The organism is Caulobacter sp. SRI_008 (assembly GCF_057586355.1).
Genome location: NZ_JBYCZS010000008.1, coordinates 1 through 56,812 on the forward strand (window position 1 = coordinate 1; position 56,812 = coordinate 56,812).

The 56,812-nt window shown below is 68.7% G+C and carries 50 protein-coding genes; 30 read left to right on the plus strand and 20 right to left on the minus strand.

Features of this window, described 5'->3' with window-relative positions:
- From AC2YHT_RS08755 to AC2YHT_RS08770, 4 genes are all read left to right on the plus strand, one after another.
- A partial coding sequence (locus AC2YHT_RS08755) for a 2-oxo acid dehydrogenase subunit E2 (protein WP_487289225.1) occupies positions 1-869 on the plus strand: 869 nt, incomplete at its 5' end.
- A gap of 123 nt (positions 870-992) precedes the next feature.
- Positions 993-1,469 carry a glutathione peroxidase gene (locus tag AC2YHT_RS08760; protein WP_487289226.1) on the plus strand — a complete coding sequence of 159 codons (477 nt, stop codon included), beginning with the start codon at positions 993-995 and terminating at the stop codon, positions 1,467-1,469.
- A gap of 81 nt (positions 1,470-1,550) precedes the next feature.
- A complete protein-coding gene (gene lpdA / locus AC2YHT_RS08765) occupies positions 1,551-2,951 on the plus strand; it encodes a dihydrolipoyl dehydrogenase (protein WP_487289227.1) in 1,401 nt (466 codons plus the stop codon).
- A gap of 156 nt (positions 2,952-3,107) precedes the next feature.
- Positions 3,108-4,514 (plus strand): OprO/OprP family phosphate-selective porin, encoded by a 1,407-nt coding sequence (locus AC2YHT_RS08770; protein WP_487289228.1) that lies wholly within the window; start codon positions 3,108-3,110, stop codon positions 4,512-4,514.
- A 161-nt stretch (positions 4,515-4,675) separates the two neighbouring features.
- Here AC2YHT_RS08770 and AC2YHT_RS08775 read toward each other — a convergent pair whose 3' ends face one another.
- From AC2YHT_RS08775 to AC2YHT_RS08785, 3 genes are all read right to left on the minus strand, one after another.
- On the minus strand, positions 4,676-5,071 hold the full coding sequence (locus AC2YHT_RS08775) for a DoxX family protein (RefSeq protein WP_487289229.1): 396 nt from the start codon (positions 5,069-5,071) through the stop codon (positions 4,676-4,678).
- Positions 5,072-5,194: 123 nt separating this feature from the next.
- Positions 5,195-6,748 (minus strand): AMP-binding protein, encoded by a 1,554-nt coding sequence (locus AC2YHT_RS08780; protein WP_487289231.1) that lies wholly within the window; start codon positions 6,746-6,748, stop codon positions 5,195-5,197.
- 143 nt (positions 6,749-6,891) lie between these two features.
- Complete coding sequence (locus AC2YHT_RS08785) at positions 6,892-7,935, minus strand: alpha/beta fold hydrolase (protein ID WP_487289232.1); 1,044 nt, start codon at positions 7,933-7,935, stop codon at positions 6,892-6,894.
- An 83-nt stretch (positions 7,936-8,018) separates the two neighbouring features.
- Here AC2YHT_RS08785 and lipA point away from each other — a divergent pair, with 83 nt between their 5' ends.
- On the plus strand, positions 8,019-8,996 hold the full coding sequence (gene lipA / locus AC2YHT_RS08790) for a lipoyl synthase (protein ID WP_487289234.1): 978 nt from the start codon (positions 8,019-8,021) through the stop codon (positions 8,994-8,996).
- A 3-nt stretch (positions 8,997-8,999) separates the two neighbouring features.
- A complete protein-coding gene (locus AC2YHT_RS08795; protein WP_487289235.1) occupies positions 9,000-9,452 on the plus strand; it encodes a type II toxin-antitoxin system RatA family toxin in 453 nt (150 codons plus the stop codon).
- Positions 9,453-9,459: 7 nt separating this feature from the next.
- Here AC2YHT_RS08795 and AC2YHT_RS08800 read toward each other — a convergent pair whose 3' ends face one another.
- From AC2YHT_RS08800 to AC2YHT_RS08815, 4 genes are all read right to left on the minus strand, one after another.
- The gene (locus AC2YHT_RS08800) at positions 9,460-9,960 is read right to left on the minus strand and encodes a cupin domain-containing protein (protein WP_487289236.1); all 501 of its coding nucleotides are present in this window, start codon (positions 9,958-9,960) and stop codon (positions 9,460-9,462) included.
- Positions 9,961-10,039: 79 nt separating this feature from the next.
- On the minus strand, positions 10,040-11,155 hold the full coding sequence (locus AC2YHT_RS08805) for an FUSC family protein (protein WP_487289238.1): 1,116 nt from the start codon (positions 11,153-11,155) through the stop codon (positions 10,040-10,042).
- The gene (locus AC2YHT_RS08810; RefSeq protein WP_487289239.1) at positions 11,155-11,646 is read right to left on the minus strand and encodes a CinA family protein; all 492 of its coding nucleotides are present in this window, start codon (positions 11,644-11,646) and stop codon (positions 11,155-11,157) included. The genes AC2YHT_RS08805 and AC2YHT_RS08810 overlap by 1 nt, the downstream gene beginning before the upstream one ends.
- A gap of 24 nt (positions 11,647-11,670) precedes the next feature.
- Entirely contained in the window at positions 11,671-12,831 is a 1,161-nt protein-coding gene (locus AC2YHT_RS08815) for a bifunctional 2-C-methyl-D-erythritol 4-phosphate cytidylyltransferase/2-C-methyl-D-erythritol 2,4-cyclodiphosphate synthase (RefSeq protein WP_487289240.1), read from the minus strand.
- Positions 12,832-12,931: 100 nt separating this feature from the next.
- Between AC2YHT_RS08815 and dusB the strand changes: the two genes are divergently transcribed.
- From dusB to hflX, 8 genes are all read left to right on the plus strand, one after another.
- Positions 12,932-13,939 carry a tRNA dihydrouridine synthase DusB gene (gene dusB / locus AC2YHT_RS08820; protein ID WP_487289242.1) on the plus strand — a complete coding sequence of 336 codons (1,008 nt, stop codon included), beginning with the start codon at positions 12,932-12,934 and terminating at the stop codon, positions 13,937-13,939.
- Positions 13,936-15,051: a two-component system sensor histidine kinase NtrB gene (locus tag AC2YHT_RS08825; protein ID WP_487289244.1), complete on the plus strand. Its 1,116-nt coding sequence runs from the start codon at positions 13,936-13,938 to the stop codon at positions 15,049-15,051. Before dusB ends, AC2YHT_RS08825 begins: the two co-directional genes overlap by 4 nt.
- Positions 15,052-15,055: 4 nt before the next feature.
- On the plus strand, positions 15,056-16,477 hold the full coding sequence (locus AC2YHT_RS08830; RefSeq protein ID WP_110122062.1) for a sigma 54-interacting transcriptional regulator: 1,422 nt from the start codon (positions 15,056-15,058) through the stop codon (positions 16,475-16,477).
- A gap of 82 nt (positions 16,478-16,559) precedes the next feature.
- Positions 16,560-18,803: a sensor histidine kinase NtrY-like gene (locus AC2YHT_RS08835; protein ID WP_487289246.1), complete on the plus strand. Its 2,244-nt coding sequence runs from the start codon at positions 16,560-16,562 to the stop codon at positions 18,801-18,803.
- Positions 18,800-20,188 (plus strand): nitrogen assimilation response regulator NtrX, encoded by a 1,389-nt coding sequence (ntrX, locus tag AC2YHT_RS08840; RefSeq protein WP_110122060.1) that lies wholly within the window; start codon positions 18,800-18,802, stop codon positions 20,186-20,188. Before AC2YHT_RS08835 ends, ntrX begins: the two co-directional genes overlap by 4 nt.
- 8 nt (positions 20,189-20,196) lie before the next feature.
- A complete protein-coding gene (locus AC2YHT_RS08845) occupies positions 20,197-21,060 on the plus strand; it encodes a D-amino-acid transaminase (protein ID WP_487289247.1) in 864 nt (287 codons plus the stop codon).
- 126 nt (positions 21,061-21,186) lie between these two features.
- Positions 21,187-21,435, plus strand: a complete 249-nt coding sequence (gene hfq / locus AC2YHT_RS08850) for an RNA chaperone Hfq (RefSeq protein WP_058348899.1) — start codon at positions 21,187-21,189, stop codon at positions 21,433-21,435.
- A 13-nt stretch (positions 21,436-21,448) separates the two neighbouring features.
- Positions 21,449-22,801, plus strand: coding sequence for a GTPase HflX (gene hflX, locus AC2YHT_RS08855; protein ID WP_487289249.1), 1,353 nt, complete (start codon positions 21,449-21,451; stop codon positions 22,799-22,801).
- A gap of 156 nt (positions 22,802-22,957) precedes the next feature.
- Here the strand turns inward: hflX and mazG are convergent, their stop codons facing one another.
- The 4 genes from mazG to AC2YHT_RS08875 form a co-directional block, all read right to left on the minus strand.
- On the minus strand, positions 22,958-23,788 hold the full coding sequence (mazG, locus tag AC2YHT_RS08860; protein ID WP_487289251.1) for a nucleoside triphosphate pyrophosphohydrolase: 831 nt from the start codon (positions 23,786-23,788) through the stop codon (positions 22,958-22,960).
- Positions 23,742-25,145 (minus strand): MFS transporter, encoded by a 1,404-nt coding sequence (locus AC2YHT_RS08865; RefSeq protein WP_487289252.1) that lies wholly within the window; start codon positions 25,143-25,145, stop codon positions 23,742-23,744. The genes mazG and AC2YHT_RS08865 overlap by 47 nt, the downstream gene beginning before the upstream one ends.
- 43 nt (positions 25,146-25,188) lie before the next feature.
- A complete protein-coding gene (nhaA, locus tag AC2YHT_RS08870; RefSeq protein WP_487289254.1) occupies positions 25,189-26,346 on the minus strand; it encodes a Na+/H+ antiporter NhaA in 1,158 nt (385 codons plus the stop codon).
- A 69-nt stretch (positions 26,347-26,415) separates the two neighbouring features.
- A complete protein-coding gene (locus tag AC2YHT_RS08875; RefSeq protein WP_487289256.1) occupies positions 26,416-27,876 on the minus strand; it encodes a cobyric acid synthase in 1,461 nt (486 codons plus the stop codon).
- Positions 27,877-27,965: 89 nt separating this feature from the next.
- Here AC2YHT_RS08875 and AC2YHT_RS08880 point away from each other — a divergent pair, with 89 nt between their 5' ends.
- Together AC2YHT_RS08880 and mfd are read left to right on the plus strand one after the other, a co-directional pair.
- Positions 27,966-28,259, plus strand: a complete 294-nt coding sequence (locus AC2YHT_RS08880; RefSeq protein WP_487289258.1) for an FAD assembly factor SdhE — start codon at positions 27,966-27,968, stop codon at positions 28,257-28,259.
- A gap of 49 nt (positions 28,260-28,308) precedes the next feature.
- A complete protein-coding gene (gene mfd / locus AC2YHT_RS08885) occupies positions 28,309-31,773 on the plus strand; it encodes a transcription-repair coupling factor (protein ID WP_487289259.1) in 3,465 nt (1,154 codons plus the stop codon).
- A 25-nt stretch (positions 31,774-31,798) separates the two neighbouring features.
- Here mfd and AC2YHT_RS08890 read toward each other — a convergent pair whose 3' ends face one another.
- On the minus strand, positions 31,799-32,419 hold the full coding sequence (locus AC2YHT_RS08890) for a hypothetical protein (RefSeq protein WP_487289261.1): 621 nt from the start codon (positions 32,417-32,419) through the stop codon (positions 31,799-31,801).
- A 121-nt stretch (positions 32,420-32,540) separates the two neighbouring features.
- On the opposite strand from AC2YHT_RS08890, the gene AC2YHT_RS08895 reads away from it, so the two are divergent.
- The 10 genes from AC2YHT_RS08895 to AC2YHT_RS08940 all read left to right on the plus strand — a co-directional run bounded on the left by AC2YHT_RS08895 (position 32,541) and on the right by AC2YHT_RS08940 (position 45,201).
- Positions 32,541-34,862, plus strand: a complete 2,322-nt coding sequence (locus AC2YHT_RS08895) for a methyl-accepting chemotaxis protein (RefSeq protein WP_487289262.1) — start codon at positions 32,541-32,543, stop codon at positions 34,860-34,862.
- A 104-nt stretch (positions 34,863-34,966) separates the two neighbouring features.
- Positions 34,967-35,464 carry a GAF domain-containing protein gene (locus AC2YHT_RS08900; RefSeq protein WP_487289263.1) on the plus strand — a complete coding sequence of 166 codons (498 nt, stop codon included), beginning with the start codon at positions 34,967-34,969 and terminating at the stop codon, positions 35,462-35,464.
- Between the two features lie 67 nt (positions 35,465-35,531).
- Positions 35,532-36,671 (plus strand): GNAT family N-acetyltransferase, encoded by a 1,140-nt coding sequence (locus tag AC2YHT_RS08905; protein ID WP_487289264.1) that lies wholly within the window; start codon positions 35,532-35,534, stop codon positions 36,669-36,671.
- Positions 36,671-37,588: a glycosyltransferase family 2 protein gene (locus tag AC2YHT_RS08910; RefSeq protein WP_487289266.1), complete on the plus strand. Its 918-nt coding sequence runs from the start codon at positions 36,671-36,673 to the stop codon at positions 37,586-37,588. The genes AC2YHT_RS08905 and AC2YHT_RS08910 overlap by 1 nt, the downstream gene beginning before the upstream one ends.
- Before the next feature lie 10 nt (positions 37,589-37,598).
- Positions 37,599-38,516: a hypothetical protein gene (locus tag AC2YHT_RS08915; RefSeq protein ID WP_110122045.1), complete on the plus strand. Its 918-nt coding sequence runs from the start codon at positions 37,599-37,601 to the stop codon at positions 38,514-38,516.
- Between the two features lie 455 nt (positions 38,517-38,971).
- Positions 38,972-41,581 (plus strand): TonB-dependent receptor plug domain-containing protein, encoded by a 2,610-nt coding sequence (locus tag AC2YHT_RS08920; RefSeq protein WP_487289268.1) that lies wholly within the window; start codon positions 38,972-38,974, stop codon positions 41,579-41,581.
- A 216-nt stretch (positions 41,582-41,797) separates the two neighbouring features.
- On the plus strand, positions 41,798-42,322 hold the full coding sequence (locus AC2YHT_RS08925) for a flavin reductase family protein (protein WP_110122043.1): 525 nt from the start codon (positions 41,798-41,800) through the stop codon (positions 42,320-42,322).
- A 158-nt stretch (positions 42,323-42,480) separates the two neighbouring features.
- Positions 42,481-43,977: a CoA-acylating methylmalonate-semialdehyde dehydrogenase gene (locus tag AC2YHT_RS08930; protein WP_487289269.1), complete on the plus strand. Its 1,497-nt coding sequence runs from the start codon at positions 42,481-42,483 to the stop codon at positions 43,975-43,977.
- Between the two features lie 16 nt (positions 43,978-43,993).
- Entirely contained in the window at positions 43,994-44,971 is a 978-nt protein-coding gene (locus AC2YHT_RS08935) for a M15 family metallopeptidase (RefSeq protein WP_487289270.1), read from the plus strand.
- A complete protein-coding gene (locus AC2YHT_RS08940; RefSeq protein ID WP_487289272.1) occupies positions 44,968-45,201 on the plus strand; it encodes a hypothetical protein in 234 nt (77 codons plus the stop codon). Before AC2YHT_RS08935 ends, AC2YHT_RS08940 begins: the two co-directional genes overlap by 4 nt.
- 9 nt (positions 45,202-45,210) lie before the next feature.
- On the opposite strand, the gene AC2YHT_RS08945 is transcribed toward AC2YHT_RS08940, so the two are convergent.
- Positions 45,211-45,642, minus strand: a complete 432-nt coding sequence (locus AC2YHT_RS08945; RefSeq protein ID WP_487289273.1) for a hypothetical protein — start codon at positions 45,640-45,642, stop codon at positions 45,211-45,213.
- A gap of 128 nt (positions 45,643-45,770) precedes the next feature.
- Here AC2YHT_RS08945 and AC2YHT_RS08950 point away from each other — a divergent pair, with 128 nt between their 5' ends.
- Positions 45,771-47,300, plus strand: a complete 1,530-nt coding sequence (locus tag AC2YHT_RS08950; protein ID WP_487289275.1) for a DUF1570 domain-containing protein — start codon at positions 45,771-45,773, stop codon at positions 47,298-47,300.
- Between the two features lie 18 nt (positions 47,301-47,318).
- On the opposite strand, the gene AC2YHT_RS08955 is transcribed toward AC2YHT_RS08950, so the two are convergent.
- The 4 genes from AC2YHT_RS08955 to AC2YHT_RS08970 form a co-directional block, all read right to left on the minus strand.
- Positions 47,319-48,041, minus strand: coding sequence for an endonuclease III domain-containing protein (locus AC2YHT_RS08955; RefSeq protein ID WP_487289276.1), 723 nt, complete (start codon positions 48,039-48,041; stop codon positions 47,319-47,321).
- Positions 48,042-48,102: 61 nt separating this feature from the next.
- Complete coding sequence (locus AC2YHT_RS08960; RefSeq protein WP_487289278.1) at positions 48,103-48,684, minus strand: NUDIX hydrolase; 582 nt, start codon at positions 48,682-48,684, stop codon at positions 48,103-48,105.
- Positions 48,681-49,682, minus strand: coding sequence for an inorganic phosphate transporter (locus AC2YHT_RS08965; RefSeq protein WP_110122037.1), 1,002 nt, complete (start codon positions 49,680-49,682; stop codon positions 48,681-48,683). The genes AC2YHT_RS08960 and AC2YHT_RS08965 overlap by 4 nt, the downstream gene beginning before the upstream one ends.
- Positions 49,683-49,694: 12 nt before the next feature.
- The gene (locus AC2YHT_RS08970) at positions 49,695-50,339 is read right to left on the minus strand and encodes a DUF47 domain-containing protein (RefSeq protein WP_487289279.1); all 645 of its coding nucleotides are present in this window, start codon (positions 50,337-50,339) and stop codon (positions 49,695-49,697) included.
- Positions 50,340-50,625: 286 nt separating this feature from the next.
- Here AC2YHT_RS08970 and AC2YHT_RS08975 point away from each other — a divergent pair, with 286 nt between their 5' ends.
- On the plus strand, positions 50,626-51,858 hold the full coding sequence (locus AC2YHT_RS08975) for an FAD-dependent oxidoreductase (RefSeq protein ID WP_487289280.1): 1,233 nt from the start codon (positions 50,626-50,628) through the stop codon (positions 51,856-51,858).
- A gap of 952 nt (positions 51,859-52,810) precedes the next feature.
- Here the strand turns inward: AC2YHT_RS08975 and AC2YHT_RS08980 are convergent.
- Positions 52,811-52,933 (minus strand): hypothetical protein, encoded by a 123-nt coding sequence (locus tag AC2YHT_RS08980; RefSeq protein ID WP_487289282.1) that lies wholly within the window; start codon positions 52,931-52,933, stop codon positions 52,811-52,813.
- Between the two features lie 158 nt (positions 52,934-53,091).
- On the opposite strand from AC2YHT_RS08980, the gene AC2YHT_RS08985 reads away from it, so the two are divergent.
- On the plus strand, positions 53,092-54,411 hold the full coding sequence (locus AC2YHT_RS08985) for a sugar MFS transporter (RefSeq protein WP_487289283.1): 1,320 nt from the start codon (positions 53,092-53,094) through the stop codon (positions 54,409-54,411).
- A 9-nt stretch (positions 54,412-54,420) separates the two neighbouring features.
- On the opposite strand, the gene AC2YHT_RS08990 is transcribed toward AC2YHT_RS08985, so the two are convergent.
- Complete coding sequence (locus tag AC2YHT_RS08990; protein WP_487289285.1) at positions 54,421-55,407, minus strand: pectinesterase family protein; 987 nt, start codon at positions 55,405-55,407, stop codon at positions 54,421-54,423.
- Positions 55,408-55,590: 183 nt separating this feature from the next.
- Between AC2YHT_RS08990 and AC2YHT_RS08995 the strand changes: the two genes are divergently transcribed.
- The gene (locus tag AC2YHT_RS08995; protein WP_487289287.1) at positions 55,591-56,130 is read left to right on the plus strand and encodes a hemerythrin domain-containing protein; all 540 of its coding nucleotides are present in this window, start codon (positions 55,591-55,593) and stop codon (positions 56,128-56,130) included.
- 77 nt (positions 56,131-56,207) lie between these two features.
- Here AC2YHT_RS08995 and AC2YHT_RS09000 read toward each other — a convergent pair whose 3' ends face one another.
- On the minus strand, positions 56,208-56,465 hold the full coding sequence (locus AC2YHT_RS09000) for a GlsB/YeaQ/YmgE family stress response membrane protein (RefSeq protein ID WP_487289288.1): 258 nt from the start codon (positions 56,463-56,465) through the stop codon (positions 56,208-56,210).
- Positions 56,466-56,812: the final 347 nt, after the last annotated feature.

Here is a 56,812-nt window from a genome sequence, read left to right on the forward strand (position 1 = left end):
ACCTGAAGTCCATCAAGGGCTCGGGTCCGCACGGCCGCGTCGTGAAGTCGGACGTGGAAGCCGCCAAGAGCGGCGGCGCCCCGGCCGCCAAGGCCGCGCCGGCTCCGGCCGCCGCTGCTTCGGCCCCGGCCGCCGAGCCGCGCAAGGTCCAGTCGCTGGAGCAGATGGGCATCCCCGCCGGCTCCTACGACCTCGTCCCGCTGGACGGCATGCGCAAGACCATCGCGCGCCGCCTGACGGAAAGCTTCCGCGACGTGCCGCACTTTCCGCTGACGATCGACATCGAGCTGGACGGCCTGCTGGCCGCCCGCGCGAAGATCAACAGCCTGCTTGAAGGCCAGGGCGTGAAGGTGTCGGTCAACGACATCGTCATCAAGGCCGCCGCCGTGGCGCTGAAGCGCGTGCCGGAGGCCAACGCCTCCTACACGCCCGAAGGCATCGCCATGCACAAGCATGCCGACATCGCCGTGGCCGTGGCCATCGACGGCGGCCTGATCACCCCGATCATCCGCGCCGCCGAGACCAAGGGTCTCGCCCAGATCTCGGCCGAGATGAAGGACCTGGCCGCCCGCGCCAAGGCCAAGAAGCTGAAGCCCGAGGAATTCCAGGGCGGCACCTTCTCGGTCTCGAACCTCGGCATGTTCGGTATCAAGGCCTTCTCGTCGATCATCAACGAGCCGCAAGGCGCGATCATGAGCGTCGGGGCCGGCGAGCAGCGTCCGGTGGTCAAGAACGGCCAGCTGGCCGTGGCCACGGTCATGACCGTGACCCTGACCTGCGATCACCGCGTGGTCGACGGCGCGGTCGGCGCCAGGTTCCTGGCGGCCTTCAAGCCGCTGATCGAGGAGCCGCTGACCCTGATCGTCTAAGGGCGGCCTTTGCCTTGAAATCCTCGCCCCTCGACCAAACGCGGGGCGGGGATTTCGAAAGCGGCCGGGCAGGGTCCCATCCTGGATTTTTCAGGACGGGGACGGCCCCGGGGAGAACACGCGATGTCGGTCTACGAATTCTCGGCCAAGACGCTCGAAGGCAAGGACGTCAGCCTGGCTGACTATCGCGGCCAGGTGCTGCTGATCGTCAACACCGCCAGCAAGTGCGGCCTGACCCCGCAGTACGAAGGCCTGGAAGCGCTCTACAAGGCCAGCAAGTATCGCGGCCTGACCATCCTGGGCTTTCCCTGCAACCAGTTCGGCAGCCAGGAGCCGGGCACGGCGGAGGAGATCGGCAGCTTCTGCTCGCTGACCTACGACGTGACCTTCCCGATGATGGCCAAGATCGACGTCAACGGCCCCTCGGCCCATCCGCTCTACGCCTATCTGAAGAAGCAGCAGAAGGGCGTGCTGGGCACCGAAGGGATCAAGTGGAACTTCACCAAGTTCCTGATCGATCGCGACGGAAACGTCGTCGAGCGTTTCGCCCCGACCACCAAGCCTGAAGAGCTCCAGGCGGCCGTCGAGGCGCTGTTATAGATTTCCCAGGCCGGCCCCGCGGGGCCGGTCGTTCGACGCCGCCGCTCCCCCGTGCGACGTCCAAGCTAGGGTAAGACTACCATGTCCACGGAATTCGATGTCGTCGTCATCGGCGCCGGTCCGGGCGGCTACGTCGCCGCCATCCGCGCCAGCCAGCTGGGCCTGAAGACGGCGATCGTCGAGCGCGAGAACCTGGGCGGCATCTGCCTGAACTGGGGCTGCATCCCCACCAAGGCGCTGCTGAAGTCCGGCGAGATCTTCGAACAACTGTCGCACCTCGACAGCTACGGCCTGGCCGTCGAGAAGCCCTCGTTCGACTTCAACAAGATCATCGAGCGCTCGCGCGGCGTGGCCAAGACCATGTCGGGCGGCATCGCCTTCCTGATGAAGAAGCACAAGATCGAGGTCATCGAGGGCGAGGCCAAGCTCGAAAAGGGCGCGCCCGCTCCGAAGGTCGTGATCGCCCTGAAGGCCGGCGGCAGCCGCACGGTCCAGGCCAAGAACGTCATCCTGGCCAGCGGCGCCCGCGCTCGCAACATCCCGGCCATCGGCGCCGTCTCCGACGGCGACAAGGTCTGGACCTATCGCGACGCCCTGGCGCCGAAGTCGATGCCCAAGTCGCTGGTCGTGATCGGCTCGGGCGCCATCGGCATCGAGTTCGCCAGCTTCTACCGCGCCCTCGGCGCCGAGGTGACCGTCGTCGAAGCCGTCGACCGCATCATGCCGGTCGAGGACGCCGAAGTCTCCAAGGCCGCCCAGAAGGCCTTCGAGAAGCGCGGCATCAAGTTCCGCATCGGCGCCAAGGTCACCAAGATCGACAAGACCGCCGCCGGCGTGTCGGTCTCGGTCGAGGTCGGCGGCAAGGCCGAGCAACTGACCGCCGAGAAGTGCATCGTCGCCATCGGCATCGTTCCGAACACCGAAGGTACGGAAGCCGTCGGCCTGACGCTCGACCGCGGCCACGTGGTCACCGGCAAGCACGGCGAGACCAACGTGCCCGGCCTCTACGCCATTGGCGACGTCGCCGGCGCGCCCTGGCTCGCCCACAAGGCCAGCCACGAGGGCATCCACGCCGCCGAGTACATCGCCGGCTACAAGACGCCCAACGTCCACTCGCCGATCCCGGGCTGCACCTACGCCAACCCGCAGGTCGCCTCGGTGGGCTACACCGAAGCCGGCGCCAAGGCCGCGGGCCTCGAGGTCAAGGCCGGCCGCTTCCCGTTCAAGGTCAACGGCAAGGCCGTGGCCGCGGGCGAGACCGAGGGCTTCGTGAAGACCGTGTTCGACGCCAAGACCGGCGCCCTGATCGGCGCCCACATGATCGGCCACGAAGTGACCGAGATGATCCAGGGCTTCGTCACGGCCATCACGCTGGAAGCCACCGAGGAAGACCTGCACGGCATCGTCTACGCGCACCCGACCATGTCGGAAGCCATGCACGAAGCCTCGCTCGACGCCTACGGCCGCGTCCTGCACATCTGATCCGGCGAGGGGGGCGGAGTTTGTCCGAACCCGGATGAACTCCCGTTCCCGGGTCTGTCCCAGACACACTTTGTCACGGGACAGCAAAGGCCCGGTCGCTATGAAGACCCGCCCGACAGGCCGTCGGGCGGGTCTTCTGCATTCCGGGTGACGATCTTGCGCGCCTCCATCCAGCTCCCGCTGGCGACCCTCGTCGCCGGCCTGTGCCTCGCCACGTCTCCAGCCCTGGCCCAGGACGGGTTGCTGAGCGCCGAGGACGCCGCCGCGCTGCGGGCCGAGATCGCGACCCTGAAGGCCCAGCTCCAGCGGATGGAGCAGCGGCTCGACGGCGCCACCGGCGCGCCGCAGCGCACGGCCCCGCCAGCTCCGCCCATCGCGACCGCCGCCGCGTCGGCCAAGGCGCCTGCTCCTCCCACCGAGATCGCGTGGAAGGGTTCGCCGCAGTTCACCGCCAGCGGCGGTCGCAGCTTCAAGGCCAAGGGCCGCATACAGACCGACGTCGGCTATGTCGGCCGGCCCGACGGCTCGACCGATCGCGGCCTGGGCTACGCCGCCGAGATGCGCCGTATCCGCCTGGGCGGGGAGGGCGGCCTGGGCGCCGGCGTCGGCTACAAGCTGGAACTCGAGCTTTCCGACAACGGCGTCGACCTGGTCGACACCTTCGTCACCTACAAGACCGGCGGCTGGCAGTTCGCCGTGGGCAACCAGAACCAGTTCCAGTCGCTCGACGAACTGACCGGCGACACCTCCGGCTCGGTCATGGAGCGGGCGGCCTTCACCGACGCCTTCAGCTTTGAGCGCCGCCTGGGTCTCGCCGCCCAGTACGAGAAGGCCGCCTGGCTGCTGCAGGCCGGCCTGTTCGCCGACGACATCACCGCCCTGTCCAACGACAGCGACGGCGCCAGCGGCGGCGACGAGAACAACAGCTACGGCCTGGACGGCCGCGTGGTCTATGCGCCCAAGCTCGGCAAGACTCAGCTGCACCTGGGCGGCTCGGCTCACTGGCGTGACCTCAAGCGCGTGGGCGACGCCGGCACGCGCTATCGCCAGCGGCCCTACGTCCACACTAGCAACACCCGCGTGATCGGCACCTCGACGCTCGCTGTCAGGGACGAGGCGCACTACGGCCTGGAAGCCGCCTTCGTGCGCGGCCGCCTGCACGGCGCGGCCGAGACCCACTGGCTGGAGAGCGACCTGGCGTCAGGCCCCGACGCGCGCTTCTTCGGCGGTTATGCCGAACTCGGCTGGTTCCTTACCGACGACACCCGCGGCTACAAGTCCGGCATCTTCGACCGCGCCAAGCCCAGGAAGCCCTTGGGCGGCGGCGGGATCGGCGCGCTGCAGGTCAACGCCCGCTACGACCATCTCGACCTCAACGATGGCCCGATCGTCGGCGGCCGCCAGGATGCGGTGATCGCCGCCCTGATCTGGCAGCCGGTCGAGTATCTGCGCTTCAACCTCAACCACGCCTACCTGGCCTACCAGGACGCCACGCCCCTGGCCGACGGCGATCGCGACTATGGCGTCCACGTCACCGGCGCGCGGATGGAGCTGGATTTCTAGAAAACGCCCCTCTCCCAGAGGGAGAGGGAGGGGCCCGCGCGAAGCGTGGGAGGGTGAGTGGTTACGCCCTCAACCGGCGTGCCGGCACGCTGTCTTCGGTCCCTAACCCCTCATCCGTCGGCTACGCCGCCACCTTCTCCCTCTGGGAGAAGGAAGACAAATTACGGCCGCTTGCGCACCTGCGCGTCCACGCTCCATTCCCCCGGCCCGGCGAACACCAGGTAGAGGAACACGAAGCTGAACAGGATCGCGGCCTCGCCGCCGTTCAGCGCCGGCCAGAAGCCCTGGCTGAAGTGGGCTAGAAAATAGGCTACGGCCATCTGACCCGACAGCAGGAACGCCACCGGCCGGGTGAACAGGCCCAGCACCAGCAGGCCGCCGCCAACGACTTCCAGCACGGCCGCGGCCAGCAGCAGCGGCGGTAGGGGATCGGGCGCGCCGGGCTGTGCGGCCGGGAAGTGGAAAAGCTTCATCAGGCCGTGCTCCATGAAGAGCAGGGCGGCGATGATGCGCAGCAGGCTCAGCACCCGCGGGGCCCACACGTACAGTCGTTCCAAGGCTTTCTCCCGTTCCAACGCTTCGGTTCACGCGATCGACCGCCGCTCTTTCCGCAAGGGATCGGAGCGACGGCCGCAAGCTCTACTGAAACGCCCGGGGAGGGGCGAAAGTTCGTCAGGCTATCAGGCCGCCTGGCTGTCGGTCTCGGCCATGCGCTGGATAGCGACATAGTCGGTCTTGCCGCTGCCCAGCACGGGCACCTGGGTGACCTTCAGGATCTTGCGCGGCACCGCCAGTTCCGGCGCGCCGATGGCTTGAGCATGAGCCACCAGCGGCGCGGCCGTGGCGGTCTGGCAGTCGGTGACCAGGATCAGCTTCTCGCCCTTCTTCTTGTCGGGCATCGAGATCACGGCGTGGCGGCCGTTGGGCCACACGGCCACGGCCAGGTCTTCGGCCGCGGTCAGCGACACCATCTCGCCGCCGATCTTGGCGAAGCGCTTCACCCGGCCCTTGATGGTGATCCAGTCGTCGTCGGTCATGGTGACCACGTCGCCGGTGTCGTGCCAGCCGCCCTCGGGAGCGTCCAGGCCGCCGTCCTCGCGCAGATAGCCCGACATGATGTTGGGGCCGCGCACGTAGAAGCGGCCGCCCTCGGCGATGCCTTCGACCGGCTCGAGACGGGTCTCGATGCCCGGCAGCAGGCCGCCCACCGTGCCGGCGCGGTTGTCGGTCGGCTTGTTGACCGCGATCACCGGCGAGGCCTCGGTCGCGCCGTAGCCTTCCAGCACCGGCACGTCGCCGAAGCGCTCCTTGATCAGGGCGTGGGTCTCGTCGCGCACCTTCTCGGCGCCGCAGACGATGAACTGCAGACCACCCAGTTCGTCGGTCTCCGAAGCCCGGGCGTACTGGTTGACGAAGGTGTCTGTGGCCAGCAGCAGCGAGGCCTTGCTGTCCTTGATCAGCGGCGGGATCTGCTTGGTGTGCAGCGGCGAGGGGTACTCGAACGCCTTCATGCCCTGCAGCAGCGGCAGGATCACGCCGGCGGTGAGGCCAAAGCAGTGGAACACCGGCAGCGGGTTGAACATCACCCAGGCCGGATCCAGCGGAATATGGGCGGCGATCTGGGCGGCGTTGGAGACGAGGTTGGCCTGGCTCAGCACCACGCCGCGCGGCGCGCCGAAGCTGCCCGAGGTGAACAGCACCACGCCCTTGTCCGAGGGCTTGGCCGGGCTGCGGAACTGGCGCGGGAAGGCGCCGGCCGCGGCCGCGAACAGCTTGTCGGTGAGGCCGATCGTCTTGCGGACGTCTTCCAGGTAGACGACCTTGGCCAGGTCGTCGATCGCATCGACCACGTCATGCAGCTTGCCCAGCTCGATGAACTTGTGGGCGGTCAGCACGTGCTGGACGTTGGCCAGCTTCACCGCGGCCTTGATGTTCCGCAGGCCCGCCGTGAAGTTCAGCATGGTCGGCACGCGGCCGAAGGCGTGCAGGGCGAAGAACACCACGACCGCGCCGACGCCCGAGGGCAGCAGCACGCCGACATGCTCGCCGGGCTTGGTCATGGCCGCGATCTTGCGGCCCAGGGCGAAGCTCGCCCGGATCAGGTCGGTGTAGCTCAGAGGGTTGCGGTCCTGGTCCTCCAGGATCGGCTTTTTGGCTCCGAACTTGTCCTTGGCGTCGATCAGGGCGTCGAAGAGCGCCTTTTGGCCGTCTTCGGCTTTAAAAACTACCGGCATGCCGGCGAAACCTCCCACAAAGGCGCGAGTTCCGCCCTCGTTCGATTGAGCAGGGAGCCTAGCGATCCCGGCGGGGTTTGCAAAGATCGGTCACGTTTCGTGATCGAACCCCGTTCTTCAGGTGGGGTGCAAACCCTTGCGGCTCAAGGTCTGGCGGCGGATCGACGGCCGGCGCCGCGCACGGTCTGGATCACGGCCTCCAGCCAGGGACCCCGCACCGAATCCCGCTCCAGGTGCAGCGCGTGGCGCCCGCCCGGCAAGCGGGTTTCGCGACAGTCCGCCAGCGCCTTGCAGACGCTGGCCTGGGCCGAAGAGGGCGTCACCGTATCGGCGTCGCCGGCCAGCAGCAGGGTGGGGATCTTCACGCCGCCCAGGTCGTGGGCGGCAGCGTCCAGCACGTCGTAATAGGCCGCGTAGAGGCCAAGGCTCGGCGCGCCCATCCGCAGGTCCGGATTGGCCGTCTGCCAGGCGTGGTTGACCGCGCCGCGCACCGGATCGCCGGTCAGGCCCAGCGCCTTGTCGTCGGGACCGTCGCGCCGCCAGTCCTGGGCCGTCGGCCAGGCCAGGAACGACAGCCTGGCCTGTCGCGCCAGCCTGGCGGTCTTGATCAACTGGGCCTTGGGGGCGGGCAGGGCGCCGAGTTCGAAGGTCGGCGCCGACAACAGCAGGGCGTCGGCCATCAGGCCCTCCTCGGCGGCGCGCAGGGCCACCAGCCCGCCCTGGCCCTGACCCAGCACCGTCAGCGGCAGGCGGCCATCCGGGCGGATCACCGCCTTGACCATCGCCTTGGTCGCCGTGACGTCGGGGGCGTAGCTGAGCACGTGGCCGCGCTCACGCTTGCCGGTCAGCCGCTCGGAGCCGCCCTGGCCCTGGCGCTCTAGGATCCACACCACCACGCCCTTGGCGTTGAGGTCATTGGCGGTCTCGAACCAGGTCTCGGCGCTCTCGCCATAGTCGGTCAGGATCAGGATCTGGCTGGTCGGCGCGCCGTGCGGGGCGCTGACGCCGTAGCGCTGCACCGGGTCGTCGCCGACCTGCAAATAGCCCCACGCCCAGCCATTCGGCGGCAGGAAGCGGCGCTCCAGGCCCGGCGAGGTCCGGCTGTCGGCGAAAGGCGCGCGGGATCCTTGCTCGCCGCAGGCGAAAAGGGGCAGGGCGAGCAGCAGGACGAGCACATGGCGAAGCATATAGGCCACTCATTTCGCGCCTTTGCGCCGCATGCAAGATCGAGAGCTTGATCCGGAGGCCAAGAAGGCCGATCTAGGCCCACATGGTCACGTTGATCGATACGCTGAAGGCTCGCGGTCCCGAGGAACGCGCCGTCCGCCACCCCGAAAAGCAGAATCGCCCGGATACGCCGGTCCTGCGCAAACCCGATTGGCTGCGCGTTCGCGCGCCTGGTTCGGGCCAGTACAACGAGACCAAGGGCATCGTGCGCGAGCACAAGCTGACCACGGTCTGCGAAGAGGCGGCCTGCCCGAACATCGGCGAGTGCTGGAGCCAGAAACACGCGACCATGATGATCATGGGCGAGATCTGCACCCGCGCCTGCGCCTTCTGCAACGTCACCACCGGCCTGCCGACCCAGCTGGATCCGGACGAGCCGCGCCGCGTGGCCGAGGCCGTCGCCAAGATGGGCCTCAAGCACGTCGTCATCACCTCGGTCGACCGCGACGACCTGATCGATGGCGGCGCCCGCCACTTCGCCGAGGTCGTCACCTCGATCCGCGCGATGTCGCCCGGCACGACCATCGAGATCCTGACGCCGGACTTCCTGCGCAAGGATCAGGCCGAGAACGTGGTGATCGACTCGCGGCCCGACGTCTTCAACCACAATCTGGAGACCGTGCCGCGGCTCTATCTGAAGATCCGTCCCGGCGCGCGCTACTACAACTCACTGCGCCTGCTGGACCGCGTGAAGCAGCGCGATCCGTCCCAGTTCACCAAGTCCGGCCTGATGGTCGGCCTGGGCGAGACGAAGGAAGAGGTCATGCAGGTGATGGACGACATGCGTTCGGCCGGCGTCGACTTCATCACCATCGGCCAGTACCTGCAGCCGACCCGCAAGCACGCGGCCATCGACCGCTTCGTCACGCCGGAAGAGTTCAAGGCCTATGAGGCGATCGCCCGGGCCAAGGGCTTCCTGATGGTGTCGTCCAGCCCGCTGACCCGCTCGTCGCACCATGCGGGCGAAGACTTCGCCAAGCTGCAGGCGGCCCGCCGGGCGCTCGACGCCAAGGCTCGCTGATCCTTGCATCGCCACGTCGTCACTCGGGTGCTGCCCTACGCGCCCGAACAGCTCTTCACGCTCGTCGGCGACGTCGAGGCCTATCCGTCGTTCGTGCCGTGGATCACGGCCATGCGCACCTGGAACGCCAGCGAGAGCGGCGACATCTCCAGCCTGGACGCCGAGGCCCAGGTCGGCTTCTCGTTCCTGCGTGAGAAGTTCGCCACCCGCGTCCGCCGCGACAAGGCCGACCTGAGTGTCGGCGTCAGCCTGCTCTACGGGCCGTTCAAGCGGCTGTCGAACCAGTGGCGGTTCTCGCCGCATCCAGACGGAACCACTGTCGACTTCGCCATCGACTTCGCCTTCAAGTCGAAGGTGCTGGACGCCCTGCTGGCGGCCAACATGGACCGGGCGGTCGACAAGCTGATCGCCTGCTTCGAGGCCCGCGCGGCGCAGCTCTATGGCGTGAAGGCCTGAGGCCTGCTCATTTCGGAACGGCGGGCGTCCAGGGCTTGGTGTCCTTCGGGCCGGCCCAACTGATGAACATCAGGCATTCGTCCGTAAGACAGTCGTCGGCATGGCCCTGTCCGCCCGGCTGGAACCAGTAGCTGCCCGGCCCCAGCGATTTGGCGTTTTCCCGGCCGCTCTGCGGCGTCCAGTGCTTCATGACGCCGCTGATCACCGTGAGGCGATAGTCGCTGGTATGGAAATGAAGCTGGCCTTCGCTGCGCGGCGTCTTCATCAGCATGTCGGACGGACCCGTGGCCGGGTCGCCGCGCAGGACGGCGATCTGCGCCCCGCCGGGGTTCGTCGGCGAGACGGGCGCGAACTTGGCGTCCTCGAAGGGGATGATAAGCAGCTGTTCGGCGTCGCTCCGCGCGACGGTCTTCCGCTCGGCGGCGCCGGATGCGCTTGCGAGCGCGGCCAGCAGAACGGCGTAGCAGCCGGCGCGTAGCGTTGAGTTGGACGAAGGCGGGCGCAACATCAGGCGTTTCCTCGATGCGTGATGACCCCACCGAAGATAACCGGCGTTATTTCGAATGATGTGCGCTTTGGCGCCGAATCTAGTCCCGCTTCCCCGCCGCCTCCTCGACGCGGTCGGCGAAGTCGCCCAGGTTGGCGAACAGGTTCTCCACGGCGAACACCAGGCCGAAGGTCCGGGCCGCGTCGTCGAAGCCCAGTTCCCGCGTCGCCCCGATGTCGCGCATGCCCTCGACCGCGTCCTGAAAGGTCTGGTGGCCGGCGGCGAAGGCGATCCGGTCGGGCCGGGCGGTTCCCGACAGGCTTTGGGCCACGCCGCGCAGATAGGCTGACGAGGCCGACAGCATGGCCGCCGTCGGCGGGCCCAACGTCGGGGCGGGTAGGGCTTCGCGCAGGGCTCGGCCGATCATCACGCAGTCGTTGCGCAGCCTCCACAGCGTGCGGGGCAGGGCGTCCGACACCGAGCGGTCGGAAAGCTTGCTGGCTGTCTCGCGGTCGGCCTCGGTCATGGCCGTCTGCAGCTTCGACAGCGCCTTCAGGGTCTCGTCATAGTGCTCGCGCGCGTCCAGGTTGCTCGGCGCGCCTTCCAGTTTGGCGGCGTAGTGCGACAGCAGGTCGGCCAGCAGACCGGCCGCCTTCTGGCTGCTCGACACCACCGACTGGTGCGCCCGGGCCGGGAAGATCAGCAGGGTGGCCGCGACGCCCACCAGGCTGCCGACGGTGATCTCGGCCACCCGCAGGAAGGCCGCCGTCAGCGGGTCCATGTGCGTCGTGGTGCCGATCAGCATGATCACGGCGGTGATCGGCGCGACCTTGAAGGCCGGGCGCACGGCGGCCAGGAACGCCAGGGCCGCGGCCGTGACCGCCAGGATCGGACCGCCCCATTCGGGATGGCGGCTGTGCAGCCAGGCCGCGACGGCGCCGCCCGCCGCCCCGACCACGGTGCCCATGAACCGCTCGATTGAGGCGGTGATGGTCGCGCCCAGGCTCGACTGCACGACGATGACGGCCGTGAACACCGCCCAATAGCCCTGCGGCAGATGCAGGAGCGTGGCCAGGGCATAGGCGACGACGACGGCCGCAGAGACCCGCACGGCGTGACGCAGTTCGCTCTTGCGCTTGGCCGCCGCGCCCAGGGCCGATCGCGAAAAGCCCGCCCCGACGAACCGCCGCCAGTCGGAGGGCGCGCTGTCGGGCATCAGGCCACGGCCTCGCGCAGCATCTCCAGCGCCGTGCGGATCGCCGCCAGCTGCACCGCCTCGCGCGTCTGGCCGTCGAAGTGCTCGTGCCGATGGACGACCGAACGGTTGGCGCGGGCGACGGCGAAATGCACCGTGCCGACCGGCTTCATCGGCGTGCCGCCGCCGGGGCCGGCGATGCCGGTGATGGCCACGGCCACATGGGCGTTGCTGTTGGCCAGGCCTCCTTCGGCCATCATCCGCGCCACCGGCTCGGAAACGGCCCCGTGGTCGGCGATCAGGTCACCCGGCACGCCGACCATCTCGCTCTTGGCGCGGTTGGTGTAGGTGACGAAGCCGCGCTCAAAGACGTCGGACGCCCCCGAGATCGCGCAGATCGCGCCCGCCACCAGCCCGCCGGTGCAGCTTTCGATCGCCGTCAGGCGCAGCTTCTTCTCGCGCGCCTCGTCGATCAGCAGTCGGGCCAGGGTTTCGATCTCGATGGGAAACATGCCGCGACTCCTTTGAGCGTCACTCTAGAGGGGTGTCTCGACCGTAGCCACGGCTTGCGCGGCCAGACCCTCGCCTCGGCCGGTGAAGCCCATCTTCTCGGTCGTGGTCGCCTTCACGCTGACGCGGTCGAGCGGCAGGTCCAGGATCTGCGCCAGGCGCGCCCGCATGGCCTCGCGGTGCGGCTTGATCTTGGGCCGCTCGCAGATCAGCGTCACGTCCACATTGATCAGGCGGCCGCCGCGCTGGCGAACCAGGTCGACGGCGTGGATCAGGAACTTGTCCGAGGCCGCGCCCTTCCACTGCGGGTCGGTCGGCGGGAAGTGGTCGCCGATGTCGCCGTCGCCGATCGCGCCAAGAACCGCGTCGGTCAGGGCGTGCAGCCCGGCGTCGGCGTCGGAGTGGCCGATCAGGGTCTCGTCGTGGGCGATCTCGACGCCGCACAGCCACACCGATTCTCCCGGACCCCAGCGATGGGCGTCGAAACCCTGGCCGATGCGGGTGATGCGGGCCGCGCCCGCCAGCCGTTCGGCCATGGCGAAGTCCTCCGGATAGGTCAGCTTGGTCAGCAGCGGGTCTCCCGGCGCGATGGCGACCTTGCCTCCGTGGGCCTCGACCACCTGGGCGTCGTCGGTCGGTTCGGTCTGCCCGCTCCAGGCGGCGTAAGCGGCCAGCAGGCGGTCGCGGCGGAAGGCCTGCGGGGTCTGGGCGCGCCACAGGCCGTCGCGCGACGTCGTGGTCGCCCCCGACTCGCCGCCGCGCTTGCCAACGTACTTGAGCGTGTCGGCCACGGGCAGGGCGGGAACCACGCCGTCGGCGTTTTCCAGCGCCGTCAGCACGCCGTCCACGACGGCCTTGGTCAGGAAGGGGCGGGCCGCGTCGTGCACCAGCACCGGCTCGTCGGCCGGGCGATGGGCGAGGGCGGCCAGGCCCGACTGTACCGACAGCGCCCGCGTGGCGCCGCCCGGCGCGAACCGCCAGCCGCCGAGGCCGGCCAAGGTTTCGCCCAGGATGTCCTGCATGGTGGGATCGGTAACGATTACGAGATCGGCGGCCCCGGCCGCCAGCAAGGCCTCGACCGACCAGCGCAGGATCGGCTTTCCCGCCAGATCCCGCCACTGCTTGGCCTGGCCGGGTCCGGCACGGGTTCCGCTGCCTGCGGCGACGACGACGGCTGAGAAGGTCATGGCCCGTGTCTAACGTTGTCGTCGCGCATGTCCAGCGAACGGAGGGCTTTACTGCGCTGCACAATGTGCCTAAAAACACAGCGGTGGGGATGATCATAAAATGAGCAAGCAGCTCGCAGTCGGCGCCGTCACGGTGCCCGGACGGGTGTGGATTGCGCCTATGACAGGCGTTTCCGACCTTCCGTTCAGAGAAACGGCCACGCGCCTCGGCGCTTCATACGTGGCCACCGAAATGGTCGCCTGCGCGGAATTCGCGAAGGGCCGGCCCGACGTCGTCCGCCGCGCGGCCGTCGGCGAAGGCCTGCCGCTGATGGTCGTACAGCTTGTCGGCCGCGATCCGGAGCACATGGCGCACGGCGCCCGCCTGGCGGCTGAAGCCGGGGCCGAGATCATCGACCTGAACTTCGGCTGCCCGGCCAAGGAAGTCACCGCCGGCGCCGCTTCCGGCTCGGCCCTGATGCGCGAACCCGACCTGGCCGAGGCCCTGGTCGCCGCCGCCGTCGAGGCCGTCGACGTGCCCGTCACCGTCAAGATGCGCCTGGGCTGGGACGACGCCAGCCGCAACGCCCCCGAGATCGCCGCCCGCGCCGAAGCCGTCGGCGCTCGCGCGATCACCGTGCACGGCCGCACCCGCTGCCAGTTCTACAAGGGCGAGGCCGACTGGTCCGCCGTCGCGGCGGTCAAGAACGCCGTCTCTGTGCCCGTCCTCGTCAATGGCGACATCACCGACGCTGACAGCGCTCGCCGCGCCCTCGAGCAATCGGGCGCCGACGGCGTGATGATCGGTCGGGGCGTCTATGGCCGCCCGTGGATCGCTCAGGCCATCGAGGCGGCCCTGGACGGCCGCGACTTCGTCGAACCGGGCGTCGACGAGCGCCTGGCGATCGTCCTGACCCATTTCCGTCGCAGCCTCGCCTTCTACGGCGACCGCCTGGGGCTCAAGATGTTCCGCAAGCATCTGGCGTCCTACATCGAGGCCGCGCCTTGGCCGGAGAGCGCCGAAGCGCGCCGCCAGGCGCGCGCCAGCCTTTGTCGCATAGAGGATCCGGTTGTTCTGGAGGCGGCCCTGGCCGACCTCTGGCTCGCCGGCGGAAGGATCGCCGCATGACCGACCGCGCCCGCGCCATTACCGGTCCCGCGCTGGACGCCCTGAAGGCCGCCGCCTTCGAGCTGAGCCCCGAGCCCGCCCTGGTCGTCGACCGCGACGGCGCCCTGGTGGCCGTCAACGAGGCCGCCGAGGCCCTGTTCGGCCACGGCCTTTCGCTGCTCGCCCGCGGCCGTTTCCGCGCCGCCCTGCCGCCCGGCTCGGTGCTGGTCTCGCTGATGGATCGCGCCGTGTTCGAAGGCGCGCTGGTCCGCGAGCACGGTGTCGAGGTCAATCTCTTCGGCCAGCCGCCGTTCGAGGCCGACGGCGCCGCCTCGCCCCTGGGCGACGGTTCGGTGCTGCTGACCCTGCACGTCAAGGGCGCGCTGGGCGTCGAGAACGCCGCCGACGCGGCGGGCCTGCGCTCGGTCGTGGGCCTTGGCCGCATGCTGGCCCACGAGATCAAGAACCCGCTGGCCGGCATCCGCGGCGCGGCCCAACTGCTGAAGACCGGCGCCAGCGCCGCCGACCAGCCGCTGGCCCAGCTGATCGTCGACGAGACAGACCGCATCCGCCGCCTGGTGGATCGCATGGAGGCCTTCTCCGACCAGGCCCCGACCCCGCGCGAGGCCGTCAATATCCACCAGGTGCTCGACCGCGTGCGGGCGCTGGTGGTCAACGGCGTCGCCGACGGCCTGCGCTTCCGCGAGCAGTACGATCCGTCGCTGCCGCCGGTCTGGGGCGATGAGGACCATCTGATCCAGATCTTCCTGAACCTGGTGAAGAACGCCTCGGAAGCCGCCCACATGCGCGGCGACGGTCGTGGCGAGCTGGTCATCCACACCGCCTGGCGCCCCGGCGTTCGAGTGCGCGGCGTGGACGGCAAGCCGGCCTCCAGCGCGCCGATCGAGATCCGCGTGCAGGATAACGGGCCGGGCGTGCCCCAGAGCCTGCGCGAGCACCTGTTTCAGCCCTTCGTGACCACCAAGGCCAACGGCACCGGCCTTGGCCTGGCCTTGGTCACCAAGCTCGTGACGGCCCATGGCGGCCTGATCGATTTCGAATCCGAGCCCGGCCGCACCGTTTTCCGCGTGCTGCTGCCTGTGGCGCCCGAACCCTCCTTGGGAGACGCGTGAGTAGATGAACGCCGCCAACAAGAAGATTCTGATCGCTGACGACGACTCTTCGGTTCGTCTCGTCCTCAGCCAGGCCTTCACCCGTCTGGGCTACCAGGTCCGGGCCACCGGCAACGCCACCACCCTGCTCAAGTGGGTCAGCGACGGGGAGGGCGATCTCGTCGTCACCGACGTGATGATGCCCGACGAGAACGTGTTCGACGTGCTGCCGCGCATCCGCAAGGAGCGCCCGAAGCTGCCGATCATCGTGATGAGCGCGCAGAACACCCTGCTGACCGCGGTCAACGCCGCCGACGCCGGGGCCTTCGAGTACGTCTCCAAGCCGTTCGACCTCGACGACGTCACCGCGGCCGCCCGCCGCGCCCTGTCGCGTCCGGCCGACGCCGAGGCCTCCAAGGCCCAGGCCCGCGCCATGCGCGACGAGCGCCTGCCGCTGATCGGCCGCTCGGCGCCGATGCAGGAGGTCTATCGCACCATCGCCCGCCTGGTCGGGGCCGACCTCACCGTCCTGATCCTGGGCGAAAGCGGCACCGGCAAGGAGCTGGTCGCCCGCGCCCTGCACGACCTGGGCCGCCGCCGCGACGGCAAGTTCGTGGTCCTGAACCTGGCGGCCGTGCCGCGCGAGCGGGTCGAGACCGAGCTGTTCGGCCGCGGGGAGGGCGACCTCGGCCGTCTCGTCGAAGCCGACGGCGGCACCCTGTTCCTCGACGAGATCGGCGACATGCCGCTCGACGCCCAGACCCGCCTGCTGCGGGTGATCGACGGCACCGAGCCGGTCGTGAACCCCAAGACCGGCCGTCGTCCCAACGTCCGCATCATCGCCGCCACCAATCGCGACCTGCGCGGCCTGATCCAGCAGGGCCTGTTCCGCGAAGACCTGTTCTTCCGCCTGAACGTCGCTCCGGTGCGCCTGCCGCCCCTGCGCGACCGTTCGGAGGACATCCCGGACCTTGCACGCACCTTCCTGCTGCGCGCCAACCGCGAAGGCCTGCCGGCCAAGACCATCGACCAGAGCGCGCTCGACCGCATGAAGAGCCACTCCTGGCCCGGCAACGTACGCGAGCTGGAGAACCTGATCCGGCGGATGTGCGCTCTCTACGCCGAGGAGCTGATCACCGCCCGCATCGTCGATCGCGAGCTGCAGGACCATTCGCCCGCGCCCCGCGCCGACGAAGGCCCGGTCACGCTGGCGGCCCTGGTCGAGCGCCACCTGGCCTCGCACTTCGCCGAGCAGCCCGACGGCGTCCCGGCCGCCGGTCTCTACGACCGGGTGCTGCAGGAGGTCGAGCGTCCGCTGATCCAGCTGACCCTGTCGGCCACGCGCGGCAACCAGGTGCGGGCGGCCGAAATCCTCGGCCTGAACCGCAATACGCTGCGCAAGAAGATCCAGGATCTGGGCGTCGAGATGAGCCGCGGTCGCCGCTAGGCGCTAAACGGATTTGGTTGCTGACGCTTTTTCAGCACATGGGTGTTGAGTTTGGGGCACACCCCGCCCTAAACTCAACCCGATGTCGTCGATCCCGTCAGTTTCGGAATCGGAAGACCGCCCGCGCCGCTTCAGCCGGCTCTGGTGGCGTGAGCTTCTGAGGTCACGCTACGTCCTCGGCGGCGGTTACGCCCTGGCGGCCGTACTCACGGCCACCGGCGTCGGCCTGGCCTCGTCGCCGCCGACCACCGGACCGATCGGACCGGCCAGCACCGTGATCCTGGTGGTGCTGGGCTTCAACCTGGCCCTCATCCTCTGCATCGCGGCCATCGTCGGCTGGCGGCTGCTCGATCTGATCGACGCCCGTTCCAGCGACGCCGGCGCGCGCCTGCACCTGCGCTTCGTCGGCCTGTTCTCGGTGGCGGCCGTCGCCCCGGCGGTGATCGTGGCCCTGTTCTTCGGGGTGCTGGTCAACCGCGGCGTCGACGGCTGGTTCAGCAAGCGGGTGACGACCGTGGTCGAGAACTCGGCCACCGTGGCGCGCTCCTACGTCTCCGAGCAGACGGCCTATATCAGCCAGCACATGGGCCCGATGGCCGGCATGCTGAACACCGCCGCCCCGGCCATGGCCGAGTCGCCGGTCGCCTTTGGCCACTTCCTGAAGAACCTCGCCGACGACAACGGCTTCTCGGCCGCCTACGTGCTCGACCGCGACGGCCGGATTCTCGCCAGGGCCGAGGCCGAGAACGCTCCGCCGTTCCTGGCCCCGCCGCCCTCCAGCTTCCGCTGGACCGACACCGGCGAGATCACCTCGCAACGCTTCGTGTCCGAAGACCTGTTCCGGGCGCTCTACAAGCTCAAGGGCTTCGAGGACGGCTACCTCTACATCGCCCGGCCCATCGACAAGGGCATCCTGGCCCACCTGATCGAGTCAGAAGAGTCGCTGATCTCCTATCGCGACGCCGCCGAGAACCGGGCCCGCATCCAGGCGATCTTCGGCCTCAGCTACGCCGAAACCGCGCTGTTGGTGCTGGTCGCCGCCGTCTGGGTCGGCATCGCCGCCGCCAACTCGATCGCCGCCCCCGTCTCGGGCCTCGTCCAGGCGGCCGGACGCGTCTCGGCCGGCGATCTGGACGCGCGGGTCGATGTCGAGCTTGGTCCCGAGGAGATCCGGGCCCTGTCCAACGCCTTCAACATGATGACGGCCGATCTTCAGGCCCAGCAGGCCGCCCTGAAGGCCGCCAGCCTCGACGCCGAGTCGCGCCGCCAGTTCATCGAGACCGTGCTGTCGGGCGTCAGCGCCGGGGTCATCAGCCTGGACGGCGCGGGCCGGATATCGGCCCTGAACCGCCGCGCCGGCGCGCTGCTGGCGCTCGACGACGAGGCCGTGGGCCAGGATCTCGTCGAGGCCGCCCCCGAATTCGCCGAGGTGCTGGAAGAGATCAGCCAGGGCCGTCCCAACGCGGAGGTCGAGATCGATGTCGTGCGCGGCGGCGAGACCCTGCGCCTGCGCGTGCGGGCCGCCGGCCACGCCGCCGAGGGCCAGGTCCTGACCTTCGACGACGTCACCCGCCTGATGGCCGCCCAGCGCAACGCCGCCTGGAAGGACGTCGCCCGCCGCATCGCCCACGAGATCAAGAACCCGCTGACCCCGATCCAGCTGTCGGCCGAGCGCATCCGTCGCAAGTACCGCAAGGACATCACTAGCGATCTCGAGACCTTCGACCGCTGCACCGACACCATCATCCGCCAGGTCGGCGACATCGGCCGGATGGTCGACGAGTTCTCGGCCTTCGCCCGCATGCCCGCGCCGCGCTTCGCGCCGGCCGACGTGGCCGAACTGCTGCGGGCCGGCGTCTTCGCCCAGCGGGTGGTCGATGTCGAGACCGACGTCGTCATCGACGAGCCGGGCGGGGCGGTCTGGGTCAATTGCGACGCCCGCATGATCGGCCAGGCCCTGACCAACATCCTGAAGAACGCCGGCGAGGCCGTGGGCGCGCGTCGCCACGCGACGCCCGAGCCGCGCGGCCACATCGACGCGACCCTGGTCTCCGACGACGACAACCTTTGCATCGTCGTCGAGGACAACGGCGTCGGCCTGCCCGCCAAGGATCGCGACCGGCTGGCCGAACCCTACGTGACCACCCGCGAGAAGGGCACGGGCCTAGGCCTGGCCATCGTCAAGCGGATCATGGAGGACCACGGCGGCGAGCTGGTCCTCACCGACGCGCACGGCCACGCCGGCGCGCGCGTCGTCCTGAAGTTCCCGGCGTCGGCGCGGCTCGCCGCCGCGCCTTCCGTCCACGGCGTAGAGGAGATGACATGAGCGCCGACGTGCTGGTGGTCGACGATGAAGTCGACATCCGCGATCTGGTGGCCGGGATCCTGGAGGACGAAGGCTACGCCGTTCGCACGGCCGCCGATTCCGACCAGGCCCTGGCGGCCATCCGCGCCCGCAAGCCGGCCCTGCTGATCCTCGATATCTGGATGCAGGGCGGCGGTATGGACGGTCTCGAGCTGCTCGATATGATCAAGACGCTCGACGCCGACCTGCCGGTGATCATGATCTCGGGCCACGGCAACATCGAGACCGCCGTCAGCGCCATCAAGCGCGGCGCCTACGAGTTCCTGGAGAAGCCGTTCAAGTCCGACCGGCTGCTGCTGGTGGTCGAGCGCGCGCTGGAGGCGACTAACCTCAAGCGCGAGAACCGCCGCCTGCGGGCCCAGAGCTTCGCCTCCGACGGCCTGATGGGCAAGTCGCAGGCCGCCCAGGCCCTGCGCCAGATGATCGCCAAGGTCGCCCCGGCCAACAGCCGCGTGCTGGTCGCCGGTCCCCCCGGCTCGGGCAAGGAGCTGGTCGCTCGCCTGATCCACAGCGCCAGCGCCCGCACCAAGGCCGAGTTCGTCGCCGTCAGCTCGGCCGGCATGGCCCCCGAACGCCTAGACGTCGAACTGTTCGGCGAGGAGGGCGAGAACGGTCGTCCGCGCAAGATCGGCGTCTTCGAGCGCGCCCACGGCGGCACTCTCTATCTCGACGAAGTGGCCGACATGCCGCGCGAGACCCAGAGCCGCATCCTGCGGGTGCTGGTCGAGCAGCGTTTCCGCCGCGTCGGCGGCGACAACGACGTGCAGGTCGATGTGCGCGTGATCTCGTCCACCTCGCGCGACCTGCGCGAGGAGATCGCCGCCGGTCGCTTCCGCGAGGACCTGTTCCACCGCCTCAACGTCGTGCCCGTGCGCGTGCCCGGCCTGGCCGAGCGGCGCGAGGACATCCCCGAGCTGATCAGCTATTTCGTCGAGCGGATCTCCGAGGCCACCGGCATGCAGCGCCGTCGCCTCGGCGAAGACGCCCTGGCGACGCTTCAGGTCCAGGCGTGGCCGGGCAACGTTCGCCAGCTGCGCAACAACGTCGAGCGGATGCTGATCCTGGCGGCGGGCGAGCCCGGCGACCTGATCACCGCCGACATGCTGAACGCGGCCGACCAGCCCTCCAGCGGCGGTTCGGGCGCGATCGGCGCCGAGCGGATCATCGCACTGCCGCTGCGCGAGGCCCGCGAGCTGTTCGAGCGCGAATATCTCAACGCCCAGATCCTGCGGTTCGGCGGCAACATCTCGCGCACGGCCAACTTCATCGGCATGGAGCGCTCGGCCCTGCACCGCAAGCTGAAGTCTCTGGGCGTGGCCGGCGGCCGCGGCGAGGAAGAAGAGTAAGGACCCCGATGTCGCGTTTCGCTTACGTCAACGGCCGCTTCGTGCGTCACGGCCAGGCCGCCGTGCACATCGAGGACCGCGGCTACCAGCTGGCCGACGGCGTCTATGAGGTCTGGGCGGTGTTCGACGGCAAGCTGGCCGACGCCGCCGGCCACTTCGCCCGCCTGTGGCGCAGCCTCGACGAACTGCGCATCGCCCACCCGATGAGCGAGGCGGCGCTGACCATCGTGCTGCGCGAAGCCATCCGCCGCAATCAGGTGCGCGAGGGCCTCGTCTACCTGCAGGTCACCCGCGGCGTCGCCAAGCGCGACCACGCCTTCCCCAATCCGGACGTGCCGCCGGCCGTGGTGATCACCGCCCGTTCGGTCGATCGCGCCGCCGCCGAGGCCAAGGCCGCCAAGGGCTCCGGCGTCGTCACCGTGCCCGAGAACCGCTGGGGCCGTTGCGACATCAAGACCATCGGCCTGCTGCCCAACGCCCTGGCCAAGCAGGCCGCCCGCGAGCGCGGCGCCATCGAGGCCTGGTTCGTCGACGACCTGGGCCTGGTCACCGAAGGCGCCTCGTCCAACGCCTGGATCGTCGATGCGGATGGCCGTCTGCGCACCCGCGACACCCAGGCCAACATCCTGCGCGGCGTCACCCGCCTGACCTTGCTGGACGTCATCGCCGAAGCGGGCCTTCCGGTCGAGGAGCGGCCGTTCACCGTGGAAGAGGCCAAGACCGCCCGGGAAGCCTTCATCACCGGCGCCGGCAGCTTGGTCACGCCGATCGTCAGCATCGACGGCGACAAGATCGGGGATGGAACGGTCGGGCCGGTGGCGAGCCGCCTGCGGCGCGCCTATATCGAGCGGGCGAAGGCGGGAGCGATCTAAGCTTCCTCGCCGCCACGCGTGCATTTTTCGCCGAAGGCCATGTCCAACGGCGAAAAATGCTCTAGCATGAACTTGTTTGTGTGGAGGGCGTGTTGCCCTCCGAAATCAACGAGAGGGGAATCCCCAATGTCCGCCGACAAGAAACAAAACCTTCAGGACACCTTCCTGAACAGCGTGCGCAAGTCCAAGACGCCGCTCACCATCTTCCTGGTCAACGGCGTCAAGCTGCAGGGCGTGGTCAGCTGGTTCGACAACTTCTGCGTCCTGCTGCGCCGCGACGGCCAGTCGCAACTGGTCTACAAGCACGCCATCTCGACGATCATGCCGGCTCAGCCCGTTCAGCTGTACGAGCCGAGCGCCGATCAAGACGACTAAGTCCAAGGCTCTTTTGTCAAAATCCACATCTAAGTCCCCCGATGGACTTATCGATCACGCCGACCCGATCCTTAAGGCGTTCGTGATCCACCCGGTGCGGCCTGCTCGTGGGCAGGCCGCTCTCGAGGCGCGCGATCCCAAGGCGCGTCTCGAAGAGGCCGTCGGCCTCGCCGTAGCCCTCGATCTCGACGTTGTCGAAACGGCCATCGCGCCGTTGCGCACCGTCACGCCCGCCACCCTGTTCGGCAGCGGCAAGATCCAGGAATTCAAGGCGATCTGCGAGGTCGAGCATATCGACGTCGCCGTGTTCGACGACCAGCTCACCCCCGTCCAGCAGCGCAATCTCGAGCGCGGCCTGGGGGTGAAGGTCGTCGACCGCACGGGCCTGATCCTCGAGATCTTCGCCCGTCGCGCCCGCACGCGCGAAGGCAAGCTGCAGGTCGAACTGGCGCGGCTCGACTACGAGCGCTCGCGCCTCGTCCGCACCTGGACCCACCTGGAACGCCAGCGCGGCGGCACCGGCAACACCGGCGGCCCCGGCGAAACCCAGATCGAACTCGACCGGCGCCTGATCGCCGGCACGATCGGCAAGCTCAAGCGCGAGTTGGAGGAAGTGCGGCGCACCCGCACCCTGCACCGCAGCGCCCGCAAGAAGGTCCCGTACCCGACCGTGGCGCTGGTGGGCTACACCAACGCCGGCAAGTCGACCCTGTTCAACCGCCTGACCAACGCCGAGGTCGTGGCCCAGGACATGCTGTTCGCCACGCTCGACCCGACCCTGCGAACGGTCAAGCTGCCCGACGGCCGTCCGGCCATCCTGTCCGACACCGTCGGCTTCATCTCCGACCTGCCGCACGAGCTGGTCGAGGCCTTCCGCGCCACCCTCGAGGAGGTGCAGGAGGCCGACGTGGTCCTGCACGTGCGCGACGTCGCCAACCCCGACACCGACTCCCAGGCCCGCGACGTCCAGGCGGTGCTGACCGAGCTGAAGGTCACGGCCGACGAGGGCAAGACCGTCGTCGAGGTCTGGAACAAGATCGATCTGGTCGACGGCGAGGAACGCGAGATCCTCGAAGGCCGCGCCAAGCGCTCCGACGCCTCGGCGGTCTCGGCCGTCACCGGCGAAGGCTGCGCCGAGCTGCTCAAGCGCGTCGGCGGTCTGATCGACGACACCCCGCCCATCGCCCTGCGCCTGTCGCCGGCCGACGGCGAGGCCCTGGCCTGGATCTACCGCAACGGCCGCGTGGTCGAGCGCGACGATCGCGAAGACGGCGAAGTGCACCTGGTGGCCCGCATGGACCCCCAAGCGCAGGGCCGCTTCGAGCGTCAGTTCCCCGGTGTCTGGGTGATGCCGATCGGGGAGTGACTCTTTCCCTCTCCCATGGGGAGAGGGAGGGGCCCGTCGCGAAGCGATGGGAGGGTGAGGGGGTACGCCTTTGGACGTCGTGCCGGCACGACGTCTTCAGTCCCTAACCCCTCATCCGACGGCCTCCGGCCGCCACCTTCTCCCGATGGGAGAAGGTCACTTCTTCTCGGCCGCCTTCGCCGCGTCCCACAGCGCGTCCATCTCCGCCAGGTCCGACTGGTCCGGCGTTCGCCCGTCCTTGGCCAGTTCCGCCTCGATGAATGCGAAGCGCCGGGCGAACTTGGCGTTGGTGGCGCGCAGGGCGTCCTCGGGTTCGACGTCGAGCTTGCGGGCCAGGTTGGCGCAGACGAACAGGATGTCGCCCAGCTCCTCGCGGGCCTTGGCCTGGTCGCCGGCGTCGATCTCGACCTGCAGTTCGGCGACTTCCTCGGCCAGCTTGGCCAGCACCTCGTCGGTCGAGGGCCAGTCGAAGCCGACGCGGGCGGCGCGCTTGGTCAGCTTCACCGCGCGGGTCAGGGCGGGCAGGCCGGCCGGCACGTCGTCGAGCACGCCGCCCTTCTTCTTGGCCTTGCGCTCCTGAGCCTTGAGCTCCTCCCAGCCGGCCTTCTGGTCGGCCAGATCGTCATAGGCGTGGTCGCCGAACACGTGCGGATGTCGGCGGATCATCTTGTCAGAGATCGACTGGGCCACGCCCGCCAGGTCGAACGCGCCCTGTTCCTCGGCCATCCTTGAGTGGAACACCACCTGCAGCAGCAGGTCGCCCAGTTCCTCCTTCAGGTCCGACAGGTCGTTCCGCTCGATGGCGTCGGCGACCTCGTAGGCCTCCTCGACCGTGTAGGGCGCGATGGTCGCGAAGGTCTGCTCCACGTCCCACGGGCAGCCGTGGTCGGGGTCGCGCAGGCGGGCCATGATCTCCACCAGGGTGAAGAGCGGATGCTCCTCACTCGGCTGCAGAGGACGCGGGGCTGGGGTCGGGGCGGCGGTCATGCGGGCTCGTGTCTGCGGCGGTGGCGGCCTCGGCGGCGTCGCGCGCGTCCAGTTGGGCGCGGATCTCGGCGTGGCGTCTGGCGTCCAGCGGATAGCGTACGATGATCAGGCAGACCAGCACCCCGAGCGCCGCCGGCACAACGGTGTAGAGCACGATCAGCGCCGTATCGCCTTGGGCGCTGGGCACCTTGGGGTCGAAGCCGAGCTTCTCCAGCACTAGGAAGACGCCGATGGCCAGGGCGAAGCCCAGCTTCACCGTGCCGTTGACGACGGCGTAGAGCAGGCCGGTGCGGTCGACGCCGGTATTGAGCCGCTCCTCGTCGCCGATGTCGGCCATCATCGAGCGCACCAGCAGCGGCGCGGCCGAATAGGGCAGGCCGGCCAGCACCAGCACCGCCACGCCGAACAGGTTCATGCCCGGGGGCGTCAGGATCGCGGCCATCTGGAAGACGGCGTACATGATCCCGGCGATGGCCAGGGCGGTGTGCTTGCCCAGGGTCTTGGCCAGCCAGGGCCACAGCGGCGCGCCGGCCAGGGCGGCGACGAAATAGATCAGCAGCAGGATCCCCGCCTGGTCCTTGGGGATGCCCTTGATGCGCTCGAAGAAGAAGAAGAACAGCGCCCCGCCGATGCCGGGCGCTAAGCCCATCAGCAGGTCGGCCGCCAAGAGCTTCTGCACGCTGGGGCGTGTCAGCAGGCCCAGATACTGCTTGATACCCGCCTCGTGGCGCTGGGGCGGCGCGGCCGGTTCGCCGACGACCACGCTGGCCAGCAGCGCCGTCAGCGGCGTCAGCACGATGATGAACCAGCCCATGGCCGCGATCCCCGAGGCGTGGTTCCCCTTGAAAGCGAAGGCCATCAGCGGCGGCAGCAGCAGCACCAGGATCATGCCGATCACGTTGCCCGCGCCCCAGAACCCATAGATCCGCGAGCGTTGCTGGTAGTCAGGCGACAGCACCGCCCCCCACGCCGTCTGCGCCAGCACCGCCATCGAGAAGCCGACATAGGCGATGATCAGCCAGGCCCAGAGGAAGACCGGTCCGATCCCGGGCTTGGCCATGAACAGGGCGTAGGACGCCGCCATCAGCAGCGGGGCGCTGGCGATCAGCCAGGGCCGGAAGCGGCCCCAGCGGGTCCGCGTGCGGTCCATCAGGCCGCCCAGGATCGGATCCAGGATGATGTCGGCCAGCCGCACCAGCAGGAAGGCGGTCCCGACGACCGACAGCGAAAGGCCAAGCTCGCTGACGTAATACTCAGGCAGGTAGACCACCAGCGGCAGGCCCAGGCCCGCAAGCGGCAGGGTGGGCGAGGCATAGGCCGCCAGGACGGCGTTCGATCGTCGTGGCGCGGCGCTCATGCTTCCTCCCCGGCGCATTACGCAGCGCCTCACTGAACGGCGATCAGACGCTGCGTCGAGGCGTCTGGCAAGCGAGGGTGAAGATCAGCCAGGCCAGCAGGGCCGACGCCAGCGAGCCGGCCAGCACGCCGATCTTGGTCTCTTCGCGCAGCAGTTCGGCGTCGAAGGCCAGGTTGTTGATGAACAGGCTCATGGTGAAGCCCACCCCGCACAGCGCCGCCACGCCGTAGAGCTGGCCCCAGTTCACGCCCGACGGCTTGCGCGCCAGTCCCAGCCCGATGGCGGCGGCGCTGAAGGCGAAGACGCCGGCCTGCTTGCCCAGGAAGAGGCCCAGCGCGGCTCCCAGCGTCGCCGGCGCGGCCAGGGCCGAGGCGGAAAGACCGCCCAGGGCGACGCCCGCATTGGCGAAGCCGAAGACCGGCACGATCAGATAGGCCACCCACGGATTAAGCCCGTGCTCCAGCCTGTGCAGCGGCGAGCGGCTGTGGTCGGGCGACAGCGGAATGGTCATGGCCAGCAGTACGCCGGCCAGCGTCGCGTGGATCCCCGACTTCAGGAACAGCACCCAAAGCACAGCGCCCAGCAGCAGATAGGCCCACAGCGCCGTCACCTTCAGCCGGTTCAGCGCGATGAGCGCGGCCAGCACGACGGCCGCGCCGCCTAGCGCCCACAGGGTCAGGTGGTCGGTGTAGAAGAGGGCGATGATCAGGATCGCGCCCAGGTCGTCGATGATCGCCAGGGCCGCCAGGAAGATCTTCAGTGCGCCCGGCACGCGTGGTCCCAGCAGCGACAGCACCCCCAGAGCGAAAGCGATATCCGTCGCCGCCGGGATCGCCCAGCCGGCCCGAACCTCTGGCGCGTCGCGGGCGATCAGCAGGTAGACCAGCGCCGGAACGACCATCCCGCCCAGCGCCGCGAAGCCGGGCAGGGCGCGGCGCGGCCAGGTCGAGAGCTCGCCGTCCACGACCTCGCGCTTGATCTCCAGGCCGACCAGCAGGAAGAACACCGCCATCAGCCCGTCATTGACCCAGTGCTCGACCGACAGCGGGCCGAGATAGGCGTGCAGGGCGTGGAAATAGCCGTCCGCCAGCGGCGAGTTGGCCACGACCAACGCCGCCGCCGCCGCGATCATCAGCAGCACCCCGCCGGCGGCTTCGCTGCGCAGGAAGGCGCGCAGGGCGGATACGGCGCGGCGGGGCATGGTGGCTCCTTGTCGGGATTCGTCAGGCGGAGTTTGACCGCCGCCAGGAGCCAGGGCCAGGGAAACCGGTCAGGGCAGCCCGGCGATGCGGGCGATGGCGGCGATGTCCAGCGATTGCTCCAGGATCTGCGCGATCTCGTCGAGCGCCGCATCGACCCGCGCCGACTGATCCTGGCCGTCAGCCGTCACGCCGAGCGGGGCGAGCAGGGCGGTTCGCGCCGAGGCCTTGTCGAACAGGCCGTGGACGTAGCCGCCGGCGATCCGACCGTCGGCCGAGACGGCGCCGTCCGAGCCGTGGCCATCGATGGTCAGCAGCGGTCGCGCGGTCCCGGGGCCGGTCGTGCGGCCGACATGGATTTCGTAGCCCTCGAAGGCCGCGCCGTCGGCCAGGCGCCCGGTGACCGGCCGCACCGTCTTGTCGCTGGCCAGCACGGTCTCGACGTCCAGCAGGCCAAGCCCCGGCGCCGAGCCCGGCGCGCCCTCGACGCCGTCCGGATCGCTCAGCGTCCGGCCCAGCATCTGGTAGCCGCCGCAGACGCCCAGCACCCGGCCGCCGCGCCGGGCATGGGCGAGGATGTCGACATCCCAGCCGTTGGCGCGCAGGAAGGCCAGATCCGCCAGCGTCGCCTTCGTGCCCGGCAGGATCACCAGGTCCGCGTCGGCCGGCAGCACGCCGCCGGGCGGCAGGAAGATCAGATCGATCGCCGGATCGTTCCGCAGCGGGTCGAAGTCGTCGAAATTGGCGATCCTCGACAGCATAGGCACGACCACCTTGGCGCGGCGGCCTTCGGCAGAGGCGGCGCCGCGCTCCAGCACCACGGCGTCTTCGGCCGGCAGGAACCGCACCGGCGGCAGCCACGGGACCATGCCCAGATCCGGCCAGCCCGTCAGGCGCGCGATCTCGGTCCGCCCGTCGTCGAACAGCCCCGGATCGCCCCGGAACTTGTTGATGATGAAGCCCTTGATCCGCGCCCGGTCGGCCTCGTCGAGCACCAGGTGCGCCCCGGCCAGGGCCGCGATCACGTGCCCCCGGTCGATGTCGCCGACCAGCGCCACCGGCACGTCGGCGGCGTGGGCGAATCCCATGTTGGCGATGTCGCCGGCTCGGAGGTTGGTCTCCGCCGGACTGCCCGCGCCCTCGACCAACACAAGGTCGGCCTCGGCCGCCAGCCTTCGATAGCTGTCCAGCGTCGTGGCCAGCAGATCCGGCTTCAGCCCCTGGAACGCCCGGGCCTTGTAATTGCCGACCACGCGACCCTGCACCACCACCTGGGCGCCCACATCGCTCTGGGGTTTGAGCAGCACCGGGTTCATGTGCACGCTGGCCGGCGTGCGGCAGGCGATCGCTTGAAGGGCCTGTGCCCGCCCGATCTCGCCGCCGTCGGCGGTGACGGCCGCGTTGTTGGACATGTTCTGCGGCTTGAACGGCCGCACCACCAGGCCGCGATTGGCGAAAAGTCGGCACAACCCCGCGACCAGGGTCGATTTGCCGACGTCGGAGCCGCAGCCCTGGATCATCAAGGAAGCCATGCCCTCGCGCCTAAAGCCGTCAGCAGGCGCGGTCAATCGACGCCGCAAAGCTGGCGCCCGGCGGCGGCGCGCTCTATATCGGCGGCCGCATGACCATCGATCACGACGCCCGCCTTCGGCGGCTGAAGTTCCGGGCCTGGCATCGCGGCTTCCGTGAAGCGGACCTCATTCTGGGGCCGTTCGCGGATACGCTTGGCCCGACCCTGCCCCCCGACCAGCTCGACGTGCTGGAAACCCTGCTCGAACAGTCCGATCGCGAGATCTACGCCTGGATCGTCGGCCAGGAGGCCACGCCCGAGGCCTTCGAGACCGAGATCATGGCCATGATCCGCAAGTTCCGCTTCGAGGCCCACACTTCGCGGCCTGTCGGCGACGGCGCCTGAACCCTTTGCATCTCGGCGGGTTGTTCCTCGCCCATACTTGAAGAGCAGCATGGCCTACGACGCCAAACAGATCGCCAAGGCCGCCGGCGGCCTGACCCTGGCCGGCGCGCCCGAGGGCTTCGACGCCCTGGCGATGGCCGACATCGCCCGCGCGCGGGGTGGCCTGACCGTGTTCGTGGCCCGCGACACGGCCCGGGCCAGCGCCTTCATCGACGCCCTGAAGTTCTTCGCCCCCGAGATCGAGGCGGTGCTGCTGCCCTCGTGGGACTGCCTGCCCTATGACCGCATCGGCCCCTCGGCCGGAGTCGCGGCCACCCGTATGTGCACCCTGCACCGCCTGGCCAACGGCCTTGGCGAGGGCAAGGCGGCCATGCTGGTCGTCGCCGCGCCCGCGCTCCTGCAGCGCGTGCCCACCAAGGAAGTGCTTCTCCGCGCCAGCTACGGCGCCAAGGTCGGCCAGTCGGTCGATATCAAGGACCTGGAGCGCTACTTCGCCGTCAACGGCTATGTCCGCGCCTCCACCGTCTCCGAACGCGGCGAATTCGCCATCCGGGGTGGCGTCATCGACGTCTATCCGCCGGCCGCCGAAGAGCCTGTGCGTCTCGACCTGTTCGGCGACACGCTGGAAAGCATCCGCGCCTTCGATCCGGAGACCCAGCGCTCGACCAAGCAGTTGAAGTCGATCGAGCTCTTGCCAGTCAGCGAGGCCCTGCTCGACGCCGACGCCATCTCGCGCTTCCGGGGCTCCTACGTGCGCCTGTTCGGCGCGCCGGGCGACGATGCGCTCTACGCCGCGGTCAGCGACGGCGGCCGCCGCGCAGGGATGGAGCACTGGCTGCCGCTGTTCTACGAGCGGATGGCGACGATCTTCGACTATCTGCCAGCCGGAACCCTGGTCGGCGTCGATCACCAGACGGCCGAGGCCCGCGACGAGCGCCTGGCGATGATCGCCGACGCCTACGACGCCCGCGCCGCCGCCGACCGCAAGTCGGCCTACCGCCCGCTGGAGCCGCACGCCCTCTACCTGACCGCCAAGGAATGGGACGAGGCGGTCTCCGACCGTCCGCACCGCCAGTTCACGCCGTTCCAGCCCCAGGGGCTCGACGTCGTCGACATGGGCGCCAAGCATGGCCGCACCTTCGCCGCCGAGCGCGCCCAGGACAGCGTCAACCTGTTCGAGGCCACCGCCGACCACGCCAAGAAACTGGCCGGGGAGGGGAAACGCGTTCTCTTCGCCTCGTGGTCGGAAGGCTCGTCCGAGCGCCTCGGGACCATGCTGGCCGACCACGGCCTCAAGAAGATCCCCTATGCCGGCTACTGGCAGGCGGCCAAGGCCAACGATCCGAAGGTCCCCCAGCGCGTCGTCCTGCCGCTCGACGCCGGCTTCGAGACTGACAGCCTGGCCGTCATCTCCGAGACCGACATCCTCGGCGATCGTCTGGCCCGCCCGCGCAAGAAGCGCCGCGCCGCCAACTTCCTGGCCGAGGCCAGCGCCCTGACGCCCGGCGACCTCGTCGTCCACATCGACCACGGCATCGGCCGCTACGAGGGCCTCAAGACCCTCGACGTGCAGGGCGCGCCGCATGACTGCCTCGACCTGATGTATGGCGGCGAGGCCAAGCTCTACCTGCCGGTCGAGAACATCGACCTGCTCACCCGCTACGGCGCCGACGGCGAGAACGTCCAGCTCGACAAGCTGGGCGGCGCGGCCTGGCAGGGCCGCAAGGCCAAGGCGAAGGAGCGTCTGCGGATCATGGCCGAAGGCCTGATCCAGATCGCCGCCGCCCGCTCGCTGAAGTCGGTGGAAGAGACCGATCCGCCGTCGGGCGTGTTCGACGAGTTCTGCGCCCGCTTCCCCTACGAGGAGACGGACGACCAGCTCAACGCCATCCACGACGTGCTGGAAGACCTGGCCTCGGGCAAGCCGATGGACCGCCTGATCTGCGGCGACGTCGGCTTCGGCAAGACGGAAGTCGCCCTGCGCGCGGCCTTCGTGGTGGCCATGAGCGGCAAGCAGGTGGCCATCGTCTGCCCGACGACGCTGCTGGCCCGCCAGCACTACAAGACGTTCAAGGAGCGCTTCCAGGGCTGGCCGATCAAGGTCACCCGCCTGTCGCGCCTGGTCACCGGCAAGGAAGCCGCCGACACCCGCGAGGGCCTGGCCAACGGTCAGCTGGAGATCGTCGTCGGCACCCATGCGGTGCTCAGCAAGCAGGTCGCCTTCAAGGACCTGGGCCTCGTCATCGTCGACGAGGAGCAGCACTTCGGGGTCAAGCACAAGGAGAAGCTCAAGGAGCTTCGCGCCGACGTGCACATGCTGACCCTGACCGCCACGCCCATTCCGCGCACGCTGCAGATGGCGCTGTCGGGCATCCGGGAGATGTCGATCATCGCCACCCCGCCAGTCGACCGTCTGGCGGTGCGCACCTACATCACGCCCTTCGACGCCGTCACCGTGCGCGAGGCCCTGCTGCGCGAGAAGTATCGCGGCGGCCAGGCCTATTACGTCGTGCCGCGCCTGAAGGACCTGGAGGACATCGAGAAGTTCCTCCGCACCCAGGTGCCGGAGATCAAGTACGTCGTCGGCCACGGCCAGATGAGCGCCACCCAGCTCGAGGAGGTGATGACCGCCTTCTACGAGGGCCAGTACGACGTGCTGCTCGCCACGACGATCGTCGAGAGCGGGCTCGACATCCCCTCGGCCAACACCCTCGTGGTGCACCGCGCCGACATGTTCGGCCTGGCCCAGCTCTACCAGATCCGTGGACGCGTCGGCCGCTCCAAGGCCCGGGCCTACGCCTATCTGACGACGCCGGCCGAAAAGCAGATCACCCTGTCGGCCGAGAAGCGCCTGAAGGTCCTGCAGTCGCTCGACAGCCTGGGCGCCGGCTTCCAGCTGGCCAGCCACGACCTCGACATCCGCGGCGGCGGCAACCTGCTCGGCGACGAGCAGAGCGGCCACATCAAGGAGATCGGCGTCGAACTCTACCAGCAGATGCTGGAGGACGCGGTGGCGGCCCTGCGCGAGCGTCAGGGCGCCGAGGCCCTGCTGGAGGACCGCGCCTGGTCGCCGCAGATCAACACCGGCGCGGCCGTGATGATCCCCGACGACTACGTGCCCGACCTCAATGTGCGCCTGTCGCTCTATCGCCGCCTGTCTGAAGCCGAAAAGGCCGCCGACCGCGAAGCCCTGGCCGCCGAGATGATCGACCGCTTCGGCCCGCTGCCGCCCGAGACCGACTCCCTGCTCAAGGTCGTCGGCATCAAGGGCATGTGCCGCGAAGCCAATGTCGCCAAGATCGACGTCGGCCCCAAGGGCGCGGTGCTCAGCTTCCGCAACGACGAGTTCGCCAACCCGCTGCCGCTGATGCAGTTCATCGGCAAGAACAACCTGATCTGGAAGGCTCGTCCCGACCAGAAGGTCGTGGTCAAGGGCGAATGGGATACGCCGGCTCAGCGTCTCGACGCGGCCGAGAAGATCCTGGTCCAGCTGGTCAAGCTGGCGAAGGGGTAGGGAAGGCGAGGCGGCTTCGGCCGCCTCATATCCCCAGCAGGCTGACCGGCTCGACTTCGGCCACGCCGTCGAGCCACGCCGCCAGCGTTTCGAACAGCCGCGCCGCTTCGAGATAACGCAGCGGGTTGTCAGCGAACGCCTGCCGGATCTCCTCGACCGAGTATTCGCCCGAGCGGAAAACCTTCGGCGCGAAGGCCGCCAGCCGGTGCGGGGTCGGTCGCCGACCAGGAGGCATGGCGGCGGCGAACCGCAAGCGACGCAGGCGGGACACTTCAAGACGCAACGCGGCGGCGAAGGCCGTCCGGGCTTCTACGGGAATGACGTTGGCGCCCCAGCGAACATAGGGCGGCATGGCGGGCCAGGCGGCGCCCAACAATGGAAAGACCAGATCGAACCCGTCCTCGCGCAGCACCAGGCTGTCGCCGATGGGATCGGGCCAGCGGCCGACCGCGAACTGGTAGCTGGTTCCTCTGGCGAAGCCGAAGTGTCGCCTGACGCTCAGGTCCAGCCGAACCTGTCCCTTCCAATCGGGCCTCTGCGTGCCGTCGTAGCGATGGCGGCGTCGCCATTCGAGGCGGTCGCGAAATCCAAACATGCGTGCGCTGCGCGGCTGAGGCGCGAGTTGTGGAGAGCCTTGAAGTTGCACGCGGTCGCTTCGACCGCAAGCCTTGCAGGCGCCAGATTGTCGCAGGTTAATCTCGGTTAAAGCGCCGTTAGGAATCGAGCGCCACAACCAAGCTTAAGGCTCGGGCTGTGGAGATTCTTTTATGAAGGCGTTCGGTCGGCTGACCATTGCGTGGAAGCTGGTGACGGTGGCCGGTCTGGCCATCGGTCTTCTGCTGATCGCGGCCGCCGTGGCGGTGTCGATGCACACCTCCGGCATCGTGGCGGGGCTGACGCACCGCTACGCCGACGCCGTGGCCGACGACGCCATCGAGCAGATCCGCACCGAGATCGGCCGGGTCGAGGCCACCTCGCGCTCGACCGCCGGCGCGATCGCCGCCGCCCATTCGGCCGGCCTGCGCGACCGCAAGACCTATATCGAGATGCTGCGGCCCCAGGCCGACGCCACGCCGATCGTCATGGGCAGCTGGTTCATGGCCGCGCCCAACGCCCTGGACGGCCGCGACGCCGAGTTCGCCGGCCAGACCGAGATGGGCGCCAATCCCGACGGCAGCTTCACCCCGTACTGGGTGCACGCCGACGGCAAGGTGGTGTTCCAGCCCCTCAACGAGGGCAACGAATACAGCCAGCCCTACTACACGATCCCGCGCGACACCCATAAGGCCGCGCTGCTGGAGCCCTATCCCTACACCGTCGCCGGCAAGACCGAGCTGATGACCTCGGTGGTCTATCCGGCGATGATCGGCGGCCAGTTCCTGGGCGCGACCGGCGTCGACCTGTCGCTGGACGGCGTCTCCAAGCGCCTCGAACAACTTAAGCCCCTGGGCGGCGGCCGCGTCATGCTGCTGTCGGCGGCCGGCAAGTGGGTCGCCCACCCAGACGCCGACAAGCGCACCACGGCCTATGCCGACGAAGGCGCCGACAAGGTCAAGGCGGCCCTGAGCGGCGGCGAGGCGGCGCTGTTCAGCGGCGTCAAGGTCGGCGACGAGGAGATGGAGCGGATGATCCGTCCCATCGCCATTCCCGAACTGAACACCACCTGGGCCCTGGTCATGGACGTGCCGCGCTCGGCCATCACCGGTCCGGCCGACCGCCTGGCCATGATCCTGCTGGTCGGCGGCGTGGTGATCACCGGCGCCGTGCTGCTGGCCCTGTTCCTGGCCAGCGCCAGCCTGGTGCGCAAGCCGCTGTCGGGCCTGACCCAGTCGGTCGACGCCCTGAGCGCAGGCCGCTACGACCAGCCGGTGCCCGGCGTGACCGGCGGCGACGAGATCGGGGCCATCGCCCGCGCCCTCGACGGTTTCCGCCACGATCTGGCCGACGGCCAGCGCCGCCGCGCCGAGCAGGAGGCCGAACGCGCCGCCGCCGAGATCGAGCGCCAGCGCCACGCCGAAGAGGCCGAGGCCTTCGCCAAGGCCCAGGCCGCCGCCGTCGCCACCCTGGGCGAAGGCATGGAGAAACTGGCCGACGGCGACCTGATCTGGCGCATGCGCGAGGACGGCTTCGCCGGCGACGCCCGCAAGATGCCGCGCGACTTCAACGCCGCCGTCGAGAGCCTGCAGCAGACCATGGCCGGCATCCTCTCGGCCGCCCAGAGCATTCGCACCGGCTGCGCCGAGATCAGTCACGCCTCCGACGACCTGGCCCAGCGCACCGAGCGCCAGGCCGCGGGCCTGGAGCAGACCGCCGCCGCCCTCGACCAGATCACCGCCACGGTGAAGAAGAGCTCTGACGGCGCCGAGCGCGCCCGTCAGCTGACCGAGAGCGCCAAGGCCAACGCCGAGAAGAGCGGCAAGGTCGTCACCGAGGCCGTCCAGGCCATGGGCGGCATCGAGAAGTCGTCGCAGTCGATCACCCAGATCATCGGCGTCATCGACGAGATCGCCTTCCAGACCAACCTCCTGGCCCTGAACGCCGGCGTCGAAGCCGCGCGGGCCGGTGAGGCGGGACGTGGTTTCGCGGTCGTCGCCCAGGAAGTGCGGGCCCTGGCCCAGCGCTCGGCCGACGCGGCCAAGGAGATCAAGGGTCTGATCCGCGCCTCCACCGACGAGGTCGGCAAGGGCGTGCGCCTGGTCGGCGAGACCGGCGAGACCCTGCAGCAGATCATGGAGCAGGTCTCCGAGATCAACGCCCTGGTCGGCGAGATCGCCTCGTCGGCCAAGGAACAGGCCATCGGCCTGGCCGAGGTCAACACCGCCGTCAACCAGATGGACCAGGTCACCCAGCAGAACGCGGCCATGGTCGAGCAGTCGACCGCCGCCAGCCACGCCTTGTCCAGCGAGGCCGCCGAACTCGAACGCCTGATCGGCCGCTTCCAGGTCGGCGCCGAGGTCCGCGAACTGCGCGCGCCGCCGCGCCAGCCGGCCGCCCCGCGCCGCGAGGCCTTCCGCGAACGCTACGTCCAGGGGGCCAACGCCCTGAAGGTGGCCCCGCAATCGCGCCCCGGCGATTGGGAGGAATTCTAGGAGCTGTGCCATTCCGGGCCTTGCCCGGAACGGGACGGTGAAGCTTGGGGAAAACGCCGTGCGCGGGGGCTCGCTTCCGCGCACGATCACGCTATATCCGGACCATGGCTGAAGCTTTCAACGACAAGACCCTCTCCGCCGACAAGTCCGCCCGCTACGCCGAGGTGGCCGACGAGATCGCCTCGGTGCTCGACGGCGAAGGCAACGTGACGGCCCGCATGGCCACCGTGGCCTCGATGCTGGCCAACAGCTTCGACCACTATTTTTGGACTGGCTTCTACGTCGTCGATCCGGCCAAGGAGCGCGAGCTCGTCGTCGGTCCCTACCAGGGCACGCTGGGCTGCCTGCGCATCGCCTTTGGGCGAGGAGTCTGCGGCGCGGCCGCCGAAACCGGCCAGACCCAGCTGGTCGCCGACGTCCACGCCTTCCCGGGCCACATCGCCTGCGACGCCCGCTCGGCCAGCGAGATCGTCGTGCCGGTGTTCGACGGGCAAGGCCGCCTGCTGGCGGTGTTCGACGTGGATTCCGACCGCCCCGCCGCCTTCGACGAGACCGATAAGGTCTGGCTCGAACGCATCCTGGGCGCGACCTTCGTATCCTGAGGTTGGCCCCGAGGTTGCAGAATTGTTTCCATCATTCCTTAGCCGAGCCGGATTAGGACAGGTGGACATGCTGCAAGTCGAGACCCTGCACCCCGCCGACATGGCCCAGGCGGACGTGGCCCTGTGGCGAGCCTTCGCCGCGGCCGATCCGGCCCTGGCCAGCCCGCTGTTGGGTCCTGACTTCACCCAAGCCGTCGGCCGGGTGCGCGAGGACGCGCGGGTGGCGGTGATCCGGCGCGAGGGCGAGACCATCGGCTTCCTGCCGCACCATCGCCGCCCTGGCGGCATGGCCCGCCCGATCGGCGCGCCGCTGTCCGACTATCATGGCCTGATCGCCAAGCCCGGCGTCGAGATCGACGCGGCCCAGGTGCTGCGCGCCGCCGACCTGGCTGTGTTCCGCTACACCGGCCTTGTCGATCCGGCTCACGCCTTCGCCGCCGAGCCGACGACGGCGGCCTACGTCATCGATATCGGCGACGACGTCGACGCCTATCTGGAGGCCGTCCGTTCGGGCAGCCCCAAGAAGATCAAGAACTACCGCCGCCTGGACAACAAGCTCGAGCGCGAGATGGGGCAGGTGGTGCTGAAGGCCGCCGACCATTCCCAGGAGTCGTTCGACCAGCTGATCGCCTGGAAGCGCGAGCAGATCGAGCGCACCGGCGTGCACGACTTCCTGCGCCCGCAATGGACGCGCGACCTGTTCCAGACCCTGTTCGAGACCCGCGAGGGCGACTTCCGGGGGCTGATGATCAACCTCTACGCCGGCGGCCAGCTGGTGGCCGGCCACTTCGGGGTGCGCCAGGGCGCGACCTACCACCCGTGGATCGCCTCGACCAATCCGGCCTTCGCCGCCTGGTCGCCGGGCCAGATCTTCTTCCCCCGGGCCATCGCGGCCATGCCGGAACTGGGCCTGTCGCGCTACGACCTTGGTCCAGGCTCGGATCACTACAAGCACTCCTACGGCCTGACCCAGACCCTGATCGCCGACGGCGCCGTCACCGCCGCCAGCATGGCCGGCCGCGTCGCCCATTCGGTGGAAGGCGTCTGGGCTCTGGCCGGCGCCAACGGCCAGGGACCGGTTGCGCGCCTGCGCCGGCGCATGGACATCATCGCCAGCACCGAGCTTACGATGGGCGGGCGCGTGAAGGGGCTGGTCGACGCCGTCGCCTCCCAGGGCCGCCGCCGCAACGCGACGATGGAGGTCTGATGGCGCGCGTGACGATCATGATCCCGACCCAGCGTCGGCCCGGCGGCCTCACCGTCGCGGCCCGCTCGGTCCTGGCCCAGGCCGGGGTGGATCACGCCGAGCTCGAGCTCGTGATCGTCGACAACGACCAGACGCCCTCGGCGCAACCGGTCGCCGAGGCTCTGGCCGCGCAAGCGCCGTTCCCCGTCCACTACGTGCACGAGCCCCGCGCCGGCGTCGCCAACGCCCGCAACGCCGGCATGGCCAAGGCGTCCGGCGAGTTCATCGCCTTCCTCGACGACGACGAGGAGGCTCCGGCCGGCTGGCTGGCGGCCCTGCTGGCGGCTCAGGACCGCTATGCCGCCGACGTCGTCTTCGGACCCGTCCGCGGCCGCGCGCCTGAAGGCTCCGCCCATCGCGACTATCTGGAGCGGTTCTTCTCGCGCCTGGGCCCGGATCAGGCCGGCGTCATCGACCACTATTACGGCTGCGGCGACAGCCTGCTGAAGCGTTCCAGCCTGCCCGATCCGCTCGCGCCCTTCGCCGTCGAGCGCAACCATATCGGCGGCGAGGACGACATGCTGTTTGGCCATATGCAGGCGGCCGGCGCGGTCTTCGCCTGGGAGCCGGCGGCCTGGGTCTGGGAAGACCCGCTGCCCGAGCGCCTGACCCTCGACTACACGATCCGCCGCGCCTTCGCCTACGGCCAGGGCCCCTCGGCCCACTGCGCCGCCGCCGTTCCACCGGATCGGGCGGGGGTTGCCCGCTGGATGGCGGTCGGCGTCGTCCAGGCCGCCCTGTTCGGGGCCGTGGCCGGCTTCAAGTGGCTGACCCGCGCCGGCGACCGGGCCGAATGGCTCGACCGCGCCGCTCGCGGCCTCGGCAAAACCCTGTGGTGGGGCCCCTTCAAGATCCACTTCTACGGACACTCGGCGTGAGGCTGGCGTCATGACCATCATCCACGACTGGACCCCGGAAAAGGCCAAGGCCTTCGGCAAGGAAAACCTCGTCTTCAAGCACGGCCTGCACGAGCGGCCGATGTTCGACGACGAAGGCCTGGCGCGCCTGCTCGACCGCTATCCGCGCGAGCTGCTGGGCGTCTTCACCATGGGTGAGGACCCCAAGGCCTGGACCACCTGGCGCAAGGGCTCGGCTGGCAACCTGTCGGGCGACCAGCTGCTGGAGGCCGCCAAGGCCGGCCGCATCTGGCTGAACCTCCGCCACACCAACGACCACGTCCCCGAATACGCCGCCCTCTGCGACGAGATCTTCGCCGAGAAGGAGAGGGAGGTCCCGGGCCTCAAGACCTTCAAGCGCGATCTGGGCATGCTGATCAGCAGCGCCAACGCCCAGGTCTTCTACCATCTCGACGTGCCGCTGGTGTCGCTGTGGCAGATCCGGGGCGTCAAGAAGGTCTGGGTCTATCCGGTCGCCGATCCTTACGTCGGCGAATTGGCCCTGGAGAAGATCGTGCTGCGCGAGACCGCCGAACAGTTCGCCTTCGAGCCCGCGTGGGACGCCGGCGCCCAGGCCGTCGAGTTGACGCCCGGCTCCATGGTCACCTGGAAGCAGAACGCCCCGCACCGGATCGAGAACGGCCCGATGCTGAACGTCTCGATCTCGATCGAATTCATGACCCCGCCGGCCCTGATGCGCGCCAATGTCATCTACGCCAACGGCGTGTTGCGCCGCCGGCTGGGCGCCAGTCCCAAGGTCCAGGCGGGCTTTGGCCCCACGGCGCTTGGCAAGCTTGCCATCGCCCGCGGCGCCAAGGCCCTGAACCTGCAGACCCCGCACGTGCGCCACCTGCCGGTGACCTTCGGCCTCGACGCCGCCCGGCCCGGCGTGCTGGTCGAGCACGCCTAGGCGCGGCCCCAGGCCCGACGCACCGACAGACCCCCGGCGCACGCTCCGCTCGCGCTTCCGTTCGGCTGCCCGTTCGGCTGACCGTCGTGTGACACGCCCGACCGACTCCTCCTGGAGTTGAAGCTGGCGTCGACTGCTCGTTGGCGCCGCAATCATGATCATCGCGCTGCAAAAAATCATGGCGGGCGCCGTGCAAAGGGGCGCCGACGCGCCTGAAGCCCCCGTTACGCCCCGAGGACGGCGGGAGCTATTGCGCAAGTTGCAAGCCTGACGAACTGTTTCAGTGGCGACATTCTTCGAATGTATCGCCCGACTTTTATTATCAAATAAAAACACTCGAACCGGGAAGCGCCACGGAGAAAGCAAACGCGCGCGCATAGCGCCACGAGGGGGTATGCATGACTAAGTGCTCACGGACTATTTTGCTTTCGGGTATTTCAGCGTTTTCTCTGACCTTGGCGTACGCCAGCCTGGCCAATGCGGCCGATCTGCCGGCCGAACCGGCTGAACCAGCCGTGACCGAGGTCGATACGGTCATCGTTCTCGGCACGCGCAGAACCGACCGGTCGGTCGTGGACTCGCCGTCTCCGATCGATGTCTTCGGCGGCGAAGAGCTCGCCCGCCAGCCGGCCGCCGACATGCTGGACGTCGTCAAGAACCTCGTCCCGTCGTTCTACGTCCCGCAGAACACCATCTCCGACGCCTCGACCTTCGTGCGCGCGCCGTCCCTGCGCGGTCTCGGCGCCGACCAGGTGCTCGTGATGATCAACGGCAAGCGCTACAACCGCTCCGCCCTGGTCCAGGTCGTCACCGGCGGCGACACCGCCCTGTCGCTCGGCGCCCAGGCCGTCGACCTGTCGATGATCCCGTCTATCGCGGTCAAGAGCCTGCAGATCCTGCGCGACGGCGCGACCGCCCAATACGGTTCCGACGCCATCGGCGGCGTCATCAACTACGGCCTGCGCGACGCCGACAGCGGCTTCGAGGCCCAGGCGCGCTACGGCCAGACCTATGCCGGCGACGGCGAGAGCTATCAGTTCGCGGTCAACGGCGGCTTCAAGCTGTTCGACGCCGGCTTCGTCAACGTGTCGGCCGAGTATTTCGACGACGGCGAGACCAGCCGCGGCGCCACCCGGCCCATCGCGGCCGTCTTCGCGGCCAACAATCCCACCCTGGCCAACCAGCTGCCCAACTATCCCGGCCCGGCGCAGATCTGGGGCTCGTCGCCGACCAACGGCTACAAGCTGTTCGTCAACTCCGCCTACGACGTCAACGACAACACCAGCATCTACCTGACGGCCAATGTCGGGCATCGCGAGGCCGATCAGAGCTTCAACTATCGCTCGCCGATCTCGGCCCCCACGCCGCTGGCGGTCAACAACGGCACCGGCACGCCGGCCACCGGCTCGCCCGGGCGCAACGGTTCCTTCGCCCCGATCTATCTGACGCCTTGCCCGACCGGCAACGCCACCTGCCCGACGGGCGGCTTCGTCAAGGACGGCAACACCTTCAGCTTCACGTCCATCTATCCGGCGGGCTTCACCCCGCGCTTCCAGGGCGAGGTCGAACAGTTCTACGGCACGATGGGCGTCAAGGGTAAGGCCGACAGCGGCCTGACCTACGACCTATCGGCGACCGTGGCGAAGAACTCGCTCGACCTGGCGATGACCAAGTCGCTCAATGCCTCCTTCGGTCCGGCCAGCCAAACGTCGTTCAAGTTCGGCAAGCTGATCCAGCGCGAAACCAACCTGAACCTCGACCTGACCTATCCGCTCGAAGTCGGGTTCGCCAGCCCGGTCACCCTGTCGGGCGGCGCCGAGTTCCGGCACGAAGAGTATGAAGCCACCGCCGGCGACCTGCAGTCCTACGCCGCAGGTCCCTACGCCGTGCAGCCCCTGTATGTGCAGGTTTCGCCCGGCGTCTACACGCGCTCGATCGTAGGCGGCAATCCCGAGACGGCCTCGCAGTCGCCCGGCGCCAGCGGCTATGGCGGCACCAGCCCGGCCTCGGCCAAGACCTCGACCCAAAGCAACTACGGCGTCTATCTCGGCGCCGAGACCGACGTCACCGAGGCCTTCACGGTCGGCGTCGCCGGTCGCTACGAGGACTACGACACCTTCGGCGACACCGTGGTGGGCAAGGTCAACGCCCTCTATCGGTTCTCCGGGATGTTCTCGGTGCGCGGCACCGTCGGCACCGGCTTCCACGCCCCGTCTCCCGGGCAGAGCAACACCGAGATCCTGACGACGGCCTTCGCCCCTGGCGGCGAGCAGGTCCAGACCGGCACCTATCCGGTGACCAGCGCCATCGCCCAGTATTTCGGCGCCAAGACCCTGACGCCCGAAGAGTCCACCAACTACGGGGTCGGCTTCATCTTCAACCCGATGAGCAACTTCACCCTCACGGTCGACGGCTACTTCATCAAGGTGAAGGACCGCATCAGCATCACCAGCACCTTCGATGTCACCGCGGCCGACATCGTCGCCCAACCCGCGCTCGCCGCGGTCGGCGTCGGCGGCGCCGTGGCCTATTTCACCAATGGTTTCGACACCGAGACCAAGGGGATCGACGCCGTCGCCAGCTATCGCACCGAGCTGCTGGACAACCCGCTGAGCCTCACCCTGGCCTACAGCTACAACAAGAGCGAGGTCACCAAGTCCGATCCCGTCGCCATCGGCGCCGACCGGATCTACGACATCGAGAACATCACGCCCAAGCACCGCGCCAATGTCTCGGCCAGCTACGAGATCGCCGGCTTCCTGATCAACGCCCGCGGCAACTACTACAGCAAATGGAGCACCAACCAGGACTATCCCGGCCAGACGTTCGGCGCGAAGGTCACCGCCGACCTCGACATCAGCTATACGGTCGCTGAGAAGTACACCCTCACCGTCGGCGCCAATAACCTGTTCGACGAATATCCCGACAAGCTGGCCCCGACCACGGCCAACCCAATCTACGCCATCACCGGCAGCACGGCCGATGGTCAGATCTACCCGCGCTCGGGCGGTCCGTTCGGCATGAACGGCGGCTTCTGGTATGCGCGCCTGAAAGTGAAATACTAGGCGCTTCGAAAACCTGCCGTCTCCACGAGGTGACGGCGGCGAGACGGGGAGGCGGCCAGGGCGTTCCTGGCCGTCTTCTCGCATCCTCTCAGGTCATCGGCGCGCAGGCGCGGGTGATCAGCAAGTAAGCAAAAACTTCATTAGGACGCCATGACGTCCTCCGGGCGGGATCGCGCCCTTGCCCGAGACCCGGCTTTGCCGCACTGCTAGGGCAAGATGAGTCAGGCAGTCACGATTGAACTTGGGGAAGGCGGCGAACACGACGCCCGCGCCCTGCGCAACGCTTTCGGGTGTTTCACCACCGGCGTCACGGTCATCACGACCTTGGCGCAGGATGGCCGCCGCGTCGGCCTGACCGCCAATTCCTTCACGTCCGTCTCGCTGGACCCGCCGCTGGCCTTGGTCTGCGTCGACCTGAAATCGTCCAGCCTCGGGGCTCTCGACGCGGCCGGCCGTTTCGCCGTCAACGTGCTGCACGCCGACCACCAGGCCCTGGCCCGCCAGTTCGTCCAGAAGGGCGTCGATCGCTTCGCCGGCATCGACACCGAGACCTGGCGCACCGGCGTGCCGATCCTGCCCGGCTGCATGGCCAATTTCGAGTGCGAGACCCACCACGTCTTCGACGCCGGCGACCACCGGGTCTATGTCGGCCGCGTGGTCAAGCTGCGCTACGACCCCGACCATGAGCCGCTGGTCTATCTCCAGGGCCGGTTCCGCCGGGTCCACGTCGACGCCGAATAGGCAAAGCGCGCCAGGGTTAGGTGTAGGCGGCTAACCCGCCCGGGCGCGCGCTAAATGTCTGCCCCTGGAGCCCGAAGGGATCCAGGGTCAGATTTTCCAGGATACGCGCCGTTTCTCGGATGCTATTGACGCCGAAAAACAGCGTTAGGGAGCGCATCATGCGAGACATCGCCCATTTCGTGAACGGCCAAGCCCTCATCGGCGCCTCGGGGCGCTACGGCGACGTCTTCAATCCCAACACCGGCGAGGTCCAGGCTCGCGTCCAGTTCGCCAGCGACGCCGAGATCGACGCCGCCGTCCAGGCCGCTGCGAAAGCGCAGATCGGCTGGGCCGCCACCAACCCGCAGCGCCGCGCTCGGGTGATGTTCGAGTTCAAGCGCCTGATCGAGCGCGACATGAATTCGCTGGCCGAGATCCTGTCGTCCGAGCACGGCAAGGTCATCGCCGACAGCAAGGGCGACATCCAGCGCGGCCTCGAGGTCATCGAGTTCGCCTGCGGCATTCCCCATATCCTCAAGGGCGAATACACCGAGGGCGCGGGTCCCGGCATCGACGTCTATTCGATGCGCCAGCCGCTGGGCGTCGTCGCGGGCATCACCCCGTTCAACTTCCCGGCCATGATCCCGATGTGGATGTTCGGCGTCGCCATCGCCGTCGGCAACACCTTCATCCTCAAGCCGTCGGAGAAGGATCCCACGGTTCCGGTCAAGCTGGCCGAGCTGATGATGGAGGCCGGCGCGCCCGAGGGCGTGCTGAACGTGATTCACGGCGACAAGAGCGCCGTCGACGCCATCCTGACCCATCCGGAGATCAAGGCCGTCAGCTTCGTTGGCAGCTCCGACATCGCCCACTACGTCTACCAGACCGGCACGGCGCACGGAAAGCGCGTCCAGGCCATGGGCGGCGCCAAGAACCACGGCATCGTCCTGCCCGACGCCGACCTCGACCAGGTCGTGAAAGACCTCTCCGGAGCGGCCTTCGGCTCGGCCGGCGAGCGCTGCATGGCCCTGCCGGTCGTCGTTCCGGTCGGCCAAAAGACCGCCGACGAGCTGCGCGAGCGCCTGGTCGCCGAGATCGAGACCCTGCAGGTCGGGATCTCCACCGACCTGGCCGCCCACTACGGCCCCGTGGTCAGCGCCCAGCACCGCGCCAAGATCGCCGACTACATCCAGATCGGCGTCGACGAGGGCGCGGAACTGGTGGTCGACGGCCGCGACTTCTCGCTTCAGGGCTTCGAGAAGGGCTTCTTCATCGGCCCGTCGCTGTTCGACGGCGTCAAGAAGGGCATGAAGACCTACCGGGAGGAGATCTTCGGCCCCGTCCTGCAGATGGTCCGCGCCGAAAGCTTCGAGGAAGCCATCGCCCTGCCGTCCGAGCACCAGTACGGCAACGGCGTCGCCATCTTCACCCGCAACGGCCGCGCCGCCCGCGAGTTCGCCCAGCGCGTCAACGTCGGCATGGTCGGCATCAACGTGCCGATCCCGGTGCCGGTGGCCTATCACACCTTCGGCGGCTGGAAGCGCAGCGCGTTTGGCGACACCAACCAGCACGGCGTCGAGGGCGTGAAGTTCTACACCAAGGTCAAGACGGTCACGGCCCGCTGGCCCGAAGGCGACGTCGAGGACAGCGCCTTCGTCATCCCGACCATGAAATAGCGGGCAGGGGGCGGCGATGGGCCAGACGCGCAGGACGATCGCCGCCGGCATGCTGGCTTCGGGGCTCTCGCCCGGCTTGGCCCTGGCCGCCGCCGATCTCGCCCTGGTCGGGCAATACGGCGTTCCCGAGGCCCCGGTGACGGTCTTCGAGACCGACGACGGCGGCCTCGGCTTCTTCGACCATGGCCAACCGGCCCGGCGGCTGTCGTCGCTGGGGGCGGGCCGCTACGCCGTCGAGGGCGGCGGCGAACTGCTGGTCACCGCGCGTGGGATCCGCTGGAACGGCGCCATCCTGCCGCGCCGTGACTTCGGGGCCGAGGTCCAGGCCGGCATCCGCCGCGCCGTCCGCGCCAATCCCAAGGCCCTTCGCGAGCGCGCCCTGGCCGCGACGCCGCCGAAGGAGAGCGGCCAGTTCCTGCCGACCGATCTCGTCGATCTGGCCACGATCGACCCGACGATCGCCTTCGACATCCGCTACGCCGACCGCGACAACTTCATGGGGCTGAAGCTCTACGAACGCCCGGCGGCCTGGCTTCAGCGTCCGGCCGCACAGGCGCTCGGCCGCGCCGCCAAGGCGCTGGCGGCGCAAGGCTACGGCCTGACGATCCACGACGCCTATCGCCCATGGTTCGTCACCTGGATGTTCTGGGAAGCCACGCCACCGGCCAGCCGCGTCTTCGTCGCCGATCCGGCCAAGGGCTCGCGCCACAACCGCGGCTGCGCCGTCGATCTGACGCTCCACGACCTTGCGACCGGCGCTGTCGTCCAGATGCCCAGCCGCTACGACGAGATGTCGACCCGTTCCTACGCCGACTTCGCCGGCGGAACGGCCCGGCAGCGGGCGCTGCGCCAGATCCTCCGCGACGCCATGGTCGCCCAGGGCTTCGAGATCTATCCGGAAGAGTGGTGGCACTTCGACTACGGCGACTGGCGCCGCTATCCGATCGGAACCAAGACCTTCACGGAACTGGCGGGGGGACAGAGCGGCTTATGATCCTCAACATCATCGACGACCGTAAGCGCCCCCATCGCTGGAAGACCGTGAACGCCATCGTTGAGGCCACCTGGCACGACAACAGCTGCCCCGATGCCGACCAGGCCGAGCTTCCCGACGACGTCCATCACGTGTTCTTCGAGGATCGGGACGGCCTTTCGGTCGCCGAAGCCATCGAATGGGCCAGCCGCATGCCCCAATTGGTGACGCTCTATCTCAGCGACGCCTGAGGCGGCGGCTCACGCCACCCACTCGAAGCTCGTCACCGCCCAACCGTAAGACCGGATCCGCCAACCGTCGGCCTCGCGGACCTGCACGAACGTCCAGCCGCCATGCTCGACGAACCGCCGCCCGTCGCGCACGCCGGTCCACTGCGTTGGCAGGGTGAAGTGAACCGTCTCGTCGGTCAGCACGAAGTCCTGGGCCGGCCCGAACGCATGCTTCAGGTCGCCAATCCCGCCCGCATGGCCGGTCATGATGCCTCGCCATTGCGCCAGGCCCGCTTGGCCCTGGAACACGTGCGGTGGAAAGTTCTCCAGGATCGTCACCTCGCCGGCGCAGAACACGCCGTCGAGCAGGCGCTCGTCCACCGTCTCGATGAACCGCGCCAGCGCTTGCGGAGCGGCCATCATGGCGGCGTCCGGCCCTTCGGCCTTGGGATGCTCGCTCATCGACCTCGTCTCCTCGTCCGCCCTTGCGATTCCGCGCCAGCCTAGCGCGCCGCCTACAGCGAGGCTTGCGCCGCTCGCGGATTTATCACATCAATCAATGTAAGGTTGCGAGCGTTTAGGGGGCGTGAGTGCGTATCGACAGGCGGGCCGTGATCGCGGCCGGGACGGCGTCGGCCTGGCTGTTGGCCGCCGGAGCCCAGGCCCAGGAACCCACCGGCCGTTGGGTGCGCGCCGAAAGTCCCCACTTCGTCGTCTATTCCGCCGACGGCGAGCGTGAGGCGCGCGAATACGCCCTGATGCTGGAAGACTTCGACGGCGTCCTGCGCCGCTTCCACGGCAAGCAGGACGCGCCGGCCGGGCGCAAGCTGCCAGTCTACCTCGTTCGCGACAACGAGCAGCTGCAGAGGGTGTTTCCCGGCTCAGACCGCGCCGCCGGCATCTACACCCCGGCGCTGCAGGAGATCTTCATCGTCGCCGTCAAGGGCGTCGGCGACTACAGCACCCTCGACCTGACCGCCGGCGACAACATCGTGCTGCACGAATATGTGCACCACTTCATCATGCAGTACTTCCCCGACGGCTATCCGGCCTGGCTCTCGGAAGGCCTGCCCGAGTACTATTCGACCATCGACCTCAAGCCCAAGCGGGTGTTCGTCGGCGGTCCCAACAACCTGCGGGCCTTCTCGCTGCGCCAGCGCTCCTGGCTGTCGGCGGACAAGCTGCTGAGCAGCAATCGCCGCCAGATCGACGAGCAGAGCGTCGGCGTGTTCTACGGCCAGGCCTGGCTGCTGACCCATTACGTCTGGAGCAACGCCGAGCGGCGCCAGAAGCTGGGCGCCTATCTCGACCGCTACCGCGACGGTCAGGATCCGATGAAGGCCTGGACCGAGGTCTATGGCGACGACGCCAGGGGCCTGGAGAGCAAGCTCAAGAGCTACATGAACACCCGCCTGATGGGCGTGGAGATGACCCGCGACGGTCCGCCGACGCCGCCGATCACGGTCACGGCCATGCCGGCCGGGGCCGACGACCTGCTGCTCGACGTCCAGCTGCTCAAGCGCTTCGTTCCCACGGACAAGGACAAGGTGCTGGCCAGGGTGCGCACCCAGGCCGCCAAGCGCCCCACCGAACGCTTCAGCCGCACGGCGCTGGCGCGGGCCGAGGTGCATCTGGGCGATCGCGACGCGGGCGAGGCGATCCTGGAACGGCTGCTGGCCGAGAAGCCCGACGACCTGGAAGCCCTGCAACTGGCCGCCTTCAGCCGCATCTATCGCTCCGAGAAGGCTCCGGCCCAGGCGCGCGCCCTGTTGAACGAGGCGGCGGTCTATCTTGGCCGGGCCAACAAGCTCGACCCCGACAACTACCTGACGCTCTACGGATATGGCCGCACCCAGCGCGGCGTCGGCAAGCCGACCGAGAACACGCTGAACGTCGTGGCCCGCGCCGTCGAACTGGCGCCCCAGCAGCCGACCCTGCGCATGACCGCCGGCCAGACCTTCATGGAGGCCGGGGCCTACGAGGAAGCCCGCTATTTCCTCGAACCGGCGGCCAACAACCCGCACGGCGGCGGTTTCGCCACGGCCGCCCAGAAGCTGCTCGACCAGATCAACGCCAAGGAAGCCGCCGCCGGAGCCAAGCCGGCCGCCAAGACGAGCTGAGGGTCCGGTCCGCCGGGTTCAGCCCCGCGGCCGCCAGGCCAGCACCTGCGCGCCCTCGACGCCGACGCGGCGGCACTGCGCTTTCAGCGGACAGGCCCCGCAACGGGGCGCGTCGTGCGGGCAGAGCATCTGGCCCAGGCCATGCTTCATCAGGCAGTGCAGTTCGAAGAGGTCGTCGGCTGTCCAGCTGTCGGGAACCAGCGCCATCAGGCCATGGTAGCTGTGCGTCGGGTCGCCTGGACCGACCAGCCCCAGACGCTGGGCGGTGCGGTGCACGTGGCTGTCGACCACCAGGTCGCGCATGGCCAGGGTGCTGAAGTTGAGCACGCTGGCGGCGACTTTCTGACCAACACCGGGCGGGGCGCGCAGCTCGTGCCGGGCCTGCTCGACGGTTTGATTGCGCAGGTGGCTGAGCGACAGCCAGCCGACCCGCGCCTCGATCATCCGCAACGCCAGCGGCAGTCGCCGGGCCTTGTCCTGCGCGAACTGCACGTCCCCTATGAGATCGAGCACCGCGTCGGGCTGCGCTCGCGCCAGGTCCTCCCAGCTCTGGAACGCGCCCTGCAGCCGCAGAAACGCCGCCCACGACACCGCATCCAGCGTGCGATGGCTGATCGACGACTTCACCAGCTGCGAGACCGGATCCATCCGCGCCTTGGGACGCTGCGGGCCGAACGCCTCAAGCAGGCCGTCGCGCACGCCTTCGAGCGGCGAGCGGGCGAGGTTCAGGGATAGCTGCATGGCGCGACCAACTGGAACATAATGGGAACATTATGCGTCGATCAATAGATTGTCCACAGCCTTAGCGCTGTCGGCGCGCGCGTCCCCAAAGGGCGGTGACCCGCCGGCGCAGACGGCCAAACGCCACCTGCACGGGCGTCGGGGCCTGGTCGGGCTCGGGGCGCTCCTCGGCCGGCAGCTCGACGCCGGCGAAGCGGGCGATCAGGTCGCGCAGTTCCGGCTCCTGCACCGCGAGGGCGGCCTCGACCGGGCTCATCCACTTGAGGGTCCGCTGGCCCTTTTCCGGCCAGGTCGCGTGCTCGCCGGTGACCTGCATCGGATAGACGTCGACCTTGACCAGCCGCGCCGCGCCGCTCTTCAGCCCCTTGAGATATTCGTAGTCGCCGAAGGCCGCCGGCGCGATCCGACCGTCCAGCCCGGCTTCCTCGTAGGCTTCCTGGGCCGCGGCCTGGGGATCGGCCTTGTCCTTCATCGGCCAGCCCTTGGGGATCACCCAGCGGCGGGTCTCGCGCGACGAGACGAGCAGAATCTCCAGCCCAGCGCCGTCGCCGCGCCAGGGCAGGGCGGCGACCTGGCGACGCTTGCCGCCACCCTTGCCGGTCCCTTGGCTTCCGCCGGTCTGCTTGACCGTCCCGTCCGTCACTTCATCCAGAACCCGAGATAATAGAACAGCGCCGCCGTCAGGGCCGCCGCCGGAAGCGTGATGACCCAGGCCACGACGATGTTCTTGGCCACACCCCAGCGCACCGCCGAGACCCGGCGCGAAGCGCCGACGCCCACAATAGCGCCCGTGATGGTGTGAGTCGTCGATACAGGAACGCCGATATGCGTGGCGAGGAACAAAGTGATCGCGCCGCCGGTCTCCGCGCAGAAACCCTGCATCGGCGTCAGGCGGGTGATCTTGCTGCCCATGGTGTGCACGATCCGCCAGCCGCCGAACAGCGTGCCCAGCCCCATCGCCGTCTGGCAGGCCAGCACCACCCAGAACGGGATGTGCCCCGGCTGGTGCGTGGCGCCGTGGGCGAACAGCAGGGCGGCGATGATGCCCATGGTCTTCTGAGCGTCGTTGCCGCCATGGCCCAGGCTGTAGAGCGCGGCCGAAACGAACTGCAGCTTGCGGAACACCCGGTCGGCGAAGAACGGCGAGGTCTTCACGAAGGTCCAGGAGACAATCAGCACCAGGATCAGGGCCAGCACGAAGCCGAAGGTCGGCGACACCACGATGCCGGCCGCGGTCTTGCCCAGGCCCGCCCACTGGATGGCGCCCAGGCCGCCGACCTTGGCGACCGACGCGCCCACGAGGCCGCCGATCAGGGCGTGCGAGCTGGAGGAGGGGATGCCCGCCCACCAGGTCAGCAGGTTCCAGCTGATCGCTCCGCCCAGGGCGCCGAAGATCAGGCGGTCGCTGATGATGTGCGGGTCGACGATGCCCGAGCCGACCATCTTGGCCACGCTGGTGCCGAAGAACATGAAGGCGATGAAGTTGAAGAACGCCGCCCAGATCACCGCCCACTTGGCCGAAAGCACGCGGGTGGAGACGATGGTGGCGATCGAGTTCGCCGCGTCGTGCAGGCCGTTCAGGAAGTCGAACGCCAGGGCGACGACGACCAGGAACACCAGGATGAGAAGGGTCGGGTCCACGGGGCGGGCCTCTTAGACCTGCTCGACCACGATGCCGCTGATGCGGTTGGCCACGTCCTCGAAGCGGTCGACCACCTTTTCCAGGTGGCTGTAGATGTCGATGCCGACGATGAAGGCCATCGGATCGGCGTCGCGATGAGCCAGGAACAGCTCCTTGCGGCCCAGGTCGTACATCTGGTCGGCCTGTTCCTCGATCTGGGTGATCTTTACGGCCAGGTCGCTCAGGCGCTGGGCGTTGTTGCGCATCTTGGGCAGCAGCGACACGGCCTCGGCCGTCAGGTCGGCGGCCTGGACGATGATCTGCGCCATCGCCTTCATCTGCGGCTCGAAGGTCTTGACCTCGAACAGGCTGACCACCTTGGCGGTCTTGCGCATCTGGTCGATGGCGTCGTCCAGCGACGTCGTCAGGTCCTGGATGTCGCTACGGTCGAAGGGGGTGATGAAGCTGCGGCGCACGGCCTGCATCACCTGGCGGGTGATCTCGTCGGCCTCTTCCTCGTGCAGGTTCACCCGGGTGGTGGCCGCCTCGATGCTGTCGGCTCCGCTCATCAGGTCGCTCAGCGCCTTTGAGCCCGCCACCAGCGTCTGGGCGTGCTGCGAGAAAAGGTCGAAGAACCGGTCTTCCTTCGGCATGATCGCCCGGAACAAACCCAGCATGGTCGCTTCATCCTTTTGTTCGAAGCGCGGCAACGAAAAACGCGGACGTCCGTATCGGGAGCATCCGCGTCATTGGCCGGAGCGGAACCACGGAAGAGCCGGCCGTTCAAGCCCCTCTGTGAAACTTTTGTGACAGCCTGAGCCGCGCGCCCGACGGCGCAAGGCGGAAAGTCGGCGCCGCGACATAGCGTCCCAAGCGGCCGCAAAACCCTTCGCCGGCCCAAATCTAAACAACGTTCTTAACCTTGCCGTCCGATCCTCGAAGCCTGAATTCGGGGAGGCCAAGATGGGCGAACACGTCGAGACGCTGGTGATCGGGGCCGGGCCCGCCGGGCTTTCGGCCGCTCACGCCCTGGCCTGCGCCGGCCGCACGGTGACCGTGATCGAGGCCGGCGCGATCGGCGGCGCCGCCCGCACCCTTTCCTTCGACGGTTTCTCCCTCGACGTCTCCGGCCGCCGGCTGAGCTCGGCCGATCCGGCCATCCGCGCCTTCTGGACCGCACTGCTGCCGAACGACCTGGTCGAGGCCCCCAGCGCCATGCGTCTTGAAGGCGAGCGGGCGGCCCGCGGCCGTCCCGGCGCCGCCATCGGCGCCCTGCTGACCGCCAGGCTGCGTCCGATCGCCAATTCCAAGACGCTGAGCGAGTGGCTGACCCGCCGTTTCGGCCGCCGCGTCGCCCGCCGCCTGGGCGACTACGCCCACAAGCTCTGGGCCCTGCGTCCGGAAGAGACCCCGGCCCAGCCGGCCTGCCCCAGCTTCCAGTCCGAAACCGGCTCGCTTCCGCGCCTGGGTACGGGCCAGCTGTGGGACGCCTGCGCCCAGGTCATCCGCGCCGCCGGCGGCGAGATCCAGCTGGGCCTCAAGGCCACCGGCCTGCGCCGCGACCGCGCCACCGGCGTCTGGACCGTCACGGCTGAAACCGGGGAGGGGGCGACCGAGACCTTCACCGCCGACCAGGTGATCTCGACCATGCCGCTGCGCGAGCTGATGGGCGCGCTGTCGCCCACGCCGATCAGCCTCTTCCACGCCTGCGAGCTGATGTATCGCGACCAGGTCACCGTCGCCTTCGCCGCCAAGCCCGGCCGCCGTCGAGCCCCGGCCCTGGCCGAGATCCACGATCCGCAGATCAAGGCCGCCCGCGCCCGCGCCCTCGACGGGGGCGCTCTGGCGCTCGACTATTACTGCTTCGAAGGCGACGCCACCTGGGTCGCTGACGATGCGGCTCTCACCGCCCACGCCGTCACCGAGGCCGCGCGTCTTGGCCTGATCGCGCCGGGCTCGGCCCGCGACGCCCAGGTCGTGCGCCAGCGCAAGGTCCACCCGATCCACGACGAGTGCTGCGACGAGCATCTGAAGATGATCGGCCTGGACCTGCGCCTGCACTTCGCTGGCCTGCACCTGGCCGGCCGCGCCGGAACCCATGGCGACAGCGCCGACGATCAGTCCATCCGCACCGGCCTCTCCGCCGCCGCCAACGTCCTGGCCCGCGTCCTGACCCCGGTGAGGGTGGCTGCGTAGCCCCAAGGTTTCTTCTGCCCGGGGTGAGCCTGAGCTCGCCCCTTTCCCCCTCCCGTAAAATCCCCGCGAAAGCGGGGACCCAGGCTTTTCACCGCCCCACTCCGCCTCCCTCGCCCCTGTGGCGAGGGCCCATGCCGGCGACCGCTCAAACCTCGGCCGTCCTCGACAGGTCTGAGCAGCTGAACGATGGATCCTGGGCACAAGGCCCAGGAAGGCGGTGTTGGGTTGGGCTGACGGGGATTGGCGAGCGTCTATCCCCGATGATCGCGCCAAAGACCCCAACCAATCCAGCTGCTTACAACTTTCTCAGCGCTCTGGATCAGACGCGCTGAAACCCGCTGCATAATGGACCCCGTCCCGTCGCAGGGAGAGGGCGCAAGGATCCGGCCCGAAGCGTGCGACGGTGATGCGATCGAGCGGGGCTGAAGGAGCGGCGAGAGCCGGGCCTGAAGGCTTAAATGAGGATGGGGGACGTAAACCCATCCATCGGGAGCTTGCCTGTCATAGGCTCCCGCCCGTCCGAGGGTCCGCTCCGGCGCCTTCTGTCTGCACGCGATGGCTAGCGAAGCTTACAGCCCGGTTCCGAGGAAGGCACAAGCCGAAGGGGGTGAAGGGCGGAAAAGGCCCGCGCGCCCCGGCCTGAGGTCAAGAACGATCGCGCGGGGCGTCAGAGCTTCGTCGAAACGGTATTCAAATCACAGCATCCGGGCGTGGCCCGGACGCCCCGCGCCCTCTCCGATCAACTCAGCGGTTCACCGCGTGAGATCGCAAAACCGTTCCCTCTCCCCTTGCGGGAGAGGGTGGCCTCCCGGAGGGAGGTCGGGTGAGGGGTCTCTCAAACCTCAACACCGCGTGCGGCGGTCAGGCCGGGCGGAGGCGTCTCCCATCTGAGAAACCCCTCATCCGACGGCCTTCGGCCGCCACCTTCTCCCGCAAGGGGAGAAGGACCCGCTTACTCCGGCCGCTTCAGGTTCCGTGCGCCCCAGCAGGCCAGATGCACGAAGGCGTCGGCCAGGCCGATCGCGGCGACCATCGCCACGATCCCGCACGACACCACGACGACGATCGAAGACATGCCCGTTCTCCCAGCTTTCGGCTGAACGGCGAAGCTGGTCCTCCGGTTCCGCCTGATACCGGTCCCAACGGTAAGAAACGGGCTTAGAGGTTGACAACGTTGTCACGTTCGGGGCGACTACGGCGTCCCGCGAAGACGGACATGGGGAGTGAAAACAGATGGCAGGCATGGGCGGCGCGGCCCCGGTGAACGGCGGCGCGGACGGAAAAGGGGCGGCTCTGCTGCCCTTCGTGATTCTTCTCTTCTTCGCCTGGGGCTTCTCGACCTGCCTGGTCGACCTCGTGGCCCCGGCGCTGAAGTCGCTGTTCTCGCTGACCAACTTCGAAGCGGGCCTGACCCAGTTCGCCTTCTTCATCGGCTACGCCGTCGTCTCGCTGCCGGCGAGCTTCCTGCTGGCCAAGGTCGGTTATCTGCGCACCGTCGTCGTCGGCCTGCTGGTCATGATGGTCGGCTGCCTGATGTTCGCCCCCGCCGCCAACGCCGGCGTCTATGAAGGCTTCCTGGCCGCCCTGTTCGTGCTGGCCTCGGGCATCACCATCCTGCAGGTGGCCGCCAACCCGCTGGTCGCCATCCTCGGCAAGAGCGAGACCGCCTCGGCCCGCCTGACCTTCGCCCAGTTCCTGAATTCGTTCGGCACCTTCCTGGCGCCCTTCGTCGGCTCGGCCCTGATCCTCAGCCATATCGAGAAGGCGCCGGACCCGGCCACCCTGACCGCCGTCCAACTGGCGGCCGTGCGCCATTCCCAGGCCCAGGCCGTGCAGACGCCCTACCTGATCATCGCCGGCGTGCTGCTGGCCCTGGCCGTGCTGTTCTGGCTGCTGCGCAAGAACACCTCCGCCCCTCAGGCCGAGAAGGCCGTCGGCGTCGGCGAGATGCTGGGCATGCTGAAGTACAAGCGCCTGGCCTTCGCCGTGCTGTGCATCTTCGTCTATGTCGGCGCCGAGGTGTCGATCGGCACCTACATGACCAGCTACCTGACCCAGTCCAACACCCTGGGCCTGACGCTGGCCAAGGCTGGAAGCATGGTCGCCTTCTACTGGGGCGGCGCCATGGTCGGCCGCCTGGTCGGCTCGTTCGTCCTGGCCAAGGTGTCGCCGGGCAAGGTGCTGGCGATCGCCTCGCTGGCCGCCATCGTGCTGATCCTGGTCTCGGCCTTCAGCGTCGGCCCGCAGGCCGGCTACGCCCTGATCGCCATCGGCTTCTTCAACTCGATCATGTTCCCGACCATCTTCACCCTCGGCATCGAGGGGATGGGCCACCGCACGCCGCAGGCCTCGGGCCTGCTGTGCATGGCCATCGTCGGCGGCGCCCTGGTTCCGCCGGCCACCGGCTGGCTGGGCGACCATTACGGCCTGGGCCTGGCCTTCCTGCTGCCGGCTGTCTGCTACCTGGTCATCGCCGCCTTCGGCTGGTCGGCCCGCAAGCCGGCCCCGGCGCTGTTCGTCCAGGACGAGCTGGCTCCGGCCGCGGCCGAGTAGGGCGCTCTATCAGAACCGGCCGGGCCTCCACCCGTCCGGACCCGACAGAAAGCGGCGGGGCGCCCAGCGCTCCGCCGTCTTCGCGTCCAGGGCGTGGGCGGTCGGCTCGCGCGCGGCGGGGTCCGCCCCGCGTCCGGTCGAGGCGTATTCGGCGTAGTAGGCCGTCTTGAAGGTCTCGGTCTTGCCCGGCGTCCATTCCCGCCAGCCCTTGGGCTGCAAATCAGCGTCGATCTTCGTGCGCAGGAACACGACGGTCGCGTAGGGCCGCCAGGCCCGGCCCAGCCACAGCTCGCCCACCTTCGGGTCGGCGGTGATCGTACAGCGGTCGAAGACGTAGCCGCTGTCCTGGTCGGGCGCGTTCTTGCTCTGGGCGGTGATCATCACCGTGGCGTTGGCGATGCCGTGGATGGTGCAGCGGTCGAAGACGGCCTTGCTGTCGCCGAAGATGAAGTCGACGTGGCCCTCGATGTAGCAGTCGCGGAAGTACTGCCGGCTCGGCGGCTTGCCCTTGCGGCTGGCGGCGTAGAGCGTGTCCTGCGCGCCCAGCAGCCGCACCTTGTAGAGCTGGGCCCGGTCGCCCATCAGGGCCAGGGCCACGGCCTGCGAGGGTTGGGCGTTCTTGAGATGATAGTCGTTCTGGATGGTCAGGTTGCGGGCCAGGAAGTCGTCGCCCGACACCGTCACCGAGGAGGATTTCAGCGTCCCGCCGACCGTCGCCGAGGCGTCGCCATAGACCAGCACCACGTCCTGCGGCCGCTTGCCCTTGCCGACCAGCCGCACGCCGTTTCGCGGGATCGACAGCTTCTCGCGATAGGTCCCCGGCGCGATGTCGATCTCGCCGCCGCTGGCGGGTAGGGCGTCGATCGCGGCCTGTAGCGTCCGGTGATCGGCCTTGCCGTCGACGGCCACGGTCAGACGCAGCGGCGCGGCCCCGACCAGAGCGGTCAGGGCCGTGGCCGCCAGGGCGAGCCGCCTGGCAAAACTGGAAATGGTCATGGCCCGCGTCCTCCCCGGATCGTTTCGCCAAGCAATATGACACCGGTAGACATTTGACCAGAAGGATCAATCAACGTCGGCTATCCGACGGAAGATATTGAGAAATGTTCGCACGGAACGTCCGTGTCGGCGCGAGGGTTTGAATGACCGGTCGGGGAAGCTGAACACTCAGGGAGACGCCACATGGCCGCAGCCGCCAAGTCCACCTCGAAAGCCAAGTCCAAGTCCGCCTCGGCCCGCCGCACGCGCCGCACCGGCCGTCGTGATCCTCTGGCGATCCGGCTGCTGAAGGCCGACCATCGCGAGGTCGAGGCGATGTTCGACGAGTACGAGCAGCTGGAAAGCGACGCCGAGAAGCTGGCGCTGTTCAACAAGATCGCCCTGGCCCTCAAGGTCCACACCCAGATCGAGGAGGAGATCCTCTATCCGGAAAGCCGCGGCGAGGTTGAGGACGACCTGCTGGACGAAGCCTATGTCGAGCACGACGGCGCCAAGAAGCTGATCGCCGAGATCGAGGCGATGAAGCCGTCCGAGGAGTTCTACGACGCCAAGGTCAAGGTGCTGGGCGAGTACATCAAGCACCACGTCAAGGAAGAGGAGCAGCCCGGCGGCGTGTTCGCCCAGGCCAAGCAGGGCGACGAGGACCTCGAGGCCATGGGCGAGCGGCTCGAGGCCCGCAAGGCCGAACTGATGGAAGAGCTCGGCGGCGAGAAGACCCACTGAGGGGCCTGCCGACACGCAAAGAAAACGCCCCCGGCCGGATGGCTGGGGGCGTCTTTCGTTCGACTGGGTGGTCGCGGCTAGAGTGCGCGGCGTCCGGCCAGCAGGTGATAGATGGCCAGCACGATCACCGCGCCGACAGTCGCCACCAGCAGGCTGTAGAGATTGAAGCCCGAGACGCCCGAGGCGCCGAACTGGTTGAACACGAAGCCGCCGACCAGAGCGCCGACGATGCCGAGCACCAGGTCGACAAGCAGACTACCGCCGGTGCGGCTTACGAGTTTGCTGGCGATGAAGCCGGCCACGAGACCCAGAACGATCCAGGCGAGAATGGACATGAGCGCCTCCTGAACATTTCCTGGCGCGCCTTGGCGCGTCCGATGCAGAAGAAAGGCGCTGATCAAGACTTCGTTCCGACACGATCGCGTGTGTGGCCCCGCCAAATCATGGGGCGAGGAACGGAACTTCTTGGCGTGTTGCTCAGCGCTTGCCGATGCGGGCCTGGATCACCGCCAGCAGCTTCTCGGCAGGCGCGCGGCCCAGGACGATGAACAGGGCGGAGCCGATGATCGCGCCGATCAGGAAGGAGGTGCTCATGGCGGCTCCGAGGGTAAACGGACGGGAGAAGGAAGCGCTTCCAGCCTAGGGGGCGCGATCCGGGTTTACCATGCGACATGCCGCCGCC

Excerpts from the sequence above, each read along its gene's own strand:
- AC2YHT_RS08910 (WP_487289266.1), top strand. The coding sequence starts at position 36,671 with ATGGCGCGCGTGACGATCATGATCCCGACCCAGCGTCGGCCCGGCGGC.
- AC2YHT_RS08940 (WP_487289272.1), top strand. The coding sequence starts at position 44,968 with ATGATCCTCAACATCATCGACGACCGTAAGCGCCCCCATCGCTGGAAG.
- mazG (WP_487289251.1), bottom strand. The coding sequence starts at position 23,788 with ATGACCGCCGCCCCGACCCCAGCCCCGCGTCCTCTGCAGCCGAGTGAG.
- AC2YHT_RS08985 (WP_487289283.1), top strand. The coding sequence starts at position 53,092 with ATGGCAGGCATGGGCGGCGCGGCCCCGGTGAACGGCGGCGCGGACGGA.
- AC2YHT_RS08810 (WP_487289239.1), bottom strand. The coding sequence starts at position 11,646 with ATGTTTCCCATCGAGATCGAAACCCTGGCCCGACTGCTGATCGACGAG.
- AC2YHT_RS08875 (WP_487289256.1), bottom strand. The coding sequence starts at position 27,876 with ATGGCTTCCTTGATGATCCAGGGCTGCGGCTCCGACGTCGGCAAATCG.
- lipA (WP_487289234.1), top strand. The coding sequence starts at position 8,019 with ATGGTCACGTTGATCGATACGCTGAAGGCTCGCGGTCCCGAGGAACGC.
- AC2YHT_RS08925 (WP_110122043.1), top strand. The coding sequence starts at position 41,798 with ATGAGTCAGGCAGTCACGATTGAACTTGGGGAAGGCGGCGAACACGAC.
- AC2YHT_RS08895 (WP_487289262.1), top strand. The coding sequence starts at position 32,541 with ATGAAGGCGTTCGGTCGGCTGACCATTGCGTGGAAGCTGGTGACGGTG.
- mfd (WP_487289259.1), top strand. The coding sequence starts at position 28,309 with ATGGCCTACGACGCCAAACAGATCGCCAAGGCCGCCGGCGGCCTGACC.
- nhaA (WP_487289254.1), bottom strand. The coding sequence starts at position 26,346 with ATGCCCCGCCGCGCCGTATCCGCCCTGCGCGCCTTCCTGCGCAGCGAA.
- AC2YHT_RS08780 (WP_487289231.1), bottom strand. The coding sequence starts at position 6,748 with ATGCCGGTAGTTTTTAAAGCCGAAGACGGCCAAAAGGCGCTCTTCGAC.
- AC2YHT_RS08800 (WP_487289236.1), bottom strand. The coding sequence starts at position 9,960 with ATGTTGCGCCCGCCTTCGTCCAACTCAACGCTACGCGCCGGCTGCTAC.
- AC2YHT_RS08970 (WP_487289279.1), bottom strand. The coding sequence starts at position 50,339 with ATGCTGGGTTTGTTCCGGGCGATCATGCCGAAGGAAGACCGGTTCTTC.
- AC2YHT_RS08990 (WP_487289285.1), bottom strand. The coding sequence starts at position 55,407 with ATGACCATTTCCAGTTTTGCCAGGCGGCTCGCCCTGGCGGCCACGGCC.
- AC2YHT_RS08880 (WP_487289258.1), top strand. The coding sequence starts at position 27,966 with ATGACCATCGATCACGACGCCCGCCTTCGGCGGCTGAAGTTCCGGGCC.
- dusB (WP_487289242.1), top strand. The coding sequence starts at position 12,932 with ATGAGCAAGCAGCTCGCAGTCGGCGCCGTCACGGTGCCCGGACGGGTG.
- AC2YHT_RS09000 (WP_487289288.1), bottom strand. The coding sequence starts at position 56,465 with ATGTCCATTCTCGCCTGGATCGTTCTGGGTCTCGTGGCCGGCTTCATC.
- AC2YHT_RS08955 (WP_487289276.1), bottom strand. The coding sequence starts at position 48,041 with ATGCAGCTATCCCTGAACCTCGCCCGCTCGCCGCTCGAAGGCGTGCGC.
- AC2YHT_RS08980 (WP_487289282.1), bottom strand. The coding sequence starts at position 52,933 with ATGTCTTCGATCGTCGTCGTGGTGTCGTGCGGGATCGTGGCGATGGTC.
- AC2YHT_RS08930 (WP_487289269.1), top strand. The coding sequence starts at position 42,481 with ATGCGAGACATCGCCCATTTCGTGAACGGCCAAGCCCTCATCGGCGCC.
- AC2YHT_RS08825 (WP_487289244.1), top strand. The coding sequence starts at position 13,936 with ATGACCGACCGCGCCCGCGCCATTACCGGTCCCGCGCTGGACGCCCTG.
- AC2YHT_RS08835 (WP_487289246.1), top strand. The coding sequence starts at position 16,560 with ATGTCGTCGATCCCGTCAGTTTCGGAATCGGAAGACCGCCCGCGCCGC.
- AC2YHT_RS08785 (WP_487289232.1), bottom strand. The coding sequence starts at position 7,935 with ATGCTTCGCCATGTGCTCGTCCTGCTGCTCGCCCTGCCCCTTTTCGCC.
- AC2YHT_RS08815 (WP_487289240.1), bottom strand. The coding sequence starts at position 12,831 with ATGACCTTCTCAGCCGTCGTCGTCGCCGCAGGCAGCGGAACCCGTGCC.
- AC2YHT_RS08865 (WP_487289252.1), bottom strand. The coding sequence starts at position 25,145 with ATGAGCGCCGCGCCACGACGATCGAACGCCGTCCTGGCGGCCTATGCC.
- lpdA (WP_487289227.1), top strand. The coding sequence starts at position 1,551 with ATGTCCACGGAATTCGATGTCGTCGTCATCGGCGCCGGTCCGGGCGGC.
- AC2YHT_RS08905 (WP_487289264.1), top strand. The coding sequence starts at position 35,532 with ATGCTGCAAGTCGAGACCCTGCACCCCGCCGACATGGCCCAGGCGGAC.
- AC2YHT_RS08830 (WP_110122062.1), top strand. The coding sequence starts at position 15,056 with ATGAACGCCGCCAACAAGAAGATTCTGATCGCTGACGACGACTCTTCG.
- AC2YHT_RS08935 (WP_487289270.1), top strand. The coding sequence starts at position 43,994 with ATGGGCCAGACGCGCAGGACGATCGCCGCCGGCATGCTGGCTTCGGGG.
- AC2YHT_RS08900 (WP_487289263.1), top strand. The coding sequence starts at position 34,967 with ATGGCTGAAGCTTTCAACGACAAGACCCTCTCCGCCGACAAGTCCGCC.
- AC2YHT_RS08845 (WP_487289247.1), top strand. The coding sequence starts at position 20,197 with ATGTCGCGTTTCGCTTACGTCAACGGCCGCTTCGTGCGTCACGGCCAG.
- ntrX (WP_110122060.1), top strand. The coding sequence starts at position 18,800 with ATGAGCGCCGACGTGCTGGTGGTCGACGATGAAGTCGACATCCGCGAT.
- AC2YHT_RS08975 (WP_487289280.1), top strand. The coding sequence starts at position 50,626 with ATGGGCGAACACGTCGAGACGCTGGTGATCGGGGCCGGGCCCGCCGGG.
- hfq (WP_058348899.1), top strand. The coding sequence starts at position 21,187 with ATGTCCGCCGACAAGAAACAAAACCTTCAGGACACCTTCCTGAACAGC.
- AC2YHT_RS08805 (WP_487289238.1), bottom strand. The coding sequence starts at position 11,155 with ATGCCCGACAGCGCGCCCTCCGACTGGCGGCGGTTCGTCGGGGCGGGC.
- AC2YHT_RS08945 (WP_487289273.1), bottom strand. The coding sequence starts at position 45,642 with ATGAGCGAGCATCCCAAGGCCGAAGGGCCGGACGCCGCCATGATGGCC.
- AC2YHT_RS08760 (WP_487289226.1), top strand. The coding sequence starts at position 993 with ATGTCGGTCTACGAATTCTCGGCCAAGACGCTCGAAGGCAAGGACGTC.
- AC2YHT_RS08995 (WP_487289287.1), top strand. The coding sequence starts at position 55,591 with ATGGCCGCAGCCGCCAAGTCCACCTCGAAAGCCAAGTCCAAGTCCGCC.
- AC2YHT_RS08915 (WP_110122045.1), top strand. The coding sequence starts at position 37,599 with ATGACCATCATCCACGACTGGACCCCGGAAAAGGCCAAGGCCTTCGGC.